Source organism: Schlesneria sphaerica (genome assembly GCF_044336245.1).
Classification (GTDB): domain Bacteria; phylum Planctomycetota; class Planctomycetia; order Planctomycetales; family Planctomycetaceae; genus Schlesneria; species Schlesneria sphaerica.
Genome location: NZ_CP172346.1, coordinates 370,001 through 427,671, shown reverse-complemented (window position 1 = coordinate 427,671; position 57,671 = coordinate 370,001). Strand labels below are relative to the sequence as shown.

The 57,671-nt window shown below is 56.6% G+C and carries 44 protein-coding genes (1 of these 44 cut by a window edge); 15 read left to right on the top strand and 29 right to left on the bottom strand.

From position 1 onward, the window contains the following. Window positions 1-225 precede the first annotated feature (225 nt). The 5 genes from ACGY09_RS01505 to ACGY09_RS01485 all read right to left on the bottom strand — a co-directional run bounded on the left by ACGY09_RS01505 (window position 226) and on the right by ACGY09_RS01485 (window position 5,510). The gene (locus ACGY09_RS01505; RefSeq protein ID WP_373651836.1) at window positions 226-1,503 is read right to left on the bottom strand and encodes an exonuclease SbcCD subunit D; all 1,278 of its coding nucleotides are present in this window, start codon (window positions 1,501-1,503) and stop codon (window positions 226-228) included. A gap of 209 nt (window positions 1,504-1,712) precedes the next feature. Continuing rightward, window positions 1,713-2,825, bottom strand: a complete 1,113-nt coding sequence (locus tag ACGY09_RS01500; protein ID WP_397570200.1) for an ArsI/CadI family heavy metal resistance metalloenzyme — start codon at window positions 2,823-2,825, stop codon at window positions 1,713-1,715. Further along, entirely contained in the window at window positions 2,825-4,135 is a 1,311-nt protein-coding gene (locus tag ACGY09_RS01495; RefSeq protein ID WP_397570199.1) for a nitrate/nitrite transporter, read from the bottom strand. Before ACGY09_RS01495 ends, ACGY09_RS01500 begins: the two co-directional genes overlap by 1 nt. Before the next feature lie 62 nt (window positions 4,136-4,197). After that, window positions 4,198-4,989 carry a phytanoyl-CoA dioxygenase family protein gene (locus tag ACGY09_RS01490; RefSeq protein ID WP_397570198.1) on the bottom strand — a complete coding sequence of 264 codons (792 nt, stop codon included), beginning with the start codon at window positions 4,987-4,989 and terminating at the stop codon, window positions 4,198-4,200. 122 nt (window positions 4,990-5,111) lie between these two features. Next, window positions 5,112-5,510: a hypothetical protein gene (locus tag ACGY09_RS01485; RefSeq protein ID WP_397570197.1), complete on the bottom strand. Its 399-nt coding sequence runs from the start codon at window positions 5,508-5,510 to the stop codon at window positions 5,112-5,114. A gap of 96 nt (window positions 5,511-5,606) precedes the next feature. On the opposite strand from ACGY09_RS01485, the gene ACGY09_RS01480 reads away from it, so the two are divergent. Beyond that, window positions 5,607-6,617, top strand: coding sequence for a DUF1559 domain-containing protein (locus ACGY09_RS01480; protein ID WP_397570196.1), 1,011 nt, complete (start codon window positions 5,607-5,609; stop codon window positions 6,615-6,617). Between the two features lie 147 nt (window positions 6,618-6,764). Here the strand turns inward: ACGY09_RS01480 and ACGY09_RS01475 are convergent, their stop codons facing one another. The 8 genes from ACGY09_RS01475 to ACGY09_RS01440 all read right to left on the bottom strand — a co-directional run bounded on the left by ACGY09_RS01475 (window position 6,765) and on the right by ACGY09_RS01440 (window position 18,435). Beyond that, a complete protein-coding gene (locus ACGY09_RS01475) occupies window positions 6,765-8,414 on the bottom strand; it encodes an acyl-CoA synthetase (RefSeq protein WP_397570195.1) in 1,650 nt (549 codons plus the stop codon). Between the two features lie 198 nt (window positions 8,415-8,612). After that, window positions 8,613-9,674: a leucine-rich repeat domain-containing protein gene (locus tag ACGY09_RS01470; RefSeq protein ID WP_397570194.1), complete on the bottom strand. Its 1,062-nt coding sequence runs from the start codon at window positions 9,672-9,674 to the stop codon at window positions 8,613-8,615. A 41-nt stretch (window positions 9,675-9,715) separates the two neighbouring features. Next, window positions 9,716-10,582, bottom strand: a complete 867-nt coding sequence (locus ACGY09_RS01465) for a CheR family methyltransferase (protein WP_397570193.1) — start codon at window positions 10,580-10,582, stop codon at window positions 9,716-9,718. 4 nt (window positions 10,583-10,586) lie between these two features. Beyond that, the gene (gene cheB, locus ACGY09_RS01460) at window positions 10,587-11,654 is read right to left on the bottom strand and encodes a chemotaxis-specific protein-glutamate methyltransferase CheB (protein ID WP_397570192.1); all 1,068 of its coding nucleotides are present in this window, start codon (window positions 11,652-11,654) and stop codon (window positions 10,587-10,589) included. Beyond that, the gene (locus ACGY09_RS01455; protein WP_397570191.1) at window positions 11,651-13,894 is read right to left on the bottom strand and encodes a methyl-accepting chemotaxis protein; all 2,244 of its coding nucleotides are present in this window, start codon (window positions 13,892-13,894) and stop codon (window positions 11,651-11,653) included. The genes cheB and ACGY09_RS01455 overlap by 4 nt, the downstream gene beginning before the upstream one ends. 54 nt (window positions 13,895-13,948) lie before the next feature. Further along, window positions 13,949-14,437 carry a chemotaxis protein CheW gene (locus ACGY09_RS01450; protein WP_397570190.1) on the bottom strand — a complete coding sequence of 163 codons (489 nt, stop codon included), beginning with the start codon at window positions 14,435-14,437 and terminating at the stop codon, window positions 13,949-13,951. Next, complete coding sequence (locus tag ACGY09_RS01445; protein WP_397570189.1) at window positions 14,434-17,505, bottom strand: chemotaxis protein CheW; 3,072 nt, start codon at window positions 17,503-17,505, stop codon at window positions 14,434-14,436. Before ACGY09_RS01445 ends, ACGY09_RS01450 begins: the two co-directional genes overlap by 4 nt. Window positions 17,506-17,511: 6 nt before the next feature. After that, a complete protein-coding gene (locus ACGY09_RS01440) occupies window positions 17,512-18,435 on the bottom strand; it encodes an Hpt domain-containing protein (RefSeq protein WP_397570188.1) in 924 nt (307 codons plus the stop codon). A gap of 316 nt (window positions 18,436-18,751) precedes the next feature. On the opposite strand from ACGY09_RS01440, the gene ACGY09_RS01435 reads away from it, so the two are divergent. Both ACGY09_RS01435 and ACGY09_RS01430 read left to right on the top strand, forming a co-directional pair. Beyond that, the gene (locus ACGY09_RS01435) at window positions 18,752-19,990 is read left to right on the top strand and encodes a SpoIIE family protein phosphatase (protein WP_397570187.1); all 1,239 of its coding nucleotides are present in this window, start codon (window positions 18,752-18,754) and stop codon (window positions 19,988-19,990) included. A gap of 408 nt (window positions 19,991-20,398) precedes the next feature. Continuing rightward, window positions 20,399-20,572: a hypothetical protein gene (locus tag ACGY09_RS01430; RefSeq protein ID WP_373651850.1), complete on the top strand. Its 174-nt coding sequence runs from the start codon at window positions 20,399-20,401 to the stop codon at window positions 20,570-20,572. 414 nt (window positions 20,573-20,986) lie between these two features. On the opposite strand, the gene mutY is transcribed toward ACGY09_RS01430, so the two are convergent. Next, the gene (gene mutY, locus ACGY09_RS01425; protein ID WP_397570186.1) at window positions 20,987-22,105 is read right to left on the bottom strand and encodes an A/G-specific adenine glycosylase; all 1,119 of its coding nucleotides are present in this window, start codon (window positions 22,103-22,105) and stop codon (window positions 20,987-20,989) included. A gap of 226 nt (window positions 22,106-22,331) precedes the next feature. Then, window positions 22,332-22,475: a hypothetical protein gene (locus ACGY09_RS01420; protein ID WP_397570185.1), complete on the bottom strand. Its 144-nt coding sequence runs from the start codon at window positions 22,473-22,475 to the stop codon at window positions 22,332-22,334. 36 nt (window positions 22,476-22,511) lie between these two features. On the opposite strand from ACGY09_RS01420, the gene dcd reads away from it, so the two are divergent. The 5 genes from dcd (at window position 22,512) to ACGY09_RS01395 (ending at window position 30,281) form a co-directional block, all read left to right on the top strand. Continuing rightward, entirely contained in the window at window positions 22,512-23,084 is a 573-nt protein-coding gene (gene dcd, locus ACGY09_RS01415) for a dCTP deaminase (protein WP_397570184.1), read from the top strand. A 400-nt stretch (window positions 23,085-23,484) separates the two neighbouring features. Then, entirely contained in the window at window positions 23,485-27,219 is a 3,735-nt protein-coding gene (metH, locus tag ACGY09_RS01410; protein WP_373651854.1) for a methionine synthase, read from the top strand. Window positions 27,220-27,454: 235 nt separating this feature from the next. Next, complete coding sequence (modB, locus tag ACGY09_RS01405; protein ID WP_397570183.1) at window positions 27,455-28,117, top strand: molybdate ABC transporter permease subunit; 663 nt, start codon at window positions 27,455-27,457, stop codon at window positions 28,115-28,117. After that, the gene (locus ACGY09_RS01400) at window positions 28,114-29,205 is read left to right on the top strand and encodes an ABC transporter ATP-binding protein (RefSeq protein WP_397570182.1); all 1,092 of its coding nucleotides are present in this window, start codon (window positions 28,114-28,116) and stop codon (window positions 29,203-29,205) included. Before modB ends, ACGY09_RS01400 begins: the two co-directional genes overlap by 4 nt. A 299-nt stretch (window positions 29,206-29,504) precedes the next feature. Further along, window positions 29,505-30,281, top strand: coding sequence for an FHA domain-containing protein (locus tag ACGY09_RS01395; protein ID WP_397570181.1), 777 nt, complete (start codon window positions 29,505-29,507; stop codon window positions 30,279-30,281). A gap of 253 nt (window positions 30,282-30,534) precedes the next feature. Here the strand turns inward: ACGY09_RS01395 and aroA are convergent, their stop codons facing one another. The 3 genes from aroA to ACGY09_RS01380 all read right to left on the bottom strand — a co-directional run bounded on the left by aroA (window position 30,535) and on the right by ACGY09_RS01380 (window position 33,921). Further along, window positions 30,535-31,815: a 3-phosphoshikimate 1-carboxyvinyltransferase gene (gene aroA, locus ACGY09_RS01390; RefSeq protein WP_397570180.1), complete on the bottom strand. Its 1,281-nt coding sequence runs from the start codon at window positions 31,813-31,815 to the stop codon at window positions 30,535-30,537. Between the two features lie 95 nt (window positions 31,816-31,910). After that, window positions 31,911-32,852, bottom strand: a complete 942-nt coding sequence (locus ACGY09_RS01385; RefSeq protein WP_373651859.1) for a DUF58 domain-containing protein — start codon at window positions 32,850-32,852, stop codon at window positions 31,911-31,913. A gap of 178 nt (window positions 32,853-33,030) precedes the next feature. Next, on the bottom strand, window positions 33,031-33,921 hold the full coding sequence (locus ACGY09_RS01380) for an RAD55 family ATPase (RefSeq protein WP_373651860.1): 891 nt from the start codon (window positions 33,919-33,921) through the stop codon (window positions 33,031-33,033). 593 nt (window positions 33,922-34,514) lie between these two features. Here ACGY09_RS01380 and ACGY09_RS01375 point away from each other — a divergent pair. From ACGY09_RS01375 to ACGY09_RS01365, 3 genes are all read left to right on the top strand, one after another. After that, the gene (locus ACGY09_RS01375; RefSeq protein ID WP_373651861.1) at window positions 34,515-34,910 is read left to right on the top strand and encodes a BlaI/MecI/CopY family transcriptional regulator; all 396 of its coding nucleotides are present in this window, start codon (window positions 34,515-34,517) and stop codon (window positions 34,908-34,910) included. Next, entirely contained in the window at window positions 34,907-38,353 is a 3,447-nt protein-coding gene (locus ACGY09_RS01370; RefSeq protein ID WP_397570179.1) for a M56 family metallopeptidase, read from the top strand. The genes ACGY09_RS01375 and ACGY09_RS01370 overlap by 4 nt, the downstream gene beginning before the upstream one ends. Window positions 38,354-38,721: 368 nt before the next feature. Further along, complete coding sequence (locus ACGY09_RS01365) at window positions 38,722-39,579, top strand: hypothetical protein (RefSeq protein ID WP_397570178.1); 858 nt, start codon at window positions 38,722-38,724, stop codon at window positions 39,577-39,579. A gap of 5 nt (window positions 39,580-39,584) precedes the next feature. Here ACGY09_RS01365 and mraY read toward each other — a convergent pair whose 3' ends face one another. The 3 genes from mraY to ACGY09_RS01350 all read right to left on the bottom strand — a co-directional run bounded on the left by mraY (window position 39,585) and on the right by ACGY09_RS01350 (window position 42,906). Beyond that, a complete protein-coding gene (gene mraY / locus ACGY09_RS01360; RefSeq protein WP_397570177.1) occupies window positions 39,585-40,688 on the bottom strand; it encodes a phospho-N-acetylmuramoyl-pentapeptide-transferase in 1,104 nt (367 codons plus the stop codon). A 344-nt stretch (window positions 40,689-41,032) separates the two neighbouring features. Beyond that, complete coding sequence (locus ACGY09_RS01355) at window positions 41,033-41,266, bottom strand: hypothetical protein (protein ID WP_373651865.1); 234 nt, start codon at window positions 41,264-41,266, stop codon at window positions 41,033-41,035. Beyond that, a complete protein-coding gene (locus tag ACGY09_RS01350) occupies window positions 41,263-42,906 on the bottom strand; it encodes an SLC5 family protein (RefSeq protein ID WP_373651866.1) in 1,644 nt (547 codons plus the stop codon). The genes ACGY09_RS01355 and ACGY09_RS01350 overlap by 4 nt, the downstream gene beginning before the upstream one ends. Window positions 42,907-43,537: 631 nt before the next feature. On the opposite strand from ACGY09_RS01350, the gene ACGY09_RS01345 reads away from it, so the two are divergent. After that, window positions 43,538-44,320, top strand: a complete 783-nt coding sequence (locus tag ACGY09_RS01345; protein WP_373651867.1) for a phosphoribosyltransferase family protein — start codon at window positions 43,538-43,540, stop codon at window positions 44,318-44,320. An 8-nt stretch (window positions 44,321-44,328) separates the two neighbouring features. On the opposite strand, the gene nrdR is transcribed toward ACGY09_RS01345, so the two are convergent. Next, a complete protein-coding gene (nrdR, locus tag ACGY09_RS01340) occupies window positions 44,329-44,790 on the bottom strand; it encodes a transcriptional regulator NrdR (RefSeq protein ID WP_373651868.1) in 462 nt (153 codons plus the stop codon). Between the two features lie 672 nt (window positions 44,791-45,462). On the opposite strand from nrdR, the gene ACGY09_RS01335 reads away from it, so the two are divergent. Both ACGY09_RS01335 and ACGY09_RS01330 read left to right on the top strand, forming a co-directional pair. After that, on the top strand, window positions 45,463-46,815 hold the full coding sequence (locus ACGY09_RS01335) for a hypothetical protein (RefSeq protein WP_373651869.1): 1,353 nt from the start codon (window positions 45,463-45,465) through the stop codon (window positions 46,813-46,815). Between the two features lie 28 nt (window positions 46,816-46,843). Next, the gene (locus ACGY09_RS01330) at window positions 46,844-47,323 is read left to right on the top strand and encodes a histidine phosphatase family protein (RefSeq protein ID WP_373651870.1); all 480 of its coding nucleotides are present in this window, start codon (window positions 46,844-46,846) and stop codon (window positions 47,321-47,323) included. Window positions 47,324-47,522: 199 nt separating this feature from the next. On the opposite strand, the gene ACGY09_RS01325 is transcribed toward ACGY09_RS01330, so the two are convergent. From ACGY09_RS01325 to ACGY09_RS01315, 3 genes are all read right to left on the bottom strand, one after another. Further along, window positions 47,523-48,344: a DUF1570 domain-containing protein gene (locus ACGY09_RS01325; RefSeq protein WP_373651871.1), complete on the bottom strand. Its 822-nt coding sequence runs from the start codon at window positions 48,342-48,344 to the stop codon at window positions 47,523-47,525. A 104-nt stretch (window positions 48,345-48,448) separates the two neighbouring features. After that, entirely contained in the window at window positions 48,449-49,642 is a 1,194-nt protein-coding gene (locus tag ACGY09_RS01320) for a serine hydrolase domain-containing protein (protein WP_373651872.1), read from the bottom strand. A 124-nt stretch (window positions 49,643-49,766) separates the two neighbouring features. Then, complete coding sequence (locus ACGY09_RS01315; RefSeq protein ID WP_373651873.1) at window positions 49,767-50,723, bottom strand: sugar phosphate isomerase/epimerase family protein; 957 nt, start codon at window positions 50,721-50,723, stop codon at window positions 49,767-49,769. A 338-nt stretch (window positions 50,724-51,061) separates the two neighbouring features. Here ACGY09_RS01315 and ACGY09_RS01310 point away from each other — a divergent pair, with 338 nt between their 5' ends. Then, complete coding sequence (locus ACGY09_RS01310; protein ID WP_373651874.1) at window positions 51,062-51,754, top strand: ABC transporter ATP-binding protein; 693 nt, start codon at window positions 51,062-51,064, stop codon at window positions 51,752-51,754. Between the two features lie 95 nt (window positions 51,755-51,849). On the opposite strand, the gene ACGY09_RS01305 is transcribed toward ACGY09_RS01310, so the two are convergent. The 4 genes from ACGY09_RS01305 to ACGY09_RS01290 form a co-directional block, all read right to left on the bottom strand. Next, on the bottom strand, window positions 51,850-52,638 hold the full coding sequence (locus tag ACGY09_RS01305) for an MOSC domain-containing protein (RefSeq protein WP_397570176.1): 789 nt from the start codon (window positions 52,636-52,638) through the stop codon (window positions 51,850-51,852). A 139-nt stretch (window positions 52,639-52,777) separates the two neighbouring features. Continuing rightward, window positions 52,778-54,082, bottom strand: coding sequence for an acetylxylan esterase (locus ACGY09_RS01300; protein ID WP_397570175.1), 1,305 nt, complete (start codon window positions 54,080-54,082; stop codon window positions 52,778-52,780). A 55-nt stretch (window positions 54,083-54,137) separates the two neighbouring features. After that, window positions 54,138-55,811 (bottom strand): phosphomethylpyrimidine synthase ThiC, encoded by a 1,674-nt coding sequence (thiC, locus tag ACGY09_RS01295; protein ID WP_397571838.1) that lies wholly within the window; start codon window positions 55,809-55,811, stop codon window positions 54,138-54,140. A 1,234-nt stretch (window positions 55,812-57,045) separates the two neighbouring features. Beyond that, window positions 57,046-57,671 carry the 3' portion of a histone deacetylase gene (locus ACGY09_RS01290; protein ID WP_397570174.1) on the bottom strand. Its footprint extends 319 nt past the window's final position, so only the last 626 of its 945 coding nucleotides appear in the window; the start codon falls outside the window, past its right edge — the gene reads right to left on this strand; it ends in the stop codon at window positions 57,046-57,048.

The following is a 57,671-nucleotide window of genomic DNA, read 5'->3' as shown; positions in this document are numbered from 1 at the left end:
TGGAGGGGAGATCCTGTTGCCGGATTTCCGACTTCGTTGACAGCACGAGGACAAACGAATCTCCGCAGGGTGATCGGCGGCAGCAGCGCACGTTCCCGTACAGCCTCACGGACCGCCTGTGGGCATCCGCTGGCTGTACCCGCCAGGAACTCGAAGGCCTGTTTCCAGGCGTGTACTCCTGCGGCTGTCAGCAGATTTGTAATACAGTGGCGTGGGGCTGATCGCCTACCCGTTCAGGCGGTCGAGCAGCAGCGGTTTTACTTCCTGAAGGACTTCGCGAATCCAGTCAGGGTTATCCAGGAGCAGTCCATCAGGTGGTTGCAGTAATTCCGAGGGGAGTTTTTTCGCGAGGTCTTTGAGTTCATCGATCAATGGCGAGATCGCGGCGGGGTCACGATCCAGTTTTTCGAGGTATTGTTCCAGCTCGCCAAGTGGTCCATCGGTTCGGGACAGCTCGGACTGACGCAGTGGCTCACGGGTACGGAACTTGACCTGTTCCACCCAGATCTGTTCATGAGAGACTCTCGCTGCCAGGCTGCGGATTTCTGCCGTCACGGCAGTGCGGTGGCTTGTCAGGTCCCGATGAGCGACCGTTGCGCCTGTCAGCTCGACACGAACACCCAGTGGCAACCCTTTGTTCCTGTTGCAGAGGGCGAGGAGTTCGTCTTGCAGGGGGCCATAGATGTCTCTGGCCTTCGCGAAGCTTTCGCAGGGAAGCGTGACGACCTCCCAGCGAAAAACGTCAAGCGGATGGAATTTGACCTGCGCCTGAAATTGCCTGTCCACTGTGACGACGAAGCAACCCCGCGGGCCGGGCTCGCGAATATGGCGTCCCTGAATGTTTCCCGAGTAAATGCCAGACGTCCAGAGGTCAGCGGTTGTCTGTTCGGGAACAACAGTCCGCTTGTGAATATGTCCCAGTGCCCAATAGTCGTAACCCTTGGACCGCAGGTCCGTCGGCGTGCACGGGGCGTAGGTGTCGTGTTCTTCGGACCCGCTCAGACTTGTATGGAGCATCCCGATATTGAACCAGTGCGGGACAGGTTGCGGATAGTGCGGAACCATGTTCTGCAGTTCCGCCCGATTGCCGAAACTTCGTCCGTGAATGGCCACTCCCAGATCATCAAGCCGACGGGTCTCTGCCATCTCGTGCGACAACATGATGCTCTGACCGTCTTTGTTGGCGGGTAGCCGCAGACTGCGAGTCATAATGTTGGCGGCATCGTGGTTACCGGCGATCAGGTAAAGCTGAATGCCCGCGCTGCTCAGCTTGTCCATCTGCTTCACGAAAAACAGTCCGGTATTATAGTCGGACCAGTTTCCGTTATAGAGATCACCTGAGATCACGACAAAATCGACTTGTTCGGTCAGTGCGAGAGCGACAAGTTTTTCCAGAGCCCGCCGAGTCGCTCCTCGAATGAGATCCACCGGCGCGACTTCATAACGCTCCAGTCCCTCCAGAGCACTATCCAGATGTATGTCGGCCGCATGCAAAAATTTCATTCGTAGACTGACCTTCAATGTCTGAACGTTTTCGTCGGATGTTGACCGTCGCAGGCACGGCACCCCTCTGTTGCTCTCCCGCTCGCCCATCGGCAGGAGAGCGACTCGTCCGCTGGGCCGATGGAATTCGTCGCCCGATCTTCAGAGTGCAGAGAAGAGACATTATCGCAACGTTCCGTCGAAACGCGAGCAGACCCGCATCGGATTGATCAGCGACTGCCACAACTTGCGAGAGGTGCCTCCAGCGGAATTTCGACGAAAAGCTCACCGACAGTCGATTGCTTCAGGCGAGTCCAACGTTCGTCCGAGATCATCGTAGGGACGCCACGTTCCCATTCCGTGCCAAAGTCGTCTTGAATCCGTTTGAAGGGACCTTTGAAAAGAACGCGCCGGCTCGGCTTCGTCGCGGATGCCGTGGTCGCCTCACGGACTGGCTCTGCCCCTTTGGCTTCTGAAGCAAGAAGGGGCCGCGTTGCTTCCAGCTTTGTCTCCCGCAGGGCATGTCCCTGGAATTCAAAGCAGGGGGCCGTGCGGAATGTCGTCAGTCTCAGATCTTCGAACCCGGCCAGCTCCAAAGCTCGCATCAATTCTGCTCGCACAGGAACGTGTTTGACGTACGCAGCGGGGCCGGAAAGCTGTGGTGGCGCAGGAAGCTCCTGCTCACAGGTGAGAATATGCAGCGAGACGGTTCCACCGGGAACAATTGCCGCGAAGAGACGTTTCAAAATCTCGTTCACCATGCGTGCCGGTTCAGGGAGATTGAATGTTCCGCGTAGCCGGATTTCGTCGAACTGTTGAGGGGGAACATCGAAAGGGGATCCCATCTGGTGTTCCAAGATCCTCGGCGGGGACTTTTTTAATGCGGGACTGTGCAGCAGGTCACAAGCTGATTCCGCACCGATCACTTGATCCAGCGGTTGGCCTCCGCCGCGGTGATCGATGTCTCCCTCAAGAACGTAGAATTCCCATAGCCGTTTGTCGTCATCGTTGACCCAGAACTTGGTTTGTTTTGCGTAACAGCACTCGACACCTTCTTCCCGTTGCGTCTTGATCCCCAGGATTTCGAGTTGCCGTTGCACCTCGACCAGCGACTTGGCGTCAGCGAATCGAAAGCCGACATGATTCAACGATCCGAACTCCTGTGGCGAGCGAGGTTCCAGCGACAGCACCAGCGGGGGCGAAGCCAACTCAAACTTCGCGTAGTCGGGTCGTTGCTTGGCCGGAGCGGTTCCCAACAGCTTCGTGAAGAAGGGGACTGCGTGCTCAAGATTGGACACATTCAGAGACAGGTGGAAGCGGACAGCAGGGTCAGGTGTCGACATCAGGAATTCTTCTGCAACAGGGGAGAGAGCAGGGCGGGGACCGTGTCAGAATGTGTTGTGGTCGGTGCCTCTTCTGGCCGCGGAACTCGTACGAAAAGAGACCAGATTGAAACTATCATCGCCAGGACCGCCAGAAACTGGAAGACGCCTGAGTAAGTCCCGAACCGGGTAAAGCACTCAGCAAAGAGTCGAGGTCCCAGAGCCGATGCGAGGACCGTCATCATTTGTGACACGGACTGAATTTGACCGAGATATCGTCTGCCGAAGGCCTGACCCCAGACGGTAAAGAACAGCACCGTGGTAATGGTCCCTGATACCCCCATTCCCACTGCGTACATCTTGATTCCGAAGGGAGAGTGCACGTAAGGGAGACACGCGAGGCAGATGGACAGCAGGATCAGACCAGCGGCGAGAAGTTTATTCAGAGAGATCCGTTGACCCAGCCAACCGATGGGAAGCTTTACGAACAGTCCGACTGTGGTCGACAGGGCCATGAGATCGTAGAACGTTTCTTTGGGAAAACCCTGCTGCGTCAAAACCGATTCATTAAAAAGTGACGTTCCTGATCCTATCAGCGCCACAAGCGAAATCGCGATTCCAAACAACCAGAACGCCGATGTCCCCATGGCCTGCCTGAGCGTAAAGCCTTGAGGTGATGAAACGGCCTCCGTAGCGTCCTGATTGGAAGACGGGACAGACTCGAACGATTGCGGAGGTTCCCGGGTGAGCAACAGTGCGATGGGGACGAATGCCACGAGTACATAACCCATCCCGCTCCAGAGGACCCGCCAGTCCTGGTTGGCGTAGTCCCTGGCCGCGATACTGGCGTAGATGAAACCGATTGTCAGCAGTAACGAGTAGACGGCCATCGGCAGACTGATCTTGTCCCGAAACCACTTGCCGACCATGGTGATACTGATGACCGAAAGAGCACTCTGTCCGAATCCACGTGTCAACAGAATGGCAACGGACAAGGTGGGCAGATCATTAATTCGTGTCATCCAGAGCACGGTTGCGGCCAGTGCTGCGATGGTCGCGGTCAGTGTGATCCGCATTCCAAACCGGTCGATCAGCCAGCCGCACGGGAGACAGAACAGCCCGCCAAGCAACGTCGCCCACAAATTGATATTGCTGTACTGGACACGCTCAAGGTGGAACCGTTCTTCCGCCAACAGACGCTCGGTGATCATGCCGAGTCCGTGGGTACGACCGGGCAGCGTGGCGACCATGGCCATGGCCGCAATCACGATGATGACCCAGCCGTAGCGGGAACCCCGGGGCGCGGGTTGGGAACTCGTTTCGCGTGACATCACTCTCTCACTCAATCCTTGTCTATCGTGATTGGAACAGCGTGGGATCGGTTCGTCGTTGTTTACTCGAAGTACACCGACGCGGAAGCTTGGGCGGCACGGTGCTGAGCCAGCCGCTCACGAAATTCGGCGTAATGTGCGTCACGCTGGTCACCCCCGTCGGACACGGCGTTGTAACTCACATAGAACACGCGGCGCATTTGTGTTGAACGGTTCGGTTCGGAACGATGAGGCGTCAATCCATGAAACACGGCAATGTCGCCCGGGTTGAGTGCCAGACAAGTTTTTCGCTGCGGATCGACAACATCATCCGGCAGCATGTAGACGGAGCTATCGTGGGTGAGAAAATCGTTGTGGTAGCCTGGAAAGACTTCTGTGCAGCCATTCTCTTCGGTGCTCGGGTCAATCGGGATGAGAACGGTCAGGAACGTTCGAGGAAATCCCTTCCATCCCCGGGGGATGTCCTGATGGAGCTGATATCCCTGTGCGCCAGGGGGCTTGAAGATCAGTTTCTCTTTAAAGAGACAGGCAGGCTCGCCGTAAAGCGATTCGAGGAGCGCCGCCAGGCGAGAGTCATCGCAAATTTGGGTACAGACAGGTGAGATATCGTTGACCGGATCGAAAACCTCGAACAGGAGCTCGCCTGTTTCGTGGTGCGGCATGTAGCGGCACCGCAGATTCCGAAGCGAGATCAAATCGCGGTGTTCGGTCAGCAGTCGATCCGATTCGTGGCGCAGCAATTCCATCTGATCGGTCGAGAAAAAGTTTCGAATCATGAAGAAGCCGTCCTTCTTCCATTGATCGAATAACGGTGGTGCGGCGACCAAACTCACGTCCGCGGGCAGGGTAACCAATGACGGATCTCCTCATGCATGCTGCTGAATCCAGTCTCACACACGCTGGATTGATGACGAGTAAGTCAAGATGAACGACGTCGTGCGCGATTGGCAAGATAACCGATACCGACTCGCGCTGCTCAGGTCCCCGCTTCAAGTCGGTTAACCAGTTCCTCTCGCAGTTCCTCTTTGGTAATCAGATTGGCAGCGTCGATTGCCTCGTTCTGTTTACCGCAGCCAGAGAGTGCTTCCGCGCATTCGACCGCCACCTGATTTCTCAGCGATTCCTGCTGGATCAGCGGTAACCCCTGCATCACGGCGAAACCATCGCCCGCGTCGGCGGACTGGCGGCAGGCTTCTGCCAGGGCGGCGTCCCGTTTGGCTGCCCCCTGAACCTGAAGAGCTCCCAGTACCTGATCCATCATGTTCGACCTGTCAGAGGGGGTCGAAGTTCCGCATCCTGCCATTCCTGTTATCCACAGCAGGAACAGCGAAAGAAATAAACGAGTTTGCTGTCGGGGTTTGGGAGGAAAGGGCATGTGATCGCTCTTGGAAGCCTTGCGGAATTAACGCAACAACATTCTAATGAATGTCAGAGGATGTCTGCAACTGACCGTATTTCAGCTGGAATTGCTATGAAACGTCGGGCGTTTACACTGATCGAACTGCTGGTTGTGATTGCGATTATCGCTGTCCTGATTGCCTTGCTCCTGCCAGCGGTTCAGCAGGCTCGCGAAGCGGCCCGCCGAACGCAGTGCAAGAACAATTTAAAGCAACTTGGGTTGGCGCTTCACAACTACGAAAGCACCCACTCAACGTTTCCGCCCAATCTCGTCCCGGGTGGCAACTATGCGTACAGTGCGGGGAACTGGGGGGTGCTCGCTTATCTCAGCCCCTACATCGATCAGGCGAACCTCTACAACCTGATGAATCTGAACGCTCCGACTTATGCGGCGACCGCTCCCTACGACATTGCCGACCCGAACAATCAGATTGCTGCAGGGACCATCATTCCGTCGTTCCTGTGTCCCAGCGACAAGTCGAAGTCCCTTGGCGGAGCTTACGGCGTCGCATCCCTGGGGCCCTCGAACTATTGCGGCAATCAGGGAAGTGGTGTTTATGCGTCGGGAAACGGATCGCCGTACAATTCTGACGGCGTGATGTTCGCTAATTCGAAGGTTCGCATCGCCGACATCAGTGACGGGACCAGCAACACTGCGTGTATGTCGGAAAGTATTCTAGGGGATGGGGCAACAAACTCACCCGGACCTGTGCCCCCGAATGGGGCTCAAAAGTCCTATGCCTATCTCACCACATACGGAACCGTGGATGATGCCACTTGTGCATCAGCGTCGATGTGGAACGTTCAGACCCTGCGTCAGTTCCTCTGGTTCTCGGGCGAGATACGTAATACGTCGTACAATCACTACTACACCCCGAATTCAAAGAACTGGGACTGCATTACCAATTCAGCAGCTGCGGGATACACCGCGGTCGGCTGGAAGGCGGCCCGAAGTATGCACGTGGGTGGAACGCACCTGTTGATGTGTGACGGGTCTGGACGATTTGTCAGCGACAGCATCGACGCGCAATTATGGCGGGGAATCGGCAGTCGGAACGGTGGCGAAATCATCGGCGAGTTCTGAGCACTTCCGGCCTGAGGGCGTTCACCCGGACGCCTCATCACGGCTTGACTGGTGGTGAGGGGATTGCAGCGATCCGGGTAACTTCAGCCCCGTCGCAGACTGAGGAGTAACGGACCCTCTTCGGCGGGAATCCATTCCCCCTGCTTCTCATTGAAGCTCGCGAGCCCGTTCCCGCAGAAGATTTTTCTGGATCTTTCCCGTTGATGTTCGGGGCAGAGGACCAAAGACCACCGCTTTGGGAATTTTGAAACCTGCGAGATGCTGGCGGCAGAACGTGATGATGTCGCTGCTCGTCAGACCCGTCTCGGATTTCAGCGAGATGAAGGCACAGGGACGCTCGCCCCATTTTTCGTCGGGCATGGCCACGACGGCTGAATCCAGCACGGCGGGGTGCCGGGAAAGGACTTCTTCAATTTCGATGGTAGAGATGTTTTCTCCACCGGAAATGATGATGTCTTTGGATCGATCTTTCAGTTCGATGTAACCGTCGGGATGCAGGACAGCCAGGTCCCCGGTATGGAACCAGCCGTCGCGAAACGCTTCCTGGGTTGCCTGAGGATTCTTGAGATAACCCTTCATGACGATATTGCCCCGCATCATGACTTCCCCGATGGTCGTCCCATCCGCGGGGCAAGGTTGCATGGTGGCGGGATCGGCGACCATCAGTCCTTCGAGGACGGCGTAATTGACTCCCTGACGCGCCTTCAATCGGGATCGCTCTTCGAGTGGTAAGTCATTCCACTCAGGATGCCAGTCACATACGGTGGCGGGACCGTAAACTTCTGTCAGGCCGTACACGTGGGTGACGTGAAATCCGATTTCTTCCATGCCGGCAATGACCGAACTGGGAGGAGCCGACGCGGCCGTCATGACTTCCACTGTGCGGTCCAGTTCAATCTGATCACGTGACTGGATGAGCAGGTTGAGGATAATAGGGGCTCCACACAGATGCGTGACGCGATGTTGCTTGATTGCATTGATGATCGCTCCCGCCTCCACACGTCGAAGGCAAATGTGCGTGCCTCCGACGGCGCTGAGCGTCCACGGAAAACACCATCCGTTGCAGTGGAACATCGGTAGGGTCCACAGATACACCGGCGCTGCGGTCATGTTCCACGCCAGCAGGTTGCCCATCGCGAGGAGATACGCGCCGCGGTGGTGATACACGACCGCTTTGGGGTTACCCGTCGTTCCAGAGGTGTAGTTCAGCGCGATGGCATCCCATTCATTCGAAGGGACGACAGCGTGATAGTCAGGATCGCCTGATTTCAGAAACGTTTCGTAGTCCATTTCTCTAAGACGATGGCCTGGCCCTTGATTCTGTGGATCGTCGATGTCGATGACGGTCAGAGTACGCCCGGATTTCTTCAGCAGTTCAAGTGCTGGCTGGATTGTCGCCGAAAATTCACGATCCGTGATCAGGACTTTGGCTTCGCCATGTTCCAGGATAAAGGCGATCGTGGAAGGTTCCAGCCGAATGTTGAGAGCATTGAGGACCCCGCCGGTCAGGGGAACACCGTAATGCGCTTCCAGCATGGGGGGAACGTTCGAGGCCATGATCGCCACAGTGTCCCCTCGGCCAATGCCCAGTTTTGCCAGCGCCGACGCCAGCCGCCGACATCGTTCTGCGAACTCGGCGTATGTGGCTTGCTGGTCTCCGTGCACCCAGGCGACTCGTTTGGGGTACACCTTTTCGGCTCGCTGCAGGAATGAGAGAGGAGTCAGGGGGGCGAAGTTGGCTTCCACCTGGTCCAGATTGCAGTCATAGGGGTTGGTTAAAAAAGGAGCGTTGGACATCAATCAAGAGCCCTTCGAAGCCGCAGTATCCACGGCAATATCACATTTTGTCGTGCTTATTCAGTCGTGAGGCGCCACCACAATGCCATCACCGGTTTGGGGAATACTCTATCCAAACAGAGACAGAAACCCGAGCGCGATACGAGAAGAACCTGGAACGATCTGTAAATGCGAGACCATTCCTGCAACAAGCATCGTCTATCGGCTGATTTCCATGTCGGGGCGAGCCTGACGGAGTTCTGTCAGCCCGGAGTCTGTGATCCGTATTCCAGACACGCTGAGCTTGACCAGTTGAGGCAATAGTCCAAGCTCCTGCACACCCTCGTCAGATAACTGTGTGAGTCGCAAACTGAGGTGCGTCAGTTTGGGAAACAGTTTGAGATGCGGGGGACCCTCATCCGTGATTTGACAATCGCCCAAACTGAGGGAGGTCAGATTCTGAAGTGCTGACAAGTTGATCAACGCCACGTCGGTCAGGTTGTTCCCAATCAGGTCCAGTACCTTTAAATCATGGAGATTCGTGAGATGGATCATCGAGGCGTCGGTCAGTTGTGAATACTGCAACTGCAGGCTTTCGAGTTGATTGAGCTGTCCGATTTCCCGGAGATCGGCATCAGTCAGTGGCAGCCTGTTGGCGGTCAGATGCCGAAGCTGTTTCAGTTGGCCTATTCCTTCCAGCCCCGCTTCGGATGGATCGGTTCGGGAGATGTCCAGGGAAACCAGGGCTCCATTATTTTGCAGCTTTTTTAGCCCCGTGCCGCTGATTTTCAAGTTCTGCAGCTGCAAATGCGTGAGTTGCTTCAGAGGGCTGAGTTCCGCCAGCGCGGCGTCAGTGCAAGGAGTCATACTCAGGTCGAGACTTCGCAGCTCCGTCAGCTCCGACAAGTCTCGCAGTCCCGCGTCCGTAATCCGGGTCATCCTCAGGTTGAGCGTCGTCAGGCTTTTCAGTTGTTTCAATTGAGGAAGGCAACGATCGGTCACTTTCCGTCCCTCGTCAGCGTCCCTGAATTGGAAAACAAGGCTTTGAAGCTGAGGGAAGTCTTTCAGCAGGTGAAAGTACTTATCGTTGAACCGGCACTTGTCCTGAAACAGAATTGCCACAACGGGACCACCCGGTAACCCGGGATCCCGCCTGACGATCCCTCCCAGGATTTGAATTTTCTCGATTGACTGGGCCTCATCGTCGGTGGCGTGTCCAGTGATCGGTGCCGCACAGAGAAACGTCACAAGAGCGAAGAGAATCGCCCGCCGAGAAATCATCCAGACCTCCTTCGAATCGCTGAAAACCTCGCACTCACTGATCAGGCGTGGCGATCGGGTTTTCGATAAACCGTCGTGCTGCCGAACGATTCTGACACCAGCGACGTCGTCAGCCCATACAGGCTTTCCGCCGCTCCCAGAATCAGCAGGCCTCCCGGAACCAGGAGCTTGTGAAATTGTTCGCAAAGCTTCTGGCGCGTCGGAGTATCGAAGTAGATCATGACATTCCGACAGAAAATCAATTCAAAAGGGCCAATATCCGGCATGGGATTCAGGAAGTTCATCTGGCGAAACTCGATCATCTTTTTCAATTGAGGATTGATCGTCCAGTGGAGCCCCTGCTGCTGGAAGTATCGCCTGCGCTGCTCTGGTGTGACTCCTCGATCGAGGTCTCGCTCGAGGTAGCGTCCCTCTTTCGCCGTGGTAAGTGACTTCGCCGAAACATCCGTGGCCAGAATCGGAAGCTGTTCGACCTTCAATCCCAGCGCCACGTTCGCGGACAGGTATTCGTGGATGATCATGGCCAGACTGTAAGGCTCTTGCCCAGTCGAGCAGCCCGCGGACCAGATTCGGGCGACAGGAACCCGTGTTCCTTGCTCGCGGCGTCGCCGCAGTGATTCCGCCACGCGGGAAAGGATTCGTCGCCGGAACTCGTCAAAAACGTGAGCGTCACGATTAAACGAAGTTTCTCCGGTGGTGAGTGCCTCAACCAGTTCATCACGCATCGCGCCGGCACCGAGCTGCTGCAGTCGTCCCAGGTAGTCGCCGAAGGATGTGCAGCCGTGCGCCGTCACGACGGGTTCGAGCCGTGTTTTCACGAGATACGTCTTATCGTCCGTCAGAACCAGACCACACAATGACCTGACCAGCGTCTGAACGTCGCGAAACTCCTGAGTCGAGACTTCCATTGTGTCAGCCCTCGATTCCCAGGTGTGCACGTAATGCCGGCCCGATATCTTCAATCGGAAGAATCTCGTCTGCCGCATTCGCAGCAACGACGCTTCCCGGCATTCCCCAGACGATGCTTGATTCTTCATCTTGTACGATGACGTGTGCCCCCATTCGTTTCAGGGTGATTGCTCCGAGAGCCCCGTCGGTCCCCATTCCGGTCAGAATCACGGCCAGCACACTTCCGCCGTAGACAGCCGCTGCCGATCGGAAAAGAACATCAACCGATGGACGACAGCCGTTTTCCGGAGGGGAATCACAGAAGCTCATCACCACTCGCTGTTCTTGCCGGGTCAGGATCAAATGTTTTCCCCCCTGGGCAACATAGACCACACCTGGGCGTGGGATGGTTCCTTCTGTCGCCTCGACAATCTCTGTCCCGCAACGACGGGCGAGGCTGGTCGCGAAGTAATGGGTGAAGTTTTCCGGCAGATGTTGAACGAGGAAAATGGGGACCCGGCACCCGGGGGTCAGTACAGGCAACAGCCGGGCGATCGCTTCAGGACCTCCGGTTGATGAACCGATCACGATCGCGCGAAAGCGGGATTCGTTTTTCGGCGTTGCGGGCTTCTTATCTCGAAGGGCTTTAAAGGCAGGGATGACTTTGCGGCGCGAGCGGAACGCCTTGATCTTCTCGAGAAGTTGCTCCTTGAGCGAGGCCGCGTTCGCCAGGGTATCAGGCCCCGTCGGCTTGGAAATGAAGTCGAATGCTCCTTCTTCCAGTCCTTCGACGGTGATCGCGGCATCCCGTTTGGTGTGCAGACTGACCAGCAGAATACCGATCGTCCGTTCGCGGTTCTGTGCGAGTTCCCTCAATGCCCTCAGGGTCGCGATTCCCCCCATTCCCGGCATTTCGATGTCGAGTGTCACGAAATCAGGCAGGGAAGCGCGCGCGAACTCGACTGCCTTCTCGCCATTCCAGACTGATCCGACGACCCGCACGTCATTCCGACCAGAGAGTGCCTCTTCGATCACGCTCCGAAAGATCCGCGAGTCGTCGACAATCAGAATTTTCAGCGGTTCATCAGTCATTCGACCACGGTGTCTTCTTTGTTGATTTTGAATCGTCCGACAAGTTTGCGTAGCTCTTTACCAATCTTATCGAGGTGCTCTGCAGACTGGTGAACCTTCGAGGCCGAATGGTTTGTCGATCGCGATGCCACGCTGACGCCGTGAATGTCGGAGGAAATTCCACTTGCAGCCTTCGCTGCTTCGCCGACATTTCTCGAGACATCGGTGGCACCTCGCGCGGCTTCCGCCACGTTTCGGGACATATCACCAGCCGCTTTGGCGACTTCAGAAATGGATCGAGCGATGTCTCCCACTCCCTTATTCGCCTCACTCACGTTTTGCGAAATCATAGTCGCTGCCTGAGTTTGTTTCTCTACTGACTGAGAAATTCGTCCGGCAGACGAATTGATGTCCTTAATAATCTGTGAGACATTCTGAATCACCTGGACGGCCTGACGGGTGTCATTCTGCACTCCTTCGATCTTGCGCGCGATGTCTTCCGCCGCCTTGGCGCTCTGGTTTGCCAGTTCCTTGATTTCGTGTGCGACGACGGCAAAGCCTTTGCCTGCTTCCCCGGCGGATGTCGCTTCGATCGTTGCATTTAACGCGAGCAGGTTGGTCTGAAGTGCGATCATCTTGATCGTTTCGGTGACCTTGCTGATTTCGGTTCCGGATTGGCTGAGTGTCTGAATCGTGGCTGTGGCCGAGTCTGCCATACGGCTTGCCTCACCGGCGACCAGTGAGCCTTCTCTGACATCATTCAGGACATCGGTGAACGAACTGGAGATTTCGACCACGGCACTCGAAACAGCCCCGACGTTGTGCGAAGTCTGTTCAGCCGCCGAAGAAATCGTGCCAACGTTGACACTCATTTCTTCACTGGCAGAACTGATCGAGGCGACGTTGACACTCATCTGTTCTGCCGCGGCTGCCATGGTACTGATGTTGGAGGAAAGTTCTTCCGAGGAACTGGCAACGCTCGCCGCATTCAGCGAGGTCGTTTCGCTTTGTGACAGGAGTTGGTTAGAGACACCGCTCAGTTCATCTGCAGACCCGGCGAGGGATTCGGAGACTTTCTGGATTTGAGCAACGATATTTGTGAGCGAGTCGGCAAGAGAATTCGTGGCATCGGACAATTCACCGACTTCATCTTTCTGCTTCAGATGGATTCGCTGTCTCAGGTCACCGTCGGCCATGGCCTGGGCCAGATTGCGAACTTCGAAGACGGGGCGAGTCACCGATTCTTTGACGAGATAGGCCAGAATCGATCCCAATATGACGCCGACCAAGGTCATTCCGATAATCGATCTGAACGCGTTCAGGTAGGCGACATTGCTCATGTCTCGCCCGGATTTGGCCTCCATTGAGAACAGTTCGTCCAGCTTTACGATCCGTTGGACGCAGTCTTCACTCGCCACGCGTGAGGCATTGAGCGACAGAACGACCGATTGATTGTTCGTATCCAGTCGTGACAGAACGATCAGGGAAGCAAGTGACGTCTTGATGTCGTTCAGGCGATTACGGGCATCGACTTGACTGGGGCCATCCCCTGCGGAAGCGACAGGCAGACCATGTTGAATCCGTTCCTGCAGTTCATCCAGCTTTTTCTCGAACGCGAGCATGTCCTCTTCGGCCGAGGCGTTGATATGGCGCATTGCGTTGGGCAGGATCCCCATCAGTTGATCCTGCAACTCATACAGCGTCTTCATTCGCTCCATGACAGAAGCATCGATCTCTGTTTTCGAACTGGCATCATCAACCCAGGACTGAAGGCGTGTTTCCAGGATTTCAACCTGCCGCTGGATCTCAGATCCCAACAGTTTTCTGGCTTTGACATTCGAGTTCTGAACCGCCAAATCCAGGACCTTGTTATTGATTTCCTCTGTTTTATCCAGCGACTTGATGCATTCGTCCACGCTGGTGGTCTGGCCTTCGATCCCCCCTTTGATGACGACTTCCTTTAACCGCCCCAGCGTTTCACGTGCTTCCACCAGGCTGCTGCGGGAATGGGTAGCGAAACTCCTGCTGACGTCGTCATCGGGAGAAAGGACCGCGTTCTTCTGAGCACGGATGCTGGCCAGAACCTTCACGTGGATATCTGACGTGAGATTGAGCTTATAGAACGTGGAATCCACTAACTGCCGGACCTGGACATTGACCGCTGCCAGACGGTCTGCAGCGACCCATGCGACCACGATGATCGTCGAGATCAAGATCGAAGTCAGAATCATCATTTTGCTGGCGAGTTTGAAGTTCTTCACGGTGATACCTGCAACAAGTAGATCAAGTTGAATGCAATGTGATTAAAGTCGGGTTTAGGCGGGACCCGCAAAATTCGTTTCGACGATCCTCAGAAACCGACGGGGATTGAGGATCACCAGAAGCTCTCTGGCCAATTTAGCGACAGAGTCAATCAGGTCGATTCGCCGCAGTTGCGACGTTAATGCGTCGAACTGTTCGACAGTGAACGGTTCTATCTGATGGGGGGTGACGGCATGAATCTCGGCGATTTCGTCGACGATCACTCCGAACGCACTTCCCACTGCAGATTTGAATAGAATCAGGCGACTGCTGTCGGTCTGGGGGACAGCGGGCAGTCCCAGCAGTCCGCGCATGTCGAGTGCCAGATGAATGTGTCCGCGGATATTGACCAGTCCCCGGACTTCATCCGGTGAGTGAGCGATCTGCGTGCAGGTGATCTCGGTGGTGACTTCCTTGACGTCGAGAATATCAACGCCGAACAGTTGCCCATCCAGTCGGAAGGTACAGAACAACTGCCTGGACTCCAAAGTGGTTGGTTTCATCGGACCGCCTCCCGCGAATCGACCATGTGACTCACCTTGCGGATCAGGCGGTCGTGATCCAGTTTGACCTCGTAACTGCTGTACCCGCAGTCTTTCGCTTTGGCTTCGTACTCGGCCCCACTCAATGAGGTCAGTGCGAGAAGCGGTGTATCGACGCCACGTCGACGGACTTCGCGGGCAAAATCCCATCCGTCCATCACCGGCATCTCGATATCCGAAACGATGAGATCGAAGTCATCTTCGGAATTGAGTCGATCGAGGCCGTCTTCCCCGTTGATGGCCGTCACGACCTCATATCCCTCGGCGGTGAGATACCGCTTGACGACTTCCCGGAAGAACGCGGTATCGTCGATCAGCAGCAATCGCTTTTCGCATTTTGTCTCTTTCCGGGATCTCTGGTTCTCTGCAGGGGCGATGCCGAACAGTTTTTCAGCGATATGGTGCATATCCAGAAACAGGGTCAGCCGATCCCGCACGATTGCCGACCCGAGAATGCCCGGTTCGTCGTCGGTGAACTGTTGCAGGTCGAGTGCAAGTGATTCGGTGTCGACAATGCGCGAGACCAGAATCCCCATCGGCTGTGCCACAAACTTGGGCAGGATCAATGACATCACCGGTGCGTCACCGTCAGGCGCGGAAACATTGATGACGTGGTTGAGACGCAGAATCCGAGTCGAAACGCCGTCGACGGTCACGTATTCGAAATTGCCCACTCGTTCAAACTGATGCTGCGAGACCATCTCGATCCGACGAATCTGGATGAGTGGCAACGCGAATCGTTCCTGCGGTCCGTATTCGAAGATGAGGACCCGATGCGCCTGTGCTGCTTCTCGAACCGAAGAGGCCTTTTCGGGTTGGGCTGGCGGTGGCTCGAAGCTCAATTGAGCATGTTCAATGATTCCTTCCACGTCAGCGATCAGCGCCACGCGGCCGTCCCCCATGATGGTCGCCCCGGTGAAGATGCCGACCCGCTTCATGGACGGGTGCATTGGCTTGACGACGATTTCCTGCGTCCCCTTCACGTCATCGACCACCAGCCCAAACCGTCGCCCTCCCAGTTTGAGGACCAGAATGTACTCGATGCGATCAGGGGACTGCTGAGCGGCATATTTCGTCAGAATTTCCGCCTTCGCAGTGACGGAGAAAGGCTCCTTCCGAGTCAGCACTTCCGCGAAGCGCACGACCGGGAGCAATTTGTCACGGAGTCGGTAGACTTCGGTGTTGAATGCCTGTTCGATTCTTTCGCTCGAACGTGGGTGCAGGCAAACGACTTCCTCAAGGTCCCGCTGAGGAACCGCGAAGCTCTCGCCGCCGACGGTCACGATCAAGCAGGGAATGATCGCCAGCGTCAGGGGGAGTCGCAGCGCCGTGGAACAGCCGTGTCCTACGACCGAATCGATGCTGAGTGTTCCTTCCAGCAATTCGATGTTTGTTTTGACGACGTCCATCCCGACGCCGCGACCAGACACTTCGGTCACATGTGCGGCGGTCGAGAAACCGGGCATCAGCACCAGAGCGTAGATTTCGCGCGGTGTCATCCGGGTTAGCTCGGACTCGGTCTTCAACCCCAGCGAGAGTGCTTTGATCTTCACCGCTTCAGGGTCAATCCCCTTGCCATCGTCCTGAATCTGAATATGCACCTGACCATCTTCGTGAGAAGCGGAAAGGACGATTCGTCCGATGGGAGACTTTCCTTGCGCAATTCGCTCTTCGGGCAATTCAATTCCGTGATCGACACTGTTGCGGATCAGGTGCATCAGTGGATCACTGAGCTGTTCCAGAATCGATTTGTCGAGTTCGACATCACGTCCCTGCAGGTCGAGTTCAACCTGCTTGCCGAGTTGACGTGCGAGGTCCCTGACCATTCGCGGATATTTATTGAACAGATTTCCCACCGGTTGCATCCGTGCGCGCAGCGTGACGTCCTGCAGTTCCGACGTGACGGAACTGAGACGCTGAATGATGGCGCGACGGGATCCGTCTTCGTCTGCGAAGGCGAGTAACGCCTGATTTCTGACGAGGGTTAACTCTCCGACCAGCGTCATCATTCGATCGAGCAATTCGACCTGGATCCGCAGAGTGGTCGATTTTTCCCCTTCCATCGACGGCGGACGTCGCGTGACTTGCTGCGATGGCGAATTCGGCGGGGAAGGGGGCTCTGCATTGACTGGATCAAGCTGTCGCTCTTCTGCTGGACCAATTGCCTGAGGTGCATCGAGATGAGTTTGCTCGGCCGTGTCCTCTACCTGCAGAGGTGCAGGGTGGGGGTGGAGGCCGCGGCAGGAGCCCGTCCAGACAATCGGTGCGGATGGCAAACCATTTCGCAGATCAACCGGCGCAAACTGCAATTCTCCCTCTGTGATAGGCCCGAAACTGGCCAGATCACGGAAAAAGCGGACCAGTCCGCCGTTCGTTGCCGACCAGGCGGAGAGATCGACGCTCAATCGCTCACCCGTCGTCTCTTCCGTCGAAGAGGTGTTAGGAGTCTCGTCCTGTGACTGCGCTGAATCCATGACGGCGGGGGCTTCGATGACGGCAGACCAGGTCACGGGGCCATCGGGCAGGCTGTCACGCAGGTTGCACGGGTTGATCGTAATGCGTCCGTCATGAATCCGGCCCTGGGAGATCAACTGCCGGAAGAACGACATCAGCCCTCCAGGATGTGCCTGGCTGCGGGCGGCCAGATCGATTTCCAGCGGGATGGTTTCCCGGTCGATTCCTTCCGTCGAGAGACGCTGAAGGATATCGCTGAAGTCGATCACTGTGCTCTGGTTGGCGTTGTCTACGAGAGTGGCCAGGCGGTCCCGGGCTGCAAGCAGGGTTTCGATCGCCGATGGCGCGACAGGAAGTCGCATTCGGACCAGCAGTGACTCCATCGCATGAGCCAGGTCGTGAATCGGCAGCAGGCCGAGGAATCCAGCATCGCCCTTAATGGAATGGATGGATCGGAAACAACGATCAATTCGCTCGGTTGCGGTCGGATGCTTTTCCAGCGTGAGCAAGGAGTCTTCCACAAGACCCAGATGCTCCCGTGCTTCGATGATGAATTCCTCGATTCGGTCAGTCATGATGGCTTAACGCCCCTCCGATGGATAGAGGCGGGCGATGCCGGTTGCGTCGAGGACTTGCTGCAGATCGGCGACCGCTCCGGACATAACGAATTGAGGGATTCCCTCTTTTGCATGTGAGGGAACGGCTGCCAGAAACGCGATCCCGGTGGCGTCGATATCTGTCGTTTGGGTGAGGTCGAAGCGAATACGACGCAAGTTCGCGTTCAGTGCCGCAACGAACGACCGTCGCGCCAATTCTGCAGCGGCGGTGTCGAATAAAGGGGGGAGCGTAATGGTGATCTCATCGAATTGACTGGAACCAGCGACCGGTTTGAGCGGTGCAGCGGGGGCTCCTTTGGCACGGGGTTGTGAGAGTGCTGCGGCCACCACATCAGAGATGGAGGATGCAGCGGGACCGGCGGGCTGTGCGACATCCGCAGATGGTCGCCTGGGTGCTGCAGGGGCCGGGACTCCCGGGGTCGGTACTGAAACGGGGGCCGAAGCGGACAGAGCAGGAGCTGGAGGAGGGGATGAAGCGGGTGTGCCCGCCAGAACCGATTTGATTTCCGCCACCAGAGGCGTTGCTTCGCTGTCGAACTTTTGCCAGTCGATTCCGGGTGTCTGCGAGGCATTTGCGATCCGGTTCAGCATATCGACACCGCGCAGAAGAACGTCGACATGCTCGGGACGGAGCGTCAGTTTGCCATTCTGCGCGGCGACGAAACTGTCCTCCATCACATGTGCGACCCGTACTGCGGGGTCGATTCCGACAATCCGCGCGGCCCCTTTAATGGAGTGGGCACCTCGCATCATTTCGTCGATATGACTGGTGTCCCCCGGGTCTCGTTCAAGTGCCAGGATTCCCGATGTCAGAGATTCAACGTGCGTTTCTACTTCCGCACGAAAAATTTCCAGCATCGATGAGTCTGTGAAAATCTCGCCACTCATGACGTGCCCCGGTCAAGATCCGTTTGATTTCTGAAAATCCACATGTGTTCTACTTCAGATCCTGGATTGCGGTCGGGTATTCACGCTGTTGAAAAGTCGTTTTCAATCCGTTGACTTTCGCTAAATCACCAAGTCGCTACAGTCCGCTCATTCGGTAGAATCATCACGAAACACAATGTCCCGACAAGTGTAACGATTACTACGCGGCAGGAGCTGGTTCTTCAATCGAGAGCCGACTGCGCTTCCCTGTCGGCGGCGAGGGCCGCATACAGACGTGTCGTAACGAGCGGACGAGCTACAGTCAGAGGAATCGAGCATGTCGGAATCAGCGTCAGTCGAGCGAGCGGCAACAGCAGAAGCCAAGCCATTGGACCGAAAGCACACCGATCATCGGATCCGGGTCCTGCTGGTTGATGACCAGCAGATCGTCGCTGAAGCGATTCGCCGCATGCTGGAATCCGAAACGGATATCGAATTCCACTATTGCGCCGATCCTTCGACGGCATTGGCCGTCGCGAAGGATCTATCGCCGACCATCATTCTCCAGGATCTGGTGATGCCGGAGATTGATGGATTGCTTCTGCTGCGTTTTTACCGGGCCAATGCCGCCACGCGCGACATCCCCGTCATTGTCCTCTCTTCTCAGGAAGAAGCGGTTACCAAGGCCAAAGCGTTCGAACTGGGGGCTAGTGACTACCTTGTGAAATTGCCCAACCGCGTGGAACTGATTGCGCGAGTCCGCCACCATTCCCAAGGCTATATTCACCTGCTCGAAAGAAACGAAGCTTTTCAGGCGCTGCGGGAAAGTCAGCAGGCACTCGCGGAAGACGTGGCCGAAGCGGAACGCTATGTCACTTCGCTTCTTCCCGCAAAGATCAAAACCGACAGCGTCGAGACCGACTGGCTGTTCATCCCTTCGTCGAAACTCGGGGGCGACTCGTTCGGATATCACTGGATCGATGAAGACAACCTCGCCTGCTATCTGCTCGATGTCTGCGGCCACGGGGTGAAGTCGGCGTTGATGTCGGTCTCAGCGATGAACGTTTTGCGGGCCCAAAGTCTGCCCGGTTGTGATTTCCGAGATGCCAGCCAGGTTCTGTCTGCGCTGAACAACGCGTTTCTGATGGACAACCACAACCAGATGTACTTCACCATCTGGTATGGAGTCTACAACCGGGTCAAGCACGAGTTAAATTATTCAGGTGCCGGCCATCCCCCTGCGCTGCTGATTTCCGGTCCTCCGGAATCCCCCGCTGCGTGTCAACAGCTGGAGAGTCAGGGACCGATGAACGGCGTCGTCGAGGATCTGCCGTATGACGGTGTCACGGTCCCTGTTGAGCCCGGGTCGCGGCTTTACCTGTACAGTGACGGAATTTGCGAACTCCATCTTCCAGACGGGACGATGTGGCCATTCTCTGAGTTTATTACCGCCATGTCCGCCCCGCTGGCGCTGGGCGAGTCGGCGTTGACGCGAATCCATTCCATCGGACAACGCGTCCAGAGTGGTCACCCCTTCCTGGACGATTTCTCGATTCTGGAATTGAAGCTCCTTTAATTGATCCGCCGACCACATTTGACGCGTTAGGGCTGGGACTGACGGAGGGGAACTGAAAATACGGGAAAATTTTGCGCCTGAATAATCCGCGCGGCTCCCAGAAACGTATTCTTTAACGGAAAAGCAATTTTCACGAAAAAGATGACGAAAAAAGCTGGGGAGCAGCCTGTTTCATGACGATGCAAGGGGATGAGTGAAAACGTCGCTTTGTGTTCCGAACCCGCGTGTTCAGGCCGGTGTCTTCTGTGGCAGATGTGCACAGGAATGCAGGTTTCCTGAATTGCAGATGAGGGTCGATCTCTCTCATTTTGATTTCAGCTTCTTTCCCTAGGATTGGCCGAATCAGTTCCACACGTGAGCCGTCTGCAGGATGGCCAGCAACGTCTTAAGGTGAGAAAAGGTGTTTTGATGTTACTCAAGTTGTTACAGGATCAGCAGTTCATTCCTTTGGGGGTGATGGTAGGGATGACCGGCCTTGGCTTGGGAGTAATTTGGAAGCGGTTTCAGTATCGGACGCGACAGCGTGTCCGGGCAGCAGTGGCCGCGTACCTCGCATTGCAACAGTCCGAGCGGACAGTCTGACCGGCGTCACGTGTCGATTCCCGACTGCAGTTGTCGTTTCCATCAGCGGACTGAGTCGGGGATGGATGTTCCGCACGGAACATCCCGCAGAGACAGACGCATTTTCACGGTCGACGATGTCCGTCATTTGTTCAGGACTTGGTCGTGCAGCAGATCGCTTCGGTAAAAATGCGTCTGTCCCTGTCTGAGAATTGATGTTACCCCCCGCCAAGTATTCTTGCTTGCGAGAACACTTCTTGCGGTTTGTGCCGTCGCTCTTGGCGCTTCATCCCCGCCGCAGCGTGCCAGAGTTCATTGGGCATTGAGCTGATTTTGACGGCCTGGGCGTTGGCATTGCCCCGCACTTTCGTAAGCAAGCATCGTCCGTATCTGCTTTTGTCCGTTCCGCGACTTCGCCAACGGCTCGGTTGGGGATCACAAGGTTCCATCCAGCAGGAATTGACTTTCAACGATCGCTCGCCCTGACGGGTGCAGACATTGTGCGAACTGGCGAGCAGTGACGGACAGTGGCAATTTTTCCAGCTCTTCTGCTGTGATCCACTGCCATTCTTCGTCCTTCTTCAGTCGCCCGTCGATCCGGTTCGCTACGAAGCAGATCAGCGTGATTCGATAACGCGTCACACTGTGATTGAACTGAGCCACCTGCGGCCCGAGTTCAATCGTGAGTCCGGTCCGCTCCTGTGTCGATTGGACAATCATTGCATCTGGCAAGGTCGGGCTCTCATGGGGAACCTCAAACCGGATGAAGTCCCACAACCCGGCCCAGCGTTCGTCTGCTGTTCTCCGTCTGACGAGAAACTTCGCCCCATTTCGGACGGCGATTGAAACCTCGGTCACAGCCGTAATGGCGACCTTTGGTTTTGGACGCGGAATCGTCGACTGCCGGTTGGTCAGGTACGCCTGGCAATAGGATTGAACAGGACATTCTCCACAAGCGGGGTCACGAGGCGTGCAAACTGTGGCGCCGAGCTCCATCAGTGCCTGATTGACTTGCCCCGGTTGTTTGCGCGGCAGGATATTCTCGGCGAACGTCCACAGTTGCTCTTGTCCCCCCTTCGACCGGGGGTCTCCCTCGTAGCCCAGCAAACGGCAGTACAGTCGCAGGGTGTTCGCTTCGACGATCGGAGCACGCTGGTCAAAAGCGAACGAGGCAATTGCACCGGCGGTGTACCGTCCGATGCCGGGAAGGGACTGCAATTGAGCCAGATCAGTCGGAAACTGGCCTTCGTGCTGTTCCACAATGACTTTTGCCGCCCGCAGAATATTGCGCGCACGGCTGTAATACCCCAGTCCCTCCCAGTAGCGAAGTATCTCCGTTTCTTCCGCACGGGCGAGTTCTTTCAGATCAGGAAACCGCGCCATGAATCGCTGGAAGAACGGGATGACGGCAGCCACCGTGGTCTGCTGCAACATGATCTCGCTGATCCAGATCTGATAGGGATCGGCAGTTCTCCGCCACGGAAGATCTCTCGCCCGCAAGACGTACCATTCCCGTAGTTTTCGACGGAAGGAAGTGTGATCTGATGAATCCATTCAAAAACCGGGGCAAGGAGGGTGTTGAGTCTGGCGGGAAGTACAGAATCCGACGAACCAGGGACCTGTCGAAACGGTCCTGTATTCATGATACGGACGAGACATGGATTCTACCCACCGAACGGGAACTCGCCCAGTTCCGCAATCCACACGCAATCGCCTCGCAACGGGAAGACGCTTTTGACTTGGGTCAACCTTGGTCTCGCTGGACCAGACTGTGGGGGCGTCACTTTTTGGGGTCGTCACTTTGAGTGCTGACGTACGGATTCAAACGGTTAATATGCACTTTGCGGGTTGTGACGGTGGGATTGTCCGTGGCGTGGGTTGAATCTGACTTGTTGGCCCCGTAACGTGTGATTGGTAAGCTCATGCCTCGGTTTCCTCCTCTCACTCACTGCACCTGCTGATGATTCTGACCGGCGAAGAAATTAAGGCTCAGTTGGGAAAGAATATCATCATCGACCCGTTCAATCCGGCGATGCTGAACCCCAACAGCTACAACCTCAGCCTGCACGACGAGTTGCTGGTCTACGAGGAAATTGTGTTAGATGTGCGGCGCCCGAACCGCTATCGACGCAGTGTGATTCCTCCCGAGGGGATCGTTCTGCGCCCCGGCCAGCTCTATCTCGCCCGGACAGTCGAACGAACCGAGACGCACAATCTGGTTCCCATGCTCGAAGGACGGTCGTCGATCGGACGACTGGGCCTGTTCGTACACGTCAGTGCCGGCTTCGGTGATGTCGGCTTCTGCGGACACTGGACACTCGAACTTCAGGCGATCCACCCGATCCGCATTTATGCCGGTCTGCCGATCTGTCAGATTCTCTATCACACCGTTGTGGGTGAGATTACTGAATATCGAAACGGCAAATACCAAAACAATCATGACATTCAGCCGAGTCTCTTTTTTAAAGAGCTTCAGGCACCGGCCAAAGACCCACAGATGCGACTGGCTTTCGGTCAGGAGATGGCCGAGTAAATTCGTGTCCAACCAGCCGTTCCTGGAAGTGATTCAGTGCTGTAACAGTCACGGAAGCACTCTCACTGAAGCGGCGGTGCGACACAGCAGAGACAACATCAGACGCAGCAGTCTCGACGGGACTGTGTAGACACATTTAGAATAAGGGTCTTGCCATCACACGAGCGAGTGGTCCAGCACGAAAGCGAGAAGTCAAGTCTCGCTGATTGCAGGCAGGCAACCTCGTCCCAACCGGCCATTGGGATGTCGACCCGTGCTACGACCCAGAGTGTAGTACCACGAACCAGAGTGAAATTGCGAAAGTGATCAACGGAGTGCGATGCATGACGAATGTGTCGCCAAACCGTTGGTGCGTGACACAAACAGACAACCGACACCTCCATAGTTGAGCAATCCATCAATGCCGACCCGTGCTCCTGGCTACTTCGAACAACTTCTGTCAGAACGCATTCTCGTGCTCGATGGCGCCATGGGCACGATGATTCAGCGATATTCCCCGGGCGAGGCTGACTACCGGGGCGAACGATTTGCAAAGCACCCGATTGATCTCAAGAATGCAGGCGATGTCCTGGTGCTGACTCAGCCCCAGATGATCGGTGAGATTCATCGACTGTATCTGGCGGCGGGTGCCGATATCATCGAGACCGATTCGTTCAACGCCAACACCATTTCCATGGAAGAGTTCGGTCTCGCCGAATTCACCCGTGAGATCAATGTCGAAGCGGCCCGTCTGGCTCGGGCCGCCTGCGACGAGTTCACGTCCAAAACACCAAAGAAACCTCGTTTCGTTGCGGGCAGCATCGGCCCGACCAAGGTTCTGCTGTCGTTTAATGCTGACAAGCCAGGCTATCGTCCCGTGACGTTCGACCAGATGGTCGCGTCCTACTCCGAACAGGTTCGAGGTTTGATCGAAGGGGGCGTCGATCTGCTGCTTCCCGAGACCTCGTTCGACACACTGAACATGAAGGCCTGTCTGTTCGCGATTGAAGATGTCTTCGCGGAAACCGGTGTACGTTTGCCGGTCATGGTCTCCGGCACCATCTTCAACGGTGGCCGAACCTTAACTGGTCAATCGGTCGAATCGTTCTGGACCTCGGTTTCTCATGCTCCGATGCTGACGATCGGACTGAACTGCGCACTGGGGCCCAAGCAGATGCGCCAGTACGTCGAGACGCTGGCGAATCTGGCACCCAAGTACATCAGTTGTTATCCGAATGCGGGGATGCCCGACGGATTCGGTGGGTTTGATTCGAATCCCGGTGAAGTCGCCGCCAACCTGCGCGAGTTTGCCCAGAACGGCTGGGTGAACATTGTCGGGGGATGCTGCGGCACGAACCCCGACTACATCAAGGCGATTGCCGAAGCTGTCGAAAACGTCCCTCCGCGGCAGGTTCCAGACATTCCGGCCACCTCGGCGTATTGCGGAAAAGAGCGTATTGAGCTTAGTCCCAGTTCCAACTTCATGATGATTGGTGAACGGACCAACGTCACGGGGTCGCGCAAGTTCGCACGTCTGATCAAGGAAGGGAAGTTCGACGATGCTCTGGCCGTGGCCCGCGAGCAGGTCGAGAGTGGCGCGAACATGATCGACGTCAATATGGACGAAGGTCTGCTCGATAGCCAGGTCGCAATGACGACGTTCGTCAACCTGATTTCTGATGATCCCGACGTCAACCGCGTTCCGGTGATGGTCGACAGTTCCAAGTTCAGTGTGATCGAAGCGGGTCTCAAATGCCTCGACGGCAAGGGGGTCGTGAACTCGATCAGCATGAAGGAAGGCGAAGCCGCCTTCCTGGAACAGGCAAAGCGGATTCGACGATATGGCGCCGCCGTCGTCGTGATGGCGTTTGACGAACAGGGCCAGGCGACGGATTGCGAAGACAAAGTTCGTATTTGCAAGCGTGCTTACGACCTGTTGACGACGCAAGCCGGCTTCCCGCCCGAAGACATCATCTTCGATGCTAACATCCTGACCGTCGGTACGGGGATGGAAGAGCATGCAAACTACGCAGTCGAATTCATCGAAGCAATTCGGCGCATCAAAGTTGAATGCCCCGGTGCGAGGACGTCAGGTGGCGTCAGTAACGTTTCGTTCTCGTTCCGCGGTAACGATGTTGTCCGTGAGGCGATGAATGCCGCGTTCCTGTACCACGCCATCCAGGCGGGTCTCGACATGGGCATCGTCAACGCCGGCCAACTTGAAGTCTATGAAGAGATCGACAAAGAACTGCTCGTCTACATTGAAGACGTGCTGCTGAATCGTCGACCGGATGCGACCGAGCGTCTGATCTCGTTCTCGGAAAAGTTCAAATCCGGGACGAAGGAAGAAGCCGTTGCGGCTGTCGAAGAGTGGCGATTTGGTTCGGTGGAAGATCGACTGAAACATGCCTTGCTGAAAGGGATCGCTGACTACATCGACGCGGATACCGAAGAAGCCCGACTGAGCTACGGAAAGCCGCTGGACGTCATCCAGGGACCGCTTATGGATGGCATGAATGTCGTAGGCGCACTTTTCGGAGCAGGAAAAATGTTCCTGCCGCAGGTCGTCAAAAGCGCCCGTGTCATGAAGAAAGCGGTCGCTTACCTCGAGCCGTTCATGGAGGCGGAACGAGCCGCCGCTGCAGCGATGCCGAATGCAGCAGAAGTTGCCGTCGAGGAAGACACCGATCGGGGACGTGGACGCGTGCTGCTGGCGACCGTCAAAGGGGACGTCCATGACATCGGCAAGAATATCGTCGGAGTGGTCCTGCGGTGTAACAGCTTCGATGTTATCGACCTCGGAGTGATGGTCTCGTGCGACAAGATTCTGGAAGTGGCGAAGCAGAAAAATGTGGACGTCATCGGTCTGAGCGGTCTGATTACCCCTTCGCTCGATGAAATGGTCCATGTTGCGAAGGAGATGCAGCGCCTGGGTTTCACTGTTCCACTGCTGATCGGGGGTGCGACGACGTCCGCCAAACATACTGCGGTCAAAATCGCTCAGCACTACGATCATCCTGTGGTCCACGTCGTCGACGCGTCCCTCTCGGTACCAGTGGTCGAGAACATGCTGGATGCCGAACGCAAAGCCGAATTCATCGAGAAGAACCTCTCGTCGCAAGCCCGTGACCGCTCGACCTACGAAGCGATGCAGGCAAATCGCAAGCTGGTGCCGTACGCAGAAGCCCTCAGTCGGCGATTCGCGACGGACTGGTCAACCGTCAGGATCGATTCGCCTGCGTTCCTGGGAACGCGAGTGGTCGATGTCCCCCTGGCTGAACTGGTGCCGTTCATCGACTGGTCACCTTTCTTCCAGACGTGGGAACTGAAAGGGAAGTACCCAAAAATTTTCTCGGATCCGGTTGTGGGCGAACAGGCGAAGAAGGTCTTCGAAGACGCTCAGCAACTTTTAAAACGGATCGTGGATGAGAAACTGCTGACTGCACGAGGTGTGTATGGCTTCTGGCCTGCCGTGACCGAGGGGGACGACATCCTTGTGACGCCGATCAGCAACGGAACGATTGATAGTTCCAAACCGGTCATGCGTTTTTCAATGCTGCGTCAGCAATGGGAACGTCCGGGTCAGTCCGACTTCCGCTCGTTGGCTGACTACATTGCGCCGATTAGTGCTAACCGCCAGGACTACCTCGGTGCCTTCGCGGTCACGACAGGGATTGGCTGTGACGAACTGGCGAACAAGTTCCAGAACGAACTGAATGACGATTATCTTTCCATCATGACCAAAGCCCTCGCTGACCGACTGGCCGAAGCCTTTGCAGAATATCTGCACAAGAAGGCGCGCGAAGAGTGGGCCTACGGACGTGAAGAGAAGCTGACGAACGAGGATCTGATCGGCGAAAAGTATCGGGGGATCCGACCCGCTCATGGCTATCCCGCGTGTCCGGACCACACCGAGAAGACCAAGTTGTTCCAATTGCTCGATGCCGAACGTCAGACGGGTATCAAGCTGACGGAAAGCTTCGCCATGCATCCCGCCGCCAGCGTCAGCGGGCTGTACTTCGCTCACCCCGAGGCACGCTATTTCAGCGTCGACAAGATCACAAAAGACCAGGTCGAAGATTACGCAAAACGGAAAGGGATGCCGATCGAACTGCTGGAACGATGGCTCTCTCCGAATTTGGGATATGACAACTGACGAACATCGCTGACTCCTGTGATCGGCACACACGCAGGCAACCTGCCCCTGTGCGCCGGTCACAGTCTCTGCGAGAACCGCTGGGAAGGAACGCTCCGCGAACAGCCGTCCTTTTAACGACTTGTCAGGGCGAGTTTCCGCGACGCTCGCCACGGAGGGACTCTCACTCGCGGGCCGTCGAGCGGGATGGGGTCAACGGGGTGAGGTTGCAGGAACAAAGATTCGGAGACAGCGCGTGGATTGGGGAGCGATTTGGCTGAGTCTGAAACTGGCCAGCGCTGCGACCTCGATCCTCTTCGTGGCTGGCATACCCCTGTCGTACTGGCTGGCAACAACTCGTTGGCGGGGGCGATTCCTGGTGGAAGCCGTCGTCGCCTTGCCTTTGGTGCTGCCACCGACGGTGCTGGGGTTCTATCTGCTGGTCGGACTGGGACCTCACGGTTTCGTTGGAAAAGCCTGGCACAGCCTGTTTGGAGCACGGCTGCCCTTTTCGTTTCCGGGAATTCTGATTGGTGCCGTGCTGTTCAATCTCCCTTTTGCGATCCGCCCTTTCACAGCGGCATTTTCCGCAATGGACCGTCAACTTGTCGAAGCGGCCTGGTGCCTGGGAGTTTCCCGCTTCGAAACCTTCCGCCGTGTGATCCTGCCGCTCTGCTGGCCGGGAATACTCGCCGGCGTCATTCTGACATTTGCACATACCATTGGTGAGTTTGGCGTCGTGCTGATGCTGGGAGGAAATATTCCTTCGGTCACCCGAACGATCTCCACTTCGCTTTACGACGACGTCCAAAGTCTGAACTACGTTTCAGCAGGCAGGACCGCCGGGACACTGTTGGGATTCTCGTTCGTTGTACTCTGTATCACTCAGTGGCTGACTAACCGGAGTGCTGCGAGATGACGCTCGATCTGGTCGCGAACTTTTCGCTCCAGTACCACAAGGGCCCCCGACTGGACATCGAGTTTACCCAGTCGACGCAAGGCTTTTCTGTGACGTCGCTGATCGGCCCTTCGGGATGCGGCAAAACGACCTTCCTGCGGTGCCTGGCGGGATTGCACCACCCGGATCATGGGGCGATCCAGTTTGGCGACCAGATCTGGTTTGATCGCTCACGCCGGGTTGCCCTTTCCCCACAGCAACGGGACGTTGGATTTCTGTTTCAGGAGTACGCCCTGTTTCCGCATCTGAATATCGCGGACAACATCGGGTTTGGCTTAAAGCAGAGTTCATCACGCGAACGGCGCCGGCGAATACATGAAATCATGGCGCAGTTGGATCTGGCCGGGCTCGAACAGCGGTTCCCACATCAATTGTCCGGTGGGCAGCAACAGCGGGTGGCATTAGGACGAATCCTCGCCCGACGCCCACGGCTGCTGTTGCTGGACGAACCCCTTTCGGCGCTGGATGCCCTGTTGCGGGAACGCCTGCGAGCTGAACTCCGCCAGATCCTGCAGGAGTTCGGGGTCCCGACGATTATCGTAACACACGACCGCGTCGAAGCGATGGCCCTGGCAGACCGTGTGGCCGTAATGGATCAGGGGCGAATCCAGCAGGTCGGAACGGTCGAAGACGTTTTCTCGCGGCCCAGTAATGCCAGACTGGCACTACTGGTGGGGGTGGAAACCGTGGTTTCAGGGGAGATCATTGCCAATGATCAGGGGTTGGCCACCGTGCAGGTCGGACAAACGTTACTGCTGGCCGTCGCTCCATCGGCCGCGACCCGAATGGTGCATGTCTGTATCAAAGGGGAAGACGTCGCGCTGCAGAAAGGCACACCGGGTACCACGACGATCCGTAATCAACTGCGGGCCACGATCCGGTCTCTCACCCCGGAAGGCCCTTTGATTCGAGTCGGTCTGGAGTGCGGTTTCGAGATGACCGCGCTGATCACCCGACCCGCTCAGGACGACCTGAAACTGCAGGTTGGTGATGACGTGACCGCGATGGTGAAGGCTCCCGCCATCCATTTGATCCCCCGGTCCGGCTGAAACCCGCAATCGATTCAGCTTCTTTCGAGGTTCTGTCGCTACAACCGCGTCGGTTTCGCTCTCTTTCCCAGATTCGCAGTTGAGTCCGAATGTGACATCGCACTCCTTACGCAGCCGTTAAAACTTCGCAGTCCTTCCTCGTCGCTTACGGGCCAAAAACAGAGCGGCCCGGGAAATACAGGACGTTTCGGTCATGACCGCTCGCAAATCCGTTCGATGATGAAGAGTATTCGACGAAGGAGAACTCGGTCCGAGTCGATTCGGCGATTCATCCGACAAGATGTTGGAGCGAGACAACAATGCTCAGTCCTTTCAATCCATCTCGCCCATCAATGCCTTCCAGTTCTGGCCGATCGGACGAAATGGTGCTCACGCTTCTTTCTGGATCTCAGTCCATTCAAGTGAACCATGATGGATTCAAAATCGGAACGGGTCGTCAATGCGACCTGATTCTGGAAGATCCCACGATTCCTCGCTTGCACAGTCAGATTCACATTCAATCTGGCGCAGTCTGGATTGAAACCGTCTGTGACGAACTGCACCTGACCGTGAATGGCGCCACCTGTCGACGGATGGCACTGCGTGACGGTGATCGCTTGCAGATTGGTTCGACCCAGCTGTCAATCCAGCTTGCTCCGCAACCCCTCGTCGCCGAAGTCGGTGAAGCGACAAATGAAGGCCTTCCCGAAGACCTCGCGTCGCTTACGGCAGAGGAATTGTGTGATCGGATTCTGACCGAGCAGGCAATCGTCAACGAACTGTCCGCAGACGCCGACAGTGGCTGGGGGGCTCTCGTGAAAGCGATTGAAGCGGTCAGAGAAGTGCCGACATCGCTGGAATCAGAAAGCATTCCTCATGCGGAAGAAGTCCGCGTCTACAATACACTGCTGAGTCATCTTCAGGAGTTGCAAGTAGCCATCGCGGATCGAACACGCGAACTGAACCAGAAAGAGGCCGAGGTGCTCGCCACGGCGTCGATGATGGAAGAGACCCAGAAACGGGTGACGCAGCGACTGGACGTGATCCTCGACCATCTCAACGGTCCCGAGTCCAATGAACTGCGAGCGAGTGCCTGAACCCGTGTCGCCGGGGGATGTCCGTCTTCAGGTGGACCCTGTATGCATGCACGTCGTCGATAGTGAGTAACAAGGTCCGTAAGCTGAACAGCACTTCCGCAAGACGAGGGCCATCGAAGCGAGGCGGGCGAGTCAGTGCTACACTGTCGCCCACCTCCGATCGGCAGATGCCGGGTCTCTCGAAGTTCGTCCATGTTGCAGCCCCGGACTTTGGGGACCGAGCCGACCGGCACAACTGCCGGTCTGGTTCGACTCATGCTTTACCGCAAAGTCGTTCGAGATCTTCGAAGTAGTTGGGATAGGTCTTCGACGTGCATCCGGGGTCAGAAATGATGATTCCGGGAACTCGAAGTCCGATCAGCGAAAAACTCATGGCCATTCGATGATCATCATACGTCGCCACGGTACCGCCGTGGAGCGGCCCCGGGTGAATGGTCATGCCATCGGGGTGTTCTTCCACACGGCAACCTAATTTCTGCAGTTCAGTAACGACTGCAGTAACTCGATCGGTTTCTTTCAATCGCATATGCGCCACATTGCGGATTCGCGTGGGGCCCGTAGCGAACGGAGCGACACAAGCGAGCGTTTGTGCGGTGTCGCTAATGGCGTTCATATCGATATCGATCCCCTGCAGCGGCCGACCCTGAACGGTCACACTGTCGGCATTCCAGGTCACCTGGCATCCCATCTGCTCGAGTGCGCGAACGAAGTGCACATCTCCCTGTAGAGCGTTTGCATTCAGGCCATTGACGGTGATGTTGCCTTGAGTCACTGCGGCGAGGCCGAAAAAGTAACTGGCCGCGGAGGCATCGGGTTCAATGTCGTAGGTCGTTGCGACGTACGTCTGAGGAGTGATCCGATAGACGCCCGCCTCGGGCCGGTCAACGTTGACACCGAACTGAGACATTACGGCCAGTGTCATTTCAATGTAGGGCTCAGAGACGAGTTCCCCTGCCAGACGGATTTCAACCGTCTGTTGAGCACAGGGTGCGGCCATCAGCACGGCACTGAGGAACTGGCTTGAGAGATTGGCCTTGATCGAAATCGTTCCCCCCGGCAGGCCTTGTCCGTGAATAAGGACGGGCGGGCAGTCGTTGCCAAGTTCACACTCGACTTCGATTCCAAACTGCCGCAGCGCGACCACCAGGTCGGCGATCGGCCGCTCTCGCATGCGGGAATTGCCATCCAGACGATATCGTCCCTGTCCCAACGCACACAGCGCCGTGAGAAACCGGATACTGGTGCCGCTATTTTCGAGCCAGAGGTCAGCCGCACTGGTGGGAGGATTTCCGTGACAACCGTCGATTCGGACAGTCCCTTTCGCAGCATCATGATCGACGGTCAGACCCAATCGCTTCAGACTGTCGATCATGACCTGGGTATCGCGACTGTCGAGGACACCCGTTAAATGCGATGTCCCGCTTGCCAACGCTGCAACGACCAGGGCACGATTCGTGAGACTTTTTGAACCGGGCGGTCGAATCGAGCCGTTGACAGGGCCACAGACAGGTTGAATTTCACGAGAGGGTGTCATCTGCAATTGGTATCCTGAGTTGCTGTCGTGACGCATGACACGTCATGGTAAGGCGGTTTTGGCAGGGGGGCGGTTTCGTGTGAAGGAGTAATTTCCTAGCGTCGGGCGATGCGCGTCCGGCTGTTGCCCCGCGACTGCATTCTTACACGAATCACTTCGGGCAGGGCCGTTTCGAGCGGAGTGTCGGTCGTGAGCCGGTGGTAGACGAGGCCCAGTCGTGAGCAAATCCCTTCGATCGATTTCAGATGCGTGGTGAATTTCGCCAGATAATCACGACGGACGGCAGTCGGATCGACGTAGAGACGGCGGTCGGTTTCCAGATCGATAAACAGTTCGGGGGTAGTAAACGTGAAGCTGAGTTCTTCCGGATCCAGGACGTGGAAGACAATCACGTCCTGACCACGAACAGTCAGGCTTCCCAGGCTGACTTCGAGAGTCTCAAGCGGTGCCAGCAAATCCGAAATCAGAACCAGCATGCCCCGTTTATTGAGTCGTTCGGTGATCTGTTCCAGTGGCCGGGCCAGATGAGTTGACGAGCCTTCCGCTGTTTTTTCCAGCGAGACGAGCAAGCGGCGCAGATGACCCGAGCGATAACGAGGTGGAATGAAATCAATAATCTCGGACGCAAAGCTTGCTAAACCGATTGCGTCACGCTGCGTCGAGAGAAAATAGGCGAACGTCGCTGCCAGCGTCCGGGCGTACTCAGACTTGCTGTAGCCAATCGAACCGAAGTTCATGGAGCGGCTGGCGTCCAAGAGCAGCAGACATCGCAAATTGGTTTCATCTTCGAATCGCTTCAGATAATACCGGTCTGTTCTGGCGTAAAGCTTCCAGTCGAGATGCCGCAAGTCATCTCCCTGGGTGTACTGTCGGTACTCGGTAAACTCGACAGAGAATCCATGATAGGGACTGCGGTTGAGTCCTGTCATGAAGCCCTGGACCACGTGCTTGGCTCTCAGTTCCAGCGACTTCAGTCGCATCAATGTCGCGGGATCGACAAATTCCCCGGCCAAAGTCTTCGTGATGGCTGCTGGCACTTGTGAATCCTTTGAACTCATGAAACTGAAAACGGCGACCGCAACAGACGACGGACACGATGATCATATCAGACCGAGAAACTGTCGCTCGACTAACCGACAAACTCTTGGAAACCGCACGATCGGGTCGACGCGGTTTTTGTTTCTGCTTGAGGCAGGACCTTCTGGACGGAGAACTTTACGACTGCCCGATCATCAGACCCGAATCACCGATCTCAAAGGGAACGATGCCATCATCGGCGGCACTGCCTCGATGCTTGGCGACGTGCAGCGCCCGCCGCATCCGGTTGCCGTCGCGGACTTTTCCCATGAGGATGATTGTGTTCGCGTTACACAGCACATCTCCACTTTCGATCGGACGGTCGATCAGGTCGTCCAGTTTGACCTCATGCGACGTGTACAGCAGCATGGTGGCCAGTTTGTTGTGGTCGTAAGCATGCTCGGCAACGGTCTGTTCATTCGCCCGGAAATTGACCCGGAACAGGTCTCGCGCTACCCAGTCGTGATCCTTGTGCAGGATCTGGTGATAGATGTAATCAAACAACTGGAACTGGAATGAATCGCTCGCCCGATCAACGGGTTCGACTCCGTCGATCACCGAACGGCGGACTCCGTGAGCGAAGTTTCCGTAAAAGTACGCGATGGCCTGGTCGAGTTTCTTATTGAGTTCAGCACGCCATTCCTGCCATTGCTCCTGGTCGAGGTCTTGCAGCGTGACTCGTCGGCCAGTTCGATCAAACACATGAAAATAATCTGTCCGGATCGCGTCACGGTTCCAGATTTCTTCAGGAGCATACGAGACATCCAGTGGCCGGGTCTTCAAGACCCAGTCGCAGATCCGTTTGGCGTAGTCGGCATGGTTCTGCGCGTCGCCGCGCGACGTCATATCGAAAAGAATTCCTCGTTCGCCCTCTTGCTTCAGCCCGGCATTGGCAAACTGAAGGCCTAGCTGAGTCTTACCGATTCCCGTCGCCCCCATGACGACCGTCAGTGTGCCAGGAATCAGTCCTCCCCCCAACAGCGAATCCAGTTCCGCAATACCCGTCGAAAAACGTTCAGAAGTCGCCATGAAATTCCTGCAAAAGCACGTGTAAGTGGATAATCAGGCTGCCCCCGTTCCTGGCGTGCGACCAGCCGAACGCGACTCGATTCCACGCGGTTGCCAGCGTTACGACCGTGACGGGGGCGCTGCTGAATGACTGCGAGATTGCGAGTCGGACTGGTGGTACGGTCCCACCGCAGGGTGGATGCAAATAATAGCAACCTGACAGCATTCCGGGAGTGCGCGGCGACACGTGAAGTCAATTCGCCGCCGGTACCGATTCTGAATCCGTTTGCCGCGCCGGGGGCTGCCCCTTGATCGGCTGGCGCGCGAACCACTTCTACTCCTGAAACACGGAATCGATCGACTTGTGGAGGTGTGACACCGGAAACCGGGGGAGTGTTCGCTGGGACGGATACTCAGCACGTCGCAACTGCGGATGTGCGCAAGTCCAATTGTGACTGCCTGATTGCGAACGGATGTCCCGGGGTTGGGGCAAAGGGAATGGCCGACAAGCGGGTTCGTTCTGGAAACTCCCCGATTGTTCGTTTTCCATCTTGAATCCGTCCGTATCTACTATTACTCTAGTACCTACTAGCCGCATAGTAGAGAGGTCTCGGATGAATGTGAAACCGTCGGAGCTGGAGTTACAGGTGCTGGGCTTATTGTGGGAGCATGGTCCGCAGAGCGTGCGGGAACTGTTGCCGCTGTTCCCGGATGGCAAAGAACGTGCCTACACCACGGTGCTGACGGTACTTCAGGGGATGGAGCGAAAAAACCTGGTTTCACATCGGCGGGAAGGGATGGCGTACATCTATAGCCCGCTGGTCAGTCGTGAGCAGGTCGTTCAGCCCGTGCTGAAAACGATGCTGAAGAACCTGTTTTCTGGCAATCCCGCCAAAGCCGTCCAGGCACTGATGGATGCTTCGGATGTCTCGGCGGAAGACCTCAAACAGATTCGCAAGGTGATCAATCAAGCTGCCCGCGAAGCCGAAAACAAAGAGGAGAAACCATGACGATCCTGGTTGCGTGGTTCACCGGTACCTGGGCCCAGTCTCTCTGCTGGGCACTGCTGCATTCGCTGTGGCAGGCCGCAGTCTGGTCTGCATTGCTGGCTGTTTGTTTGACGATGATATCCCGCAATCGGCCTCAATTACGGTATGCGGCGTCGTTGAGCTGTCTGGCTGGACTGGCTGTGGGAGTGCTGGTGACAGGTTCCTTTCTCAGACTGCCCTCTGACCTTATCCCTTCCTTTTCTTCTCCCTCCAGTGTCACGGCGAATTCACTCCAGGAACCGACCGCGACTGGTACTTCACTTCCTGTCGTCTCGTCCCCTTCGGTGCCAGGTGCAGCGAAGGTCTCACCGTCGAGTGACCGTCCATTTGTGCCCATGGAATCCGGCCCCATCCGGGGAATCCCGTCGAGACTCAATGGACTTGTGAGACAGTTCAGTCCGTTCCTGCTTTGGGGATGGTTGCTCGGAGTCGCGCTGAACTTCCTTCAGTGCGTACGTCAAAGGACAGCGGCAGAAACATGGAAACTGGGAGAACCTGTCAGAGAGGCGATCGCGCTGGACATTTTTGAACGGCTCAAGGCGCAGCTTCGGATCCATCGGCCGGTCAAGCTGATTGCCTCGCTGCACGCACATTCCCCTTGCGTCATCGGGACGTTCTCGCCAGTGATTCTGATACCGATGTCGCTGGCCACGGGCCTGTCGCCCGATCAATGGAAGGCGATTCTGGCCCATGAACTCGCGCATCTGCGCCGCTGGGACGACGTTGTCAATCTGGGTCAGCAGGTGATTGAGTCCTTGTTGTTTTTCAATCCAGGCGTCTGGTGGATCAGTCGGCAGATTCGTGCTGAACGCGAGGCCTGCTGCGACGTGTGGGGAGCCCGCGTGACGGCCAGTCCTTTCAATTACGCTCAGGTTCTGTTGGACATCGCCGAGAAGATCACCGCGCCTCCCCCGGCGGCGGTTCTCGGTTTCGCAGACGAGCGTTCCGGATCATTACTGGATCGCGTGCGCAGACTGGTGGAGAGGAATGCTGGGGCACCTACCAGGTTCACCTGGAAATCGATACTGCTCGTCCTCGTTGTCGCCGCCACGGCCATCGCCTTGCTGCAGTATGGGAGTGACCTGGCGGTCTTTTCTGCTGCCAGGCTGCTTTCCGATGGAGAGCGGGTGACAGAGCTGGCCAAAGTGGCGGACGAGATTAATCCTGCAGCCAACATCACGGAGCAGCGACTGATCATCAGTGGAAAGGTTCACACAAGCGATGGTCAACCGCTTCCCAACTTGATCTGGGTCTATTCCCAAACTCAGAAAGGGAATTCGGGAACCGGAATGACTCAGGGCGATATCAAGGGAGGCGAGTCCGACGAATTTCGTGTGGATGTTCCGCCGGGCGAGACATGGCTCCAGTTCATGGGGGACGGATATGCCACGACCATGGTCGGACCCTATCTTTCGGGACGTGTTGACGAGATCAAAGACGTCGAGGTTGTTCTCAAACCGGGAGTTCCCGTCACTCTCCAACTCCGGGACGACGCTGACCGGCCCATTCCTGATGCGGAAGTGATCGTGTCGGCCTGGGAAGGAAATCAGGGATTCGGTCTCTTCAAGCCGCGGCAGACAGATTCCTCAGGCGAGGTGGTGATTCCGCATGTGCAGCCTGATCGACGTCATAGTCTGTCGGTGACCGCACCAGGATTCCAAAGGCTGGACGTTCGCCCCGCTGTCCTCAACCTGGACGCTCCATTAACGCTTCAGATGACGCGAGCGCAGCCGGCAACGGGTCAGGTCCTCGCATCCGACGGTCTGCCTCTGGCGGGTGCAACGCTGCGACGATTGAGGGTTCGACGACTCCAGTTGGTCGACAACACCTGGATGAGTCAGCCTCCTTTGGGAACGACCGATGAGCGAGGGGAATTTACCCTCGACCAGCTCCTCGACGGTTCCATCTATGACTTGCTTGTTGAGCACCCTGATTATGCGCCAGCGATTTTGACGAACGTTCAACCGGGTACTCGGGATCGCGTGATTCAGTTGCAACCGGGAGTCACTGTATCCGGGATCGTTCGGGGTACGTCGCAGCAGCTTGAAGAGCTGCAAAAGAAACACGTTGGTGTCCGATTCTCACAGTCGAAGAACGGTGCGTTCGATGGTGAGAATCTCTCATTCAATCGTCCATTCAAACTGGAATTCGCAGAGGGGGAAGCTCATTTTCAGATTGATCATGTCCCGGCAGGAGATCTTCAGTTCTCGCTGGGTGATCAGCAGTTTCACAAAGAAGTGTCCGGGCCTGTTCATGATCTCGTACTGACATTGAATGAGCCGGCCCGCCCCTTTCAACGCGAAGTCAGTCTGGTGTTTCGTAAGCAAGGCGAGGTCGTCGCGCCGGAAGGACGATTACAACTCAGCATCCGCGATCAGAACCCTGGATCAGCGAATCCTTACGATATTACGATGGCCACGTTGACGAACGGCCACTGCGTAGTACAGGTGCCGGCTCCGTGTGAGATTCGGATCCAGTTGAATCAACTGATCGGGTTTACTCTGACGGATGAGGAATTCGTCGCACGAATCCCTGCAGGAAATGATCTCTTTACCGTCGACGTCCCGGTGGAGCCCGCAGGAGGAGTCAATGGCGTCGTGCTGAACTCTGACGGAACTCCCGCGTCCGGAATTAATGTGGTGCTCGAAGCAGTTTCGTCGCGCTGGACGCTCTCGATGAACCGTGAGAAACGCCAGCTTTTGAATGCGCATTCGAATTCCTCGGGACAATTCTTCCTGGGCCCGGTCCCCTTCGGTTCCCGTTGCGGACTGCGTGCCAGTCGCGACAAGTTCATCATTCTCGGACCACAGTTCACCCTGTCCGAGAAACAACCGCTGCCCCAGTTCAAGCTCGAATTTAATATCCCTGTCAAAGCCACCGTCAGAGTACTCGATCCACTGGGAAACCGATTACAGGGAATTCCCGTAATGATTCGCTGCGAGCATCCTCGTGTGACGACGTCTTGGGGAACTGCGGAAACGACCAATGCACAGGGGGAACTCACTGTTCCGCAGATCAACCCCGAGATGGTCTCATCCTATCGGGCGATCGTCCGGCCAAACAAAGACTACCAGAATGCCGTCGTCACGTTGCAAGGGGATAGCACCGTCGACGTGAAACTGCAACCGGGACTCTTCCTGTCTGGAACACTGGTGAATAAAGCCGGTCGGCCGCTTTCAGGGCGGATCGTCACCGCTGGTGCAGGGCCTTACTTTGGCATCGATCGGAATCGTTACTCGGCAGAATCGCCGACCGATGACGAAGGACATTTTCGATTCAGTAACCTCCCAGCAGAGGAAGTTCGAATCGAGCTGGAGTACGGAAGTGTGGCAGGAGCCGTTCGAAAGTTTCACCCGACAACAGAGGATCAAATGAAACCGATCACAATTGAGAGTGCATACTGAATGGTGCCGATTTCAGAACGGACAGGGGGACCCGCTGATTCGTAAACGAAGGTGAACGTATTCGCTTCAAACTTCATGTGGCCCACTATCGCCATGCCGACTTCGTAAAAACGAACGCTCGCAATGTTCCACCGCCGGTGGTGCCGCTCCAGATTTGAATCTCGTTCGGGCATACGCGAGGTTGAAACTGAATTCCGAGGGAAACGTTTTGGCGTTCCGGTTCAAAAGACTTAGCCAACTTCCTCCTGATGTGCTATCACTGCCGGGACTGTGCGGTGATGAGCAGTCGCCTCGCAGCCTCTCGGGGAGTCGAGACCGATGGAACAGGCTCCCTGACCGCTCGCTCCTGTCAGGATGTAGATGTCCTCATGATCGCACAACGAGCACTACGAACGTGGATCGCGGGTGTCTGCGGGCTTCTGTTCTGCCTCCTGGGACCCGATCTTTCCAATGAGGTACTCGCTGAAACCGAACCGCAGGGGGCGAAAGAGCTGCCCCGAGCCGAGAGTTCGACTCCTGTCCACGACAGCGACATTCTCAATGGACCCGAAATACAGGGACAGCCCACCTGGTCTGAGATTCTTCGGACGGTATTGCTGACGGCGATCCCGCACGAATATGAAGATCGAAAGCACTGGGACAAGACGACGGAAATCTTCGATGGCGTCAAGATCCAGCAGCGCGGTTTCAACATCCGTATGACCGAACGGAAGCGGAGAGTCAATCACGGGGCTTGGCACAAGTTTAAGGTTGAGTTGATCGAACCCGACCGTCTGCTCAAACTTGTCATCGACCAGATTCGCCCCCTCGACGTGGGCCACTTTCAGTTTGACGTCCGATTGGCATCGAAGCTTCGCTGCCGAACCGATTTTGAGCACTGGGTTCTGGGGGTCAAGGGCCTGAACTTTACGACCATCTCCGACGCGGATGTCGAGATCGTTGCCCACTGCGACATCGTGATTCGGGCTGAACCCAATCCGAAAAGCTTCCTGCCTGATCTTGTTCTCGAACCGACTGTGCGGCGAGTGGAACTGTTTCTGCGCAACCTGCGGGTCAAACGGATTGGTGAGATACGGGGCGATGTCGCCAAGGGGATCGGCGAGATGGCGCGGCACGATCTGGAAAACCTGATCCAGGCACAGGAAGGTCGCGTCGTGAAAAAAGCCAATGAGGCAATTCAGAAGAAGCAAAGCAATCTGCGGCTGCCTGCCAGCAAACTCTGGTAACTCTGTCAGCGAATCTTGAGGCTGGCGACACCGACCATTGCCAGCAGCGCTGCCGCGATCCAGAAGCGAGCAACGATCCGCGTTTCCGGTTCGCCTTTGAAAACAAAGTGGTTGTGCAGTGGGCTGCACGCCAGAACCCGTTTGCCCGTCAGCTTGTAGCATCCGACCTGCAGAATAACGCTAAGCGTCTCGACAACGAAAACCCCTCCGACAATCAACAGCAGAAGTTCCTGTCGGGTCACCAGCGCTCCATATCCCAGGAGAGCCCCCGTCGGTAACGAACCGCTGTCACCCATGAAGACCTGAGCCGGGTGACAATTGAACCAGAGGAATCCCAGCATCGCACCGACCAGGGCCCCGAACACGACTCCCAGTTCACCCGCACCGGTCATGTGAGCAATACTCAGGTACTCGGCCATGACTCGATGCCCTGACACGTACGACAGGGCCGTAAATGCGGACCCCGCAAAAATGAGGCAACCGCTGGCCAGCCCATCAAGACCGTCCGTCAGATTGACTCCGTTTGAGCTTCCGACCATGACGAAGGCGGCCCAGGCGATGAACAGTACGCCGAGAGAGAGTCCTGCTTTTCCGATCGGGAAGACCAGTTCCAGCCCGCGCGGCTTTTCGAACTGAACAAAGTAGAGCAGGGTGGCTATTCCTAGCGCGATCACCCATTGCCAGAAAAATTTCTGCCGGACGCTAAGGCCTCTTCCGCGGCCCGTCACCTTGATCCAGTCGTCGTGGGCTCCAATCGCTCCGAAAGCAATCACAACCAGCAGTGACTGAAGCAGATACCGGTTACTCAAATCACCGCAGACGACTCCGGCGACAACGATCGACAGCACGATAAAGATTCCCCCCATGGTCGGGGTATCGCGCTTGGCGGAATGCAGCTCATTCAACCGGGCCGATGCGCTGACAATTCGTTCGCGAAAACGAAGTTTCAGCCATTTGATGGCGTAGGGGCCAAAAAATAATGCGGTGGTAAACGAAATCAGTGTCGCCAGCGCAATACGAATCGTCAGGAAGACACGTGAGTCCCCCGTGGAGACTCCCGCGAGGCTTTCGACGGCGGATCCGTAGTAGTTCAGTAACCAGACGAGCATCGGGGAAGTACGCCCAGGAGATTTCTTGTTGTCAGGGACTGCATGCGGACGTCAAATGTCACGGACGACTGCCGGTTTCGGCAACCGGTTGCGAACAGACCGGCGGTGTCCCGCTGCGGCGATGGTTTCAGTCTCGATTACCAGCACCACAGAGCGACTCTACGAACGCTGCCTTGAACCGTCGCCGCGACAGCTCTGGTTACTGCGGTCTGCAGCGACGGGATCTGCACGGTATTCGCCTGTCATTGCACCGTTGTCCAAGACCGTTGTGGGGCACTCGGAATCCTGCTCCGCATTGCGCATGACGGGCAGGCCATCAAGGCCCGTCCGCTTTGCTGACCGGATCAAAACAGGCTGTAGATCAGTATCTGAATTATCAAAGCCAGCCAAGCCCAGATCTTGAGATCGTCGGTCCATCTGGCCGTCCGGTCACTCGGGTTGGTCTGGTCGGTCGGAAGTTGAACGACCCAGAACATCAAACCGAGAAACAGTCCGATCATCAGCCATCGGGCGGTAGAAAGCGGAATCAGATCGAGTTGCTCTCGCAACGTATTGCCAATCCAGTGAAAGAGTGTCACTTGGCACCTCCTTCCGGAATGGTCCCGCCAATCGCGTAGCGTGTTTTCTCAGGTGGGTCTGATCTCAGGAAATAGCTGAAGACGACGATGAACATCATCGCGACCACAAACGACCAGAACGAGTAATAGAGATACGGCTGTCCGACTTGAAACAGGGGGGGCGTATTCAGCCAGCGGCAAACGATTGGCATATTCATCACGAACAGTCCCACCGAGGTCAGTAACCCCGCGAAGAAGCCGGTTAAGGCTCCATCAGAAGAGGCATGTCGGGACAGCATTCCTGCGAGAAGAACCGCCAGGGTCGGGCCGAGGAAGAATGACAGCAAGGTTTGGAAAATCGTGTAGATGCCGGTGGGAAGTGCGAGCAGCTGGAAGGCGAAATAGATTCCCCACAGGACGAATCCCACCGTCGTCCAGCGTCCGACTGCCAGCATCTGTCCCTCGTCCGCATTTGGCCGATAGAAGCGGCGGTAGAAGTCATTGACGTACAGAGTCGTGGCCGAGTTCAGGTACGAATCGACACTCGACATCAAAGCGGCCATAAACGCGGCAACGAACAATCCTCGAAAGCCGGCCGGCAAGAGCGATCCCACGAGTTGCGGCAATGCCACATCCGCCCGTTCGTGTCCCAACTCCGGGAACTTGACCAGGGCGACCAGACCCGGAAGTGCAACGATGAACGGAATCAGATTCTTGATCAAGGCTCCATAGACATACGAGGCTTTGGCGTCATATTCGGACTTGGATCCGAGTGCTCGCTGGACGATGGTCTGATTGCCCAGCCAGTAACCGGGACCGACGATGAGTGCCAGGCCAAACAGCACCCCCGGCCAGGGGGCGGGAGACCGCGTATCAACGGGTAGGACGAGTGACAAATGGTCGGACTGATCCGCCGGACGGGGATGTCGCGACTTATTTCGGGTCACAGTCGGCTGGCCCGATTTTCTGGCCATTTCTTCCTGCTGCTCCAGTTGCCGGTCCTGCTCGATCGCGATCGCATGGACTTTCTGGAAGAGAGGCGTAATTCCTCCGACGTCCTGAATGCCAATCACAAGGAACATCAGGCAGCCCCCGATCATCACCAGTCCCTGCAGCACGTCAGTATAGACGACCGCACCCAGTCCGCCTGACCACGTGTAAAGTCCGACGAGAAAGGCCGTGAGTAATATGCACAGGGAAACGTCCCAACCCGCCAGGCTTTTCATGAAAAGTGCCGACGCAAGTAACATCACACCCAGATTGCATGCCCCCAGGAAGAGCCAGCAGGCCGCGACCGAGGACCGCAGTTGAATGCTGAATCGGCGTTCAAGGTACTCGGGGATCGTGGTGACACGGCATCGCCACAGGTGAGGGATGACGATGAAGGCTCCAATGAGCATCGCCGGGACACACCCGATCCACTCGAAGTTGCCCATCGCAATTCCGTAGCGGTAGGCATCGCCGCCGACGCCCATCAGGTCGGTTCCCCCGATATCCGTGGCGACCAGCGACATTCCCACGGCCCACCAGGGAAGGCTGCGTCCTGCGAGGAAGAAATCCGAACCGCTTCGGACGTAGCTGCCAACCCACAGTCCCAGCACCATCGTCGCTGCGAGGTACGAGAGAATCACCAGGTAATCAACCGTCGTAAGATATGTCATAGCACCAATCGCAATGTTGATCCGATCGTCGAGTTCCAGTTGCAAAGTCCGGTCCAGTTTGCCGGAACCGACTTGCCGGAAAAGTCATCCTGACCGCGACTATTCGCTTGGGAGCTTACATCCCGCCCTGTTTATCGTCCACGCGACACAGCTAAAAAATAGCCACGAACGGCGTGAGAGATCGGGAAATGATGGCTGCGGACGGAACAGAAGCGAAGCGCAAGGGACAGTATCGCGAGCCGTCTCCAACGAAATGATGCGCAAGGGGAGTGATGCAGAGTTCATCCTCGATCCCGAGAAGTTGCGTCAGGAATCCGGCAGGAATGGGGGACAGCGCGGAATGCGAAATCAATCATACGCAAAGTGAGAAATTGCCCTGAACCCCCGTTGCCACTCGCAGCGAACACAGGGCAGGGTGCTGGTCGGAATGGCCGCGTGGTCCTGCGGCGGAGTCTTGGATTCGCGTTGTGGAGTGGAATCCCGATCATGTCGGGCAGTCGTCCGAGGGATGCCAAAACGCCTCGGCGGCGGTAACGTGAGGAGACCCGTGGAGCCCCCTGTCTTCCGCTGACGTCAATGTCGTTCCTGCGTACGCTTCTGTTTGAATTCCAATTTTTCGCCGGAGTCTGCCGTGTCTCATTTGCGTGAAACAGCAGAGGGATACCTTCAGCATGTCTCACAATCAGTGCTGAGACTTTCCGATGCGGCTCTGAACTTTGTCTATCCACCAGCCTGTCTTCTGTGCGGACGCGAAATTCCGCCAGCGGATGCCGATTTCTGTGACCTCTGCCTGGCACAACTCTGTCCGCCTACCCACGCTGAATGTCCTCGCTGCGGGGCACCTGTGGGGCCCTTTGCGAATCTCGACAAAGGTTGCGGACAATGCCGGCGGGAAAAGTTTGCGTTTGATCGTCTGATCCGACTGGGAATTTACGACGGCCAGATGCGAATGGCGTGTCTTCGCACCAAGGCTGCGGGAGGTGGAAGTCTGGCGCGGGGGCTGGCAACGCTGCTCGTGAACCGCAAACGTTTCGCATTCGAGGAGTGTCGACCGGACCTGGTACTTCCCGTTCCCGAACACTGGACGCGGCGATTTCTGCATACGCACTACGCCGCCGAAGAACTGGCGCGTCACGTTGCACGTCAGTTGAGGGTCGGGGTAAGTCGTTCAATCCTCATGAAGAGTCGACGAACTCCCAAGCAGGCGACCAGTCCGACACCCGTACGCCGTCAGCAGCAGCAGGGAAGTTTTGCGGTCCGGCTGGCGCAGCGGGTCGCGGGAAAACGAATTCTGCTGGTAGATGACATTCTGACAACCGGTTCCACCGCCAGTGCCGCAGCCCGCAGTCTCAAGCAGGCGGGCGCCAGCCAGGTGATTGTGGCGGTCGTCGCGGTCAGTCCGCTGCGGCGCTAGACCATTCGTCAGCGCCGGGCATCGCCCCGGATAATGGGCTGAAGCTCTTCGACGAAGTCATTGACGTCTTTGAATTCGCGGTACACCGACGCGAAACGGACGAAAGCGACATGATCGAGGTGACGGAGCGCTTCCATGACTTTCTCGCCAATTTCCCGAGAGGGGACTTCACGATCGAATTGCTCGTAGAGATTGGCTTCAATTTCTGAGATGACGTTTTCCATTTTTTCGTCGCTGATGGGGCGTTTGTAGCAAGCCTTTTCCAGTCCCGCTTTAATTTTTTCGCGCTGGAACGGGACCCGGGAACCATCTTTCTTGACGACTTTGAGCGGTGACTCTTCGATTTTTTCGTAGGTCGTGAAGCGACGTTCGCAGCCCAGACATTTACGCCGTCGACGAATGACGAATTGCTGACTGGCCCGAGAATCGATGACGCTCGTATCTTCATGCCGACAAAACGGACACATCATGGTTTTCGCTCCCTCTTCACTGGTGCATCGGCACCATCCCGGCCTCGTTCATTGGCCGCTGGCGTTGTCGGCATTCGCCAACGGATCGCCCGTCTGGGCGGCACGGACACGACGACGGAGCCCTTTCGTCCTCTTCACACCGCGGAAAACTGCTCTGCATCGCGATCCGAAGGGTATGAGAACGGGCGCCCGCCTGACCTGCGAGCCGGTTTCATGGATTCAACACGCTCGCCGCAGGTCCACGTTACTACCGAAACCATGAAATGACAATGGGTTACCGCACAGATTTCGTATTCAGAGGATGTTGTTTGCACTCGGTTGAGAAAAAATAACGGCTATAGCGATTGTGAAAATGCGCCGGGCTCTGTTGATCGCAGTGAGGTCGAATTGATTGAACCGACGTCGAATTTCGATCCGATACATCGATCAGACACCGAACGGAAGCCCTTTTCTTGCAAGGCTTTCCGCAGCAATGCGGTGGCAGAGTCGACCTAATCGGAAAAGTCATCGTGGAGCGATGACGGACCGGCTTCCTTCAGGAATCTAACGCGTGTGGCCGTGACGGCTGCTGCGCTGAATTTGCATAGCCAGTGTGAATCAAATCGATTGGCCTCACGCACCGTTGCCCTGTCGCAGCGGACAAAGGGACTTTTGAGGAACAGGACGCCTCACATGAATTTTCGTAACACAATTGGGATTATCTTTGCATTCGCATTTCCAAACCTGGTGATGCCTGTGCAGGCTCAGGTTGTTCCTGGGACCGGGCAACAGATCATTGAAGTCTTCGATGACTTCGAGGATCCCGAATGGGCCTTCAACCTGAACTTGCCCAAGGCAAGCGCGAATCTCGACAAGACCGAACGTCATCCGTCGGGCTTCTCGAACAACCGCTTGTTCCTTGAGAGTCTCTACCGGGGGACTCCCGACTTTGTCAGCCGGGTTGAGGCACCGGCAGGCGGGGTTCCCGGCAGCAAGGGGGCCTTGGGAATGCAGACACTGAACTCGGGGATTCCCGGACAGCGTTCCTACACATTTCAACAGGACGATTTGATCGCGGGAGTTCAGCACAAGCTCGGGTACATGATTCCCGCTTCATGGACCCCCAGCTATGTGACCCACGTCTACATTCCTCCCTTTGATAAGTGGGAACGCCGTCACGGCAGTCACTTTGGCTTCCGCGCCGACTGTACGACGACGATCACAAAGCAGAAGAACGTCGGACGTCTGTTCAAGTCATTTGGATCGACGCGGAAACTGGAGCAGTACTGGCCAGGATTCTTCATCCAACTGAACCTCAAGGAGAAGTCCGGGCAGAGCGAAGACTTTGCGATGCTGCTGATCCGGTCGGATCAGAATGGAAACGACGTTCCCGGTCCCAAAATCACGCGGCCCGGCTGGTGGACGCTGGGTATGACGATCACACCTGACGGCCGAGTCCACTACTACGCTCACGAAGGGGTTGAACGGCTTACCGCTCGCGACCACCTCTACTCGAACTTCCCGTATGGGTACCGCTGCGAGCAGACCAGCACCTTCTTCTTCAATATCGTGAACCAGGATGACGGTCGGACATGGTCGACTCGCTGGATCGTCGATGATCCAAAGGTCTATGTGGCATCCGGCACGTACCGTGCTCCTGCACCACAGCAGGTTGTGAGCAAGCCACAAACCACCGCTTCCACACAGACCTCGGACAGCGCTGGCAAGCTTGCGTCCTCAGAGGGATCCGCACAGAATGGCAACGTTCTGATCACACCTGTTTCGGGTAATCCTGAGGCTGGCAAGGCGAGTCCAATCATCGCCGCAGCCAAAGTGCCAGTTCCCGCAGAGGCGCTGAAGTCAGACGTACCTGTAAAAGCGAAATCAGCCCCCGTCAGTCCCCCTGAATCAACTTCGAATTTGCCGAGTGCTCCACCCTTCAGTCCAACGGAAGAAGAGCACCAAACGGTAAGGCCCGACCTGTTGCCTGAGGAACTTGAAGACCTCGCAGCAACAGAACCTCGCGAGGAGTCTCAGAAGGATTAGTTAAGGGAGTGCCGGAGGGGGAGTGGAAATGCTAAATCTGTGGCTGGCACGACACGGTGAAGCCGTCGACCCTGATGCAGCGGCGAACGACTTCAGTCGAACACTGACCGAAAACGGTCGACGTCAGCTCGCCGGACTGACACGATTCCTGATGGATCGTGAGCCGCCACCAGAATTGATTCTCCACAGCCCCCTCGTCCGGGCCGAGCAAACCGCCCGGACGATTGCCGCGGAAATTGGTACCGAGCGAGTCCAGGTGAGACTGGAACAGACGCTTGCTCCTGGAGTGAATGTCGACCAGTTACTGCAGCGTGTTGCAAAGACCGCAGCCGAGCGAGTTCTCTGCATCGGCCATCAACCTGATATGAGTCGCTGTCTTTCAGAGATGCTCGGCGGCGGCCGAGTGCAGTACTTGCCGGGAAGCATCGCACGCGTTGATTTCGCGGGGCCGATTGTCAGGCATGGCGGGGCGCTGCGATGGCACGTTGATCCGATGTGGTTCACGTAACCAAACGACGGAACTGTGCGTCTTCTGGCCACAATCAGCCTGCCATCCGTACGGCGAAGGTGTCAGGCGGCGGGAATTGGCTCAGCAATCCGCGACCCGTGGCTTCCTGACGGCTGGTTTCCATCAGTGACATGACGGGAATCACCGTTTTTCGTTGCCGTCACCTGATGCGGCCACTCGACCCTTCTCGACCGGAAGGTCACTTCAAGTGGTCGATGATTGCCTGACTGAGATTCGGGATCCGCTGCTTGAGATGCTGGCTCAGCGGTGTCGGTGCCGCTCCCGACTGGATCTCTTCGAAATACGTGTAAAGCGCTTCCCGGGCTTCGGCGGGACCATGCAGCATGAAATGGACGATGCCCCACGAGTCTCGATAGTCATTGGCATTCATGTCCATCAGCTTCCGCTTGGCTTCCAATCCTTCAATATTGGGTTTCCAGCGTGAGAAGCGGATTGCGTCACGCAGCTCTTTTCGGTGCCGATGGCCTTTGACGCGTGAGGCGGCCGGAACCTCGAAGTACTCCGCAAGCCCTTCGTCAATCCAGATCGGCACGTAAGGTAAGGCGTTGTGCAGCAACGCGTGGGTCGTCTCATGACGGACATCGATGTCGAGTTCACTCTGACGATAGGCGTAAACGCGTCCCGCATCGGTTCCAGGAACGTAAAGCGCCTGCCGGTTGACTCCTTCAGGGACCCGAATTCGCAGATACTGGTCATAGCTGCGTTTGCTGGAAAACAAATAGACCTGGATGGGACGCGGCTCACATTCGAGCCGCAGTATCGACTCCAGATCAGCCTGAAGATCTCCCAGATCCGCGACCAGTTCCTGCACGTCGCCGAGCGGAAATTCGGATCGAATGAGGTACGGGTCGAGGTCTCGTTCTTCGACCCAGCGGGAAGCGGTCGAACGATCCTGTCCGAGTCGCCGCGAAATACTGCTTGTCAGGCGACTCCACGGGGCCGCTGTGACGGAAGCAGCCGCCAGGAACACCAGGCACATCGTCAGCGGGGCGTAACGCATGCGCGGAGTATAAACTTGATCGAAATCCGGTCAAGATGAGTGTTTTCGCGTAAGAGCCTGACTCTGGCGGCCTGGTCGTCGCCAGCAGAAATCCTTGCGACAGTCTACTGGTCCGCACTTGGAACGCGCCGATTGACCTGATCTTTGTGGTACCCGATTAGTTCCACGACTGCGGCGTCGCACGCACTGCGACCGGACTCATCTCCGTGGTTGACCACGGCCAGGAAGGCGGCGTTCAGTTCCGGAGCGATCCACGCCATCGCGAACCAGATGGTGTTGCTTCCCGTGTGAGTGAGCACCGTTCCATTCGCCCATTTCCGATCGGTCACCACCCAGCCACATGCAAACTCGTCGCCGCTCACCGGAGTGTGCAAAACTTGAAACGATCCGGGCGTCAGAAATTGGCTGGTACCTCGTGCACCTTCCAGATGCATGCCCACAAAATGTGACCAGTCAGGGAGCGAGCAATGAACAGTCCCGGCAGGCCCCAATGCCGGGGCATTGTCAATTTGCAACGCCTTCTCTTTTCCGTCCGTGATCTGATGCCCCCACGGTTGATCGACCTTTCCGATGGAACCCGGGATGCCGAAACCGGCCGACGGCATCTTCAGCGGCTTGAAGAGATATTCGACCATCAGGTCTTCCCAGGATTTTCCCGTGACTTTTTCTGCCATGTGACCAGCGATCACGTAGCCGACATTGGAGTAAAGGAATTTGCTGTCGGGGGGATGCAGCGGGGGTTCAACGAGGATTGTTTCCAGCAGACGCTGACGCTGCTGGACCCGTGAGCCTTTCCCGAGCGACCACCAGGCAGTATTGGCTGGCAGTCCTGCGCGATGACTGAGAAGCTGAATCACGGTGACGTTGCGATAGTCGGGATGGGGAGCTGGCTTCAGATCGGAAAAAATATCACCGATGGTCGATTCCCAGGTCATCCGTTTCTCTTCCACGAGTCGGGCCAGCAGGGTTGCCGTCATCGCCTTGGTGTTCGAGCCCAGATGCAGCTTGTCATTGATCGTGATCGGTTCCGGCGATCCCGCTTTACGGAGTCCGACACTGGCCACCGCGGTTAGCTGACCATTCTCGATCACCCCCCCCACGATTCCTGGAACGTTGTGTTTCTGGAGGAGAGGTGTCAGCCGGTCCTCGAGCTCTCTGTTCGATGTCAATCGGTTGGGGGGAACTGCTGCGCCTCCCGGCTCCTCAGCGGCGACGGTCAGGGCCGAGACCGCCAGCGACCCCGCCAGCAAGATGAACCAGGAAAGTGACCTGTGGGGCACTGGAGCTGACCGGGACATAGATGAACCTTCGTAAGGGCGAGGAACCCGACGGTCCCTCGCCAGATCGTCGAAGTGCCTGAGGAAGAGTTTCCCATTTTGGCAATCGGGGCTGTCGCTAACGTGGATGTCTCCTGACTACTGTTTACGAGATCAATTCCCGCAGTTGTTTTAAGTGTTTCGGGACAGCGACGAACGGGTCCTCTGTCGATTCATACTCGAGGACAAGAAAACCACGGTAGTGCGCTGCTTTCAGAATTTTCACCACGCGGGCCAGGTCAGTCGGCTGTGACTTTCCGTCGGGGAAGACGTCGACTTTCACCTGAGCATTGATGGCATAAGGAGCGATCTTTTCCAGGTCGCCGTACGGGTCTTTCGTTGCAAAGTTGCCGCTGTCAAAGTTGACCCCGAACCAGGGGGATGGTTTTACACCCTGAATAATTTTCAGCATCTGCTCGGGGGTCGCCGTGATGCCCCCATGGTTTTCCAGCGCCAGGCAGACTCCTTTGGTGGCTGCGTATTCCAGTGAGCGATTGATGCCGTCGATGCAGCGTTCCCGCGCAGCCTCTTCCGTTTCCCCTTTGGGGACATTCCCAGCAAAAATCCGGATGACGGGGGCCCCCAGTGCTGCCGAATGATCAATCCATTCCCGACACATTTGCAGATTCTGCTCGCGCGCCTCACCGTCAGGCAGACAGAAATCATTTCCAATCGCCGTCCCGGAAATATCCAGACCCAGGCGGAACGTCCGCTGTTTCAGACTGTTGAGGTAATCTGGCGTGATGACTTTGGGAAAGAAGTACGCCGTCAGCTCGGCTCCGTCGACGTCATGATCGGCACAGTAATCGATGAATCGTTCCAGATCGAATTTTGCCGCCGCCAGTTGCTCAGGCGTTCCTCGATTCACAAGAACCTTACTGAACGAGTAGGCCGCGAGACTCAGCTTCATGTGCGACTTGCCGTTCCGCTGTATCGGTTCGGCTCCTCGTAGCGAGTTCCCCTTCGAGAGTGCTCCGATGCCGGCAAGACTCGCCGCGCCGGCCAGGGAGCGACGGAGAAAACTTCGACGATTGGTCGACGTGTCAGCGCGATGAGTTGTCATCTTGATTCCTACAGTTGTCAGCCACGGATGGATAAGGGAATGTTATTGTGATCGGGATTTGTTTCTGGTGGAAGTGAGTCACTGGAAATGCAGCGGACTTGTGCCGAAGATGTTCGCACTCGATTCCACCCGTCGCGAAAGTGATCGTAGCCTTGTCGAGGCCGAGCGAAAAAGAGTTGTCTGACAGTTCAGAGTCTGTGCATGGCAGAGTTCAGAAAGTACCGACATCGATCCGGCATCCCGAATCTGCCGCTCCTGAGCGTCCGCCGGAACGCGTGGCGGATCTTCCCGAGAAATCAGAACTTTGCCCCCGCGTATAACCCAGGAAATGAAGCCCTATGACTTCCAGCTCGTCGACTCTCATCGTCGAACAATTGACGAAAAGCTATCCCACTCCCGAGGGGTCGCTGTCGATTCTCCGCGGAGTCAATCTCCAGATGGAACGGGGGGACGCGCTGGCAATTACGGGGCCCTCTGGCTCTGGCAAAAGCACGCTCCTCTATATTCTCGGCGCACTCGATTCGCCGACGTCGGGTCGCGTGGAATTGAACGGACAACAGGCGGTGAATCTGTCGGAAATGGAGCAGGCCCGCTTCCGGAACTCGCAAGTCGGCTTCATTTTTCAGGATCATCACCTGCTTCCACAGTGTTCCGTTCTGGAAAATGTGCTGATTCCAACTCTCGCGGGCAAAGGGGCTGACGATGCCGCTACCGAGAGAGCCCGCAAACTGCTCGATCGTGTGGGACTGGCCGACCGATTGACGCATCGTCCCGCACAACTCTCGGGAGGGGAACGACAGCGCGTTGCGGTCTGCAGAGCACTCATCAATGAACCCGTTCTGCTTTTGGCCGATGAGCCAACGGGTAACCTCGACCGAACGACGGCGGCGAGCGTCGGGTCACTCCTCCTGGATCTCAATCGCGAGCAGAACACGCTGCTGGTCTGTGTGACTCATAGCCTCGAACTCGCCAATCGCTTTCCACGCCATTATGAACTCGAAGAAGGGCAACTCGTCAGCAGGAAAGGCTGACGCGCGCTGTTCGTCTGAAATCATGGCCGAGAGATCCCGTTCGACCGGGCAGGGGATCTTTCGGCCATTTGCTGTCCGTCGCGGTTCGAACCGAGTCAGGCGTCTACAAGTCTGACCGGATCACCCACGCGGATTCGTCCTGAGCCCAGGTTCAGCAAGCGGGTGTTGGTCGCGAGCCGATAAAAATGATCGTATCGCTCTCGCGTGGCCCAGGCAGGAAGTGTCGCCTCGCGCTGCTTGCCGAATGTGACGGCAAATGCGGGAGGCGTCACGGTTCCTGACTGCGAATCGCGCGTCGGGACCACGCACCGCTGACAGGGGTTGGTTCCGCCGAACAGGACGTCGCCCATTAGAAATGGCTGGACTTCGCCTTCGCGCAGGACGAGCCTGTCTTCCCAGAACGGTTCTACACCATCAATTTCAATACTGGCTCGAAACCGGTTGCGGACCTCGTCCAATGGAAGTCCCCCAAACCACTCTGACACGACATTTAATGTCGCCGTACTCACAATGGTTGGTCCATTGGAGTCGGTGTCGTCGGGAAAGCCGGTGGTGTCGTTCTCGACAATCGAGATGTCCTGTGAGAAGTACTCGGTTAACCAGTCCGACAGTTGCTCACCCTGCTGATCCAGTTCACCGGAAAGTGGAAAACTCCCATCGCGTTGAGAGACGTCGAACGTCCGCTTCAGCGGGTCAACCTGCAGTCGCAGTCGGTGCATGAGTGGCGTTCGTTTCGCCGTCATGAACCGGTCAGATGAGTCGACGAGGGCGAATTGGCGATCGTGCTGCAGCGCGCCGCTGGCCAGCACCGTTGCTGAGTCGTAACTCCTGCCATCACAGGACTTCACCGGAAAAATGGTCACTCTCGCGACATGTGCCTGCATCCAGTCCCCCCCCTTACGTTGAACGACAGGCCCACTCCGAACTCTCGGTGTTCGGAGGAGATGCCCGCGCGAAAGTGTCTGCCGACGGCTTGGGTTGCCGTACAGAGTGCAATTCGTTCGGCACCGTCCATGTCTTCTATCAGGGCTGGTGAAAATGGCGATCCGCAAAATCCAGGAAGATGCCCCAGTCTTCACGGTTCATCTCGTGCTTTCCGGGACGGATGTAGTAGCCCAGCGGGCTATCGACAAGAGTGCGCAGTTCCGGCTTTTTGCTGACGCGGAGTCCCTCTGAGTTGAGCAATTGATAGACGGGATGAGCCGCTTTCAGCATCTCGAACTGACCATCAGGATTGGCCCACTGGTCCTCAACCGCGTTGGAGTACAGCACGGGACGGGGAGCACAGAGCGCGGCCAGGCAGTGCTGGTCAAACGGAAGCTTGTCCGGCCGTTCATTGAAGAGCGGAAAATTGTCGCAGAACCAGTGTGGAAATGACGTATTGATTCGTCGAATGGTTTCGACATCTTTCCGGTCGATGTCAACTCGATCGGGAGCCGTTCCCCCACATCCTGCCTGATGAGGAATTGCCAGGGCGATTCGTTCGTCCATCGCGGCTGCGAGCACTGACGTCTTGCCGTTGCGTGAATGTCCTACGACGGCGATTCGCCGATCGTCGATTTTGTCACGATGTTTTTCCAGCAGGAAGTCCACCACCCGATGGTATCCCCAGGCCCAGGCGGCAATCGTCCCGGCATCCGTCGGTTTCGGCGATGTCTGCCCCTTGTCATAAAACGAGGGTTGAATTCCGTCGGCGAAGTCCGCGGTATCCGGATCAATATCGCCGCTATAGAAGCCGGCGAAGCCGTATCCTCGGTCGATGATCAGATCCAGATTCCAGACCTGAGTCTGGCCGCCCCGCCCCTGTTCGGTGGCTCGTTCGTTTTCTGAGCCGCTGCAGGAACGATAAACCCATGCCTCGGGGACATGCACCTTGGGATGGTGAGTGACTGCGTGATTTCCGCAAAAGTTCATCCCCACGAACACGGGGACTTTCGTTCCCGCGGGGACGTTATTCGGCAGCACCAGTATCACATGCAATCGATGCTTCAGGTCGGGACCGAAAAACGCCAACCGGCTTTCGCTGATGGTCGCTTTCCCGTCCAGAAATGCCGGATCAGTGAAGCGAACTTCTTCGACCACCCACTTCTGCGGCCTGGCAGGGAGATAGCCGTACATATAGTGCTGGAACAATTCCTTCAGCTCAGGTCGTCGCTTGCTGTTCCAGTCCGTTGCGGACGTGATCTTGGTCCCGTCCAGCATTTCGAGCGGATCAGGAAGCTCTGCCCTTGCAGGCAGAGCTTCGAAGGCCGGGAAATCCGCAGCCCTCACCGGTATCATCGAAACCAGAATTCCCAGCAGTACGAACGACCCGATTCTGAACGTCATAGACTCACTTTCAGCACAAGACTGTAAGCCAAAAAACGCCGTCAGCTAGAATGAGTTATCCCTGTGGGATAGTCAGTTCCACCAGATCAGACTTTTTGTTCTGCAAGTCACGGGCAACGTTCGCATCGACGAAGTCGCTGTGGCAGGAAGCCTTGTCTGCTGCTGGCGGCGTCATCACCTTCTTGGTCTTCGCAGCCAAGCGGTGGATTTCATCGGGCGACAGAACCCCTCGCTTGGCCAGAATCTCCTGTTGCTCTGGTGAGAGCGCCGCAGTCACTTTCGCCTTTTCCCACTTGTACTGTTCGTCCTTGCCGGACGAGAATTCAACGATTTCCTTACTAATGCGGACACTGCACCAGTCGTGACCGCACATGGCACAGAAATCGGTGTCGACGTCGAGATCCTCGTCGTGGTAGGCCCGTGCTGTATCGGGATCGAAACTCAATTCGAAGTGTTTCTCCCAGTTCAGTGCCGCTCGTGCCTTGGTCAATTCGTCGTCACGATCGCGAGATCCGGGGATCCCCAATGCCACGTCTGCGGCGTGGGCAGCAATCTTATAAGCGATACAGCCTTGTTTGACGTCGTCTTTTTTCGGCAGTCCAAGGTGCTCTTTCGGTGTGACGTAACAGAGCATTGCAGCGCCGTGGTACCCCGCGGCCGTGGCACCAATACAACTGGTGATGTGGTCGTACCCGGGGAAGATATCGGTCACCAGCGGGCCCAGCACGTAGAACGGAGCACCGTGACAGAGTTGTCGCTGAAGCTTCATGTTGAATTCGATCTGGTCGAAGGGGACATGTCCCGGACCTTCAACCATGACCTGAACCCCTTTCCGCCAGGCACGCTCGGTCAGCTCGCCCAATGTCACCAGTTCAGCCAGTTGCGCCTGATCTGTAGCGTCCGCCAATCCACCCGGACGCAATCCGTCACCAATTGAGAACGTGACATCATACTCACGCATGATATCGCAGATCGATTCCCAGTGATCGTACATCGGGTTCTGCTTGCCGTGCACCAGCATCCACTTCGCCAGGAGGGATCCACCACGACTGACGATCCCGATCAGTCGCTTCTTGATGAATGGCAGGTGCTCGCGCTGCACACCGGCGTGAATCGTGAAGTAATCGACCCCTTGTGCGGCCTGCTCCTTGAGGGACTCAAGAATGATTTCCGGTGTCAGTTGTTCGATTCGCCGTCCGATGATCATCGAATAGATGGGGACCGTGCCGATTGGAACCGTGCTGTTGCGGACGATGGCGTCGCGGCAGGCGTTCAGATCGCCCCCCGTCGACAGGTCCATGACGGTGTCCGCCCCCCAGCGTTCGGCCCATTTCAGCTTTTCGACTTCTTCATCCGTGCTCGATGAAACCGGCGAAGCACCCATGTTGGCGTTCACTTTGGTTTTTGACGCCCGTCCGATTGCCATGGGATCGAGTTTGTACTGCAGGTGAACCTTGTTCGCAGGGATCACCATCCGCCCAGCAGCGACTTCATCGCGCACCTGCTCGGGTGTCAGATGCGGTTCACGTTCGGCAACTCGCGTCATCTCTGGAGTGACGATTCCCCGGCGAGCAAACTCGAGCTGGGTGACAGGCTGAAAACCAGCCGGGGGCTCCCAGGCGTCCGCCTGTTCGTGGGACTGCTGCCCGGCGTCACGACCGTATCCCGATTTGAGTTTCCAGTCCAGCGGCATGAAGTCCCAGGCCGTTTTCTCAGACGGAGCGGGCATTCCCGGTGTGTCTGGCGACGCAAACGTCAGAGCCCCTGCGCGACCAGGTTTTAATGCAGGCTTTAACGCAAAACTGCCAGGAGTCGTCCCCTGAGCCGTCGTTGATGGATTTTGCCCGAGCGGCGGAAGTTGATAGGTGCGTTCTGTCGTCATGCAATATCTCTCTTGAGTTAGCCCGAGTGGCGTAACTGTTTTGCGAGTGGAAAGTCTCACGCCCCGGTCCGTGCGACGGACAGTCAGGTCCTTCTGGCAAGCGTGGCTTGGGCTGCAATAGTATTCCATTGCGGCTCACTTTTCAAAAGGGGGGAACAACTTATGTGATGTGCGAACGTCGCTCGTCCAGTAGAAAACGCTTACTCGCAATCCTTTCCTGATCACGACCTGCTGACCAGACTGCGTTCCCTGTCACTGATCAGCGTTTTTCTCATTCTCACAGGCTCTTTGCCTGCCGTTCGCGGCGAAGTGACCGCTCAATCACAATTGATTCACAATTAATAGAGAGAGGACAGTCTGGCCCAGTGGCTGTCGGAGCGGAGAATGTCCGAAGGATTCCGTTTCGCCTTGCAAATCAGACGCCAAACTCCTCTTGGCGAGAATTCGACTCTGGGTTATCGTTCCGACCTCTCCCTGGACCATGTCACGATCGCCTTTACTGTTGGAGGTTCCCGACGATGATTTCGTCTCGAACGATCATGTCGTGCGCCCTTGCGGGTTCTCTGTTGATGAATCTGGGCTGTGCGAGCTTCTGGCACGATCTGAAACCATCGCGCCTGCATCGCCTTAATCGAGGGGCTGCCCCTTCGCTTGATCCGGAATTCAGTCTTCAAGAGCAACGCAGCTCGACGCAACTTGCCAGACGGCAGTCGCCTGCAAAAAAGTCGTCCATTTCGGCGAACACGGCCGAAGTGGCGATGGTGCGGGCGCAATCGCCAAGGTAAGTCCGGGATGTCGCTCAAACCGCGGGCTGGCTGTATCGGTACTCAGCCCGCGCTGGCGTCGTTCCCTCGCCGCAAGGCCTTCGTGTTGATCGAGACGGATTTCCGGCTGTACCTCGCCGTATGGTGAGGGCAGGCAGAAATCCGTCTTTTCATGCGGCGCTTGTTTCTCTGTGGCAGGTCGGTTTGCGGGGGCTCACCGTCTTGGGGGTGGGATCGGGCTGCAGTTCTCGCTGGAGTCATCACACGGCGGAGCTTTCCTTCGGTCGCTTCGTCTGGTTCCGTCGCGCTGGTTTTCTCTATGCGGTCTTGAACTCCAGAAGTGTCTTCAGGTGTACGGATACGCACTCTGCCAGCTTCTGAATGTGGTAGCCCCCCTCGAGACAGCTCACAAGACGTCCGCCGCTGTAGGTCTCTGCGACGTCGATGACCATTTTTGTCAGTGCCTGGAAGTCTTCTGTCTCCAGTCCCAGTGACCCGATCGGGTCAAGGGTGTGCGCGTCAAAACCGGCACTCACCAGGATCAGCTCCGGGCGACATCGTTTCGCGGCGTCGTTCAACAACGACTCGAAGCCGCTGAGATAGTGTTTGCGGGAGGTTCCAAACGGAAGTGGCAGGTTGAATGTGGCTCCCAGGCCTTTGCCGGTTCCGGTTTCGTCCTTCTGACCCGTGCCGGGGTAAAATGGCGAGCGATGAGCGGAGAGAAACCAGACGTCATCCCTCTGATAGAAGATGTCCTGCGTTCCGTTGCCGTGATGCACGTCCCAATCGACGACAAGAACGCGATTCAGGTGGTGCTGCTTGATCGCGTGGTCCGCCGCCAGGGCGATATTGTTGAACAGGCAAAATCCCATCGCGTCGTCTGCCAGGGCATGGTGACCCGGCGGGCGGATCAGGCAGAGTGCTCTTCGGTCATCATCCGCTC

Excerpts from the sequence above, each read along its gene's own strand:
- ACGY09_RS01380 (WP_373651860.1), bottom strand. The coding sequence starts at position 33,921 with ATGGCGACTTCTGAACGTTTTTCGACGGGTATTGCGGAACTGGATTCG.
- ACGY09_RS01500 (WP_397570200.1), bottom strand. The coding sequence starts at position 2,825 with ATGTCGACACCTGACCCTGCTGTCCGCTTCCACCTGTCTCTGAATGTG.
- ACGY09_RS01435 (WP_397570187.1), top strand. The coding sequence starts at position 18,752 with ATGTCGGAATCAGCGTCAGTCGAGCGAGCGGCAACAGCAGAAGCCAAG.
- ACGY09_RS01440 (WP_397570188.1), bottom strand. The coding sequence starts at position 18,435 with ATGAGTGGCGAGATTTTCACAGACTCATCGATGCTGGAAATTTTTCGT.
- dcd (WP_397570184.1), top strand. The coding sequence starts at position 22,512 with ATGATTCTGACCGGCGAAGAAATTAAGGCTCAGTTGGGAAAGAATATC.
- ACGY09_RS01335 (WP_373651869.1), top strand. The coding sequence starts at position 45,463 with ATGAATTTTCGTAACACAATTGGGATTATCTTTGCATTCGCATTTCCA.
- ACGY09_RS01370 (WP_397570179.1), top strand. The coding sequence starts at position 34,907 with ATGACGATCCTGGTTGCGTGGTTCACCGGTACCTGGGCCCAGTCTCTC.
- ACGY09_RS01375 (WP_373651861.1), top strand. The coding sequence starts at position 34,515 with ATGAATGTGAAACCGTCGGAGCTGGAGTTACAGGTGCTGGGCTTATTG.
- ACGY09_RS01495 (WP_397570199.1), bottom strand. The coding sequence starts at position 4,135 with ATGTCACGCGAAACGAGTTCCCAACCCGCGCCCCGGGGTTCCCGCTAC.
- ACGY09_RS01430 (WP_373651850.1), top strand. The coding sequence starts at position 20,399 with ATGTTACTCAAGTTGTTACAGGATCAGCAGTTCATTCCTTTGGGGGTG.
- ACGY09_RS01420 (WP_397570185.1), bottom strand. The coding sequence starts at position 22,475 with ATGAGCTTACCAATCACACGTTACGGGGCCAACAAGTCAGATTCAACC.
- metH (WP_373651854.1), top strand. The coding sequence starts at position 23,485 with ATGCCGACCCGTGCTCCTGGCTACTTCGAACAACTTCTGTCAGAACGC.
- ACGY09_RS01395 (WP_397570181.1), top strand. The coding sequence starts at position 29,505 with ATGCTCAGTCCTTTCAATCCATCTCGCCCATCAATGCCTTCCAGTTCT.
- ACGY09_RS01465 (WP_397570193.1), bottom strand. The coding sequence starts at position 10,582 with ATGGAAGTCTCGACTCAGGAGTTTCGCGACGTTCAGACGCTGGTCAGG.
- ACGY09_RS01310 (WP_373651874.1), top strand. The coding sequence starts at position 51,062 with ATGACTTCCAGCTCGTCGACTCTCATCGTCGAACAATTGACGAAAAGC.
- nrdR (WP_373651868.1), bottom strand. The coding sequence starts at position 44,790 with ATGATGTGTCCGTTTTGTCGGCATGAAGATACGAGCGTCATCGATTCT.
- ACGY09_RS01330 (WP_373651870.1), top strand. The coding sequence starts at position 46,844 with ATGCTAAATCTGTGGCTGGCACGACACGGTGAAGCCGTCGACCCTGAT.
- thiC (WP_397571838.1), bottom strand. The coding sequence starts at position 55,811 with ATGCCCGCTCCGTCTGAGAAAACGGCCTGGGACTTCATGCCGCTGGAC.
- mutY (WP_397570186.1), bottom strand. The coding sequence starts at position 22,105 with ATGGATTCATCAGATCACACTTCCTTCCGTCGAAAACTACGGGAATGG.
- ACGY09_RS01505 (WP_373651836.1), bottom strand. The coding sequence starts at position 1,503 with ATGAAATTTTTGCATGCGGCCGACATACATCTGGATAGTGCTCTGGAG.
- ACGY09_RS01300 (WP_397570175.1), bottom strand. The coding sequence starts at position 54,082 with ATGACGTTCAGAATCGGGTCGTTCGTACTGCTGGGAATTCTGGTTTCG.
- ACGY09_RS01485 (WP_397570197.1), bottom strand. The coding sequence starts at position 5,510 with ATGCCCTTTCCTCCCAAACCCCGACAGCAAACTCGTTTATTTCTTTCG.
- ACGY09_RS01325 (WP_373651871.1), bottom strand. The coding sequence starts at position 48,344 with ATGCGTTACGCCCCGCTGACGATGTGCCTGGTGTTCCTGGCGGCTGCT.
- ACGY09_RS01365 (WP_397570178.1), top strand. The coding sequence starts at position 38,722 with ATGATCGCACAACGAGCACTACGAACGTGGATCGCGGGTGTCTGCGGG.
- ACGY09_RS01315 (WP_373651873.1), bottom strand. The coding sequence starts at position 50,723 with ATGACAACTCATCGCGCTGACACGTCGACCAATCGTCGAAGTTTTCTC.
- ACGY09_RS01445 (WP_397570189.1), bottom strand. The coding sequence starts at position 17,505 with ATGACTGACCGAATCGAGGAATTCATCATCGAAGCACGGGAGCATCTG.
- ACGY09_RS01350 (WP_373651866.1), bottom strand. The coding sequence starts at position 42,906 with ATGACATATCTTACGACGGTTGATTACCTGGTGATTCTCTCGTACCTC.
- aroA (WP_397570180.1), bottom strand. The coding sequence starts at position 31,815 with ATGACACCCTCTCGTGAAATTCAACCTGTCTGTGGCCCTGTCAACGGC.
- ACGY09_RS01470 (WP_397570194.1), bottom strand. The coding sequence starts at position 9,674 with ATGATTTCTCGGCGGGCGATTCTCTTCGCTCTTGTGACGTTTCTCTGT.
- ACGY09_RS01475 (WP_397570195.1), bottom strand. The coding sequence starts at position 8,414 with ATGTCCAACGCTCCTTTTTTAACCAACCCCTATGACTGCAATCTGGAC.
- ACGY09_RS01480 (WP_397570196.1), top strand. The coding sequence starts at position 5,607 with ATGAAACGTCGGGCGTTTACACTGATCGAACTGCTGGTTGTGATTGCG.
- ACGY09_RS01320 (WP_373651872.1), bottom strand. The coding sequence starts at position 49,642 with ATGTCCCGGTCAGCTCCAGTGCCCCACAGGTCACTTTCCTGGTTCATC.
- ACGY09_RS01400 (WP_397570182.1), top strand. The coding sequence starts at position 28,114 with ATGACGCTCGATCTGGTCGCGAACTTTTCGCTCCAGTACCACAAGGGC.
- cheB (WP_397570192.1), bottom strand. The coding sequence starts at position 11,654 with ATGACTGATGAACCGCTGAAAATTCTGATTGTCGACGACTCGCGGATC.
- ACGY09_RS01450 (WP_397570190.1), bottom strand. The coding sequence starts at position 14,437 with ATGAAACCAACCACTTTGGAGTCCAGGCAGTTGTTCTGTACCTTCCGA.
- ACGY09_RS01305 (WP_397570176.1), bottom strand. The coding sequence starts at position 52,638 with ATGCAGGCACATGTCGCGAGAGTGACCATTTTTCCGGTGAAGTCCTGT.
- mraY (WP_397570177.1), bottom strand. The coding sequence starts at position 40,688 with ATGCTCGTCTGGTTACTGAACTACTACGGATCCGCCGTCGAAAGCCTC.